General features: G+C 45.1%; 58 protein-coding genes (2 of these 58 cut by a window edge). 38 read left to right on the top strand and 20 right to left on the bottom strand.

Annotation, left to right across the window (positions count from 1 at the left end; genetic code table 11):
* Together modA and N746_RS0109435 are read right to left on the bottom strand one after the other, a co-directional pair.
* Positions 1 to 353: the beginning of a molybdate ABC transporter substrate-binding protein gene (gene modA / locus N746_RS0109440; RefSeq protein WP_029936039.1), read on the bottom strand. Its footprint begins 412 nt before the window's first position; only the first 353 of its 765 coding nucleotides appear in the window; the start codon lies at positions 351 to 353; its stop codon lies off the left edge, out of view.
* 161 nt (positions 354 to 514) lie between these two features.
* Entirely contained in the window at positions 515 to 1315 is an 801-nt protein-coding gene (locus N746_RS0109435) for a TOBE domain-containing protein (protein ID WP_029936038.1), read from the bottom strand.
* A gap of 128 nt (positions 1316 to 1443) precedes the next feature.
* Between N746_RS0109435 and N746_RS0109430 the strand changes: the two genes are divergently transcribed.
* Positions 1444 to 2502, top strand: coding sequence for an AI-2E family transporter (locus tag N746_RS0109430; protein WP_029936036.1), 1059 nt, complete (start codon positions 1444 to 1446; stop codon positions 2500 to 2502).
* Between the two features lie 39 nt (positions 2503 to 2541).
* On the opposite strand, the gene uvrA is transcribed toward N746_RS0109430, so the two are convergent.
* Positions 2542 to 5349 carry an excinuclease ABC subunit UvrA gene (gene uvrA, locus N746_RS0109425; protein ID WP_029936034.1) on the bottom strand — a complete coding sequence of 936 codons (2808 nt, stop codon included), beginning with the start codon at positions 5347 to 5349 and terminating at the stop codon, positions 2542 to 2544.
* Between the two features lie 256 nt (positions 5350 to 5605).
* Here uvrA and N746_RS0109420 point away from each other — a divergent pair, with 256 nt between their 5' ends.
* Entirely contained in the window at positions 5606 to 5908 is a 303-nt protein-coding gene (locus N746_RS0109420) for a hypothetical protein (RefSeq protein ID WP_029936032.1), read from the top strand.
* Between the two features lie 143 nt (positions 5909 to 6051).
* Here N746_RS0109420 and N746_RS0109415 read toward each other — a convergent pair whose 3' ends face one another.
* Positions 6052 to 6747, bottom strand: a complete 696-nt coding sequence (locus N746_RS0109415; RefSeq protein ID WP_029936030.1) for an SIMPL domain-containing protein — start codon at positions 6745 to 6747, stop codon at positions 6052 to 6054.
* 75 nt (positions 6748 to 6822) lie between these two features.
* On the opposite strand from N746_RS0109415, the gene N746_RS0109410 reads away from it, so the two are divergent.
* The 4 genes from N746_RS0109410 to N746_RS0109395 all read left to right on the top strand — a co-directional run bounded on the left by N746_RS0109410 (position 6823) and on the right by N746_RS0109395 (position 10907).
* Positions 6823 to 8217 (top strand): MFS transporter, encoded by a 1395-nt coding sequence (locus N746_RS0109410; RefSeq protein WP_029936028.1) that lies wholly within the window; start codon positions 6823 to 6825, stop codon positions 8215 to 8217.
* 4 nt (positions 8218 to 8221) lie between these two features.
* The gene (gene ssb, locus N746_RS0109405) at positions 8222 to 8845 is read left to right on the top strand and encodes a single-stranded DNA-binding protein (protein ID WP_029936026.1); all 624 of its coding nucleotides are present in this window, start codon (positions 8222 to 8224) and stop codon (positions 8843 to 8845) included.
* A gap of 189 nt (positions 8846 to 9034) precedes the next feature.
* Positions 9035 to 10210: a GGDEF domain-containing protein gene (locus N746_RS10730; protein ID WP_051678616.1), complete on the top strand. Its 1176-nt coding sequence runs from the start codon at positions 9035 to 9037 to the stop codon at positions 10208 to 10210.
* Between the two features lie 109 nt (positions 10211 to 10319).
* On the top strand, positions 10320 to 10907 hold the full coding sequence (locus tag N746_RS0109395) for a hypothetical protein (protein ID WP_029936022.1): 588 nt from the start codon (positions 10320 to 10322) through the stop codon (positions 10905 to 10907).
* 39 nt (positions 10908 to 10946) lie between these two features.
* Here N746_RS0109395 and ispB read toward each other — a convergent pair whose 3' ends face one another.
* Entirely contained in the window at positions 10947 to 11912 is a 966-nt protein-coding gene (gene ispB / locus N746_RS0109390) for an octaprenyl diphosphate synthase (RefSeq protein ID WP_029936020.1), read from the bottom strand.
* 310 nt (positions 11913 to 12222) lie between these two features.
* Between ispB and rplU the strand changes: the two genes are divergently transcribed.
* The 7 genes from rplU (at position 12223) to N746_RS0109350 (ending at position 18235) form a co-directional block, all read left to right on the top strand.
* Positions 12223 to 12537, top strand: coding sequence for a 50S ribosomal protein L21 (gene rplU, locus N746_RS0109380; protein ID WP_029936018.1), 315 nt, complete (start codon positions 12223 to 12225; stop codon positions 12535 to 12537).
* Between the two features lie 61 nt (positions 12538 to 12598).
* Positions 12599 to 12862: a 50S ribosomal protein L27 gene (gene rpmA / locus N746_RS0109375; protein ID WP_029936016.1), complete on the top strand. Its 264-nt coding sequence runs from the start codon at positions 12599 to 12601 to the stop codon at positions 12860 to 12862.
* Between the two features lie 103 nt (positions 12863 to 12965).
* Positions 12966 to 14000 (top strand): Obg family GTPase CgtA, encoded by a 1035-nt coding sequence (gene cgtA, locus N746_RS0109370; RefSeq protein ID WP_029936014.1) that lies wholly within the window; start codon positions 12966 to 12968, stop codon positions 13998 to 14000.
* Between the two features lie 7 nt (positions 14001 to 14007).
* Positions 14008 to 15135: a glutamate 5-kinase gene (gene proB, locus N746_RS0109365; RefSeq protein WP_029936011.1), complete on the top strand. Its 1128-nt coding sequence runs from the start codon at positions 14008 to 14010 to the stop codon at positions 15133 to 15135.
* Between the two features lie 10 nt (positions 15136 to 15145).
* Entirely contained in the window at positions 15146 to 15871 is a 726-nt protein-coding gene (locus N746_RS0109360; RefSeq protein ID WP_029936009.1) for a transporter, read from the top strand.
* A gap of 65 nt (positions 15872 to 15936) precedes the next feature.
* Entirely contained in the window at positions 15937 to 17214 is a 1278-nt protein-coding gene (locus N746_RS0109355) for an MFS transporter (RefSeq protein WP_029936007.1), read from the top strand.
* 25 nt (positions 17215 to 17239) lie between these two features.
* Positions 17240 to 18235 carry a TIGR00341 family protein gene (locus N746_RS0109350; protein ID WP_038125945.1) on the top strand — a complete coding sequence of 332 codons (996 nt, stop codon included), beginning with the start codon at positions 17240 to 17242 and terminating at the stop codon, positions 18233 to 18235.
* Between the two features lie 148 nt (positions 18236 to 18383).
* Here N746_RS0109350 and N746_RS0109340 read toward each other — a convergent pair whose 3' ends face one another.
* Together N746_RS0109340 and N746_RS0109335 are read right to left on the bottom strand one after the other, a co-directional pair.
* Positions 18384 to 19403, bottom strand: a complete 1020-nt coding sequence (locus N746_RS0109340; RefSeq protein ID WP_029936004.1) for a porin — start codon at positions 19401 to 19403, stop codon at positions 18384 to 18386.
* An 18-nt stretch (positions 19404 to 19421) separates the two neighbouring features.
* A complete protein-coding gene (locus N746_RS0109335) occupies positions 19422 to 21386 on the bottom strand; it encodes a BCCT family transporter (protein WP_029936002.1) in 1965 nt (654 codons plus the stop codon).
* 183 nt (positions 21387 to 21569) lie between these two features.
* Here N746_RS0109335 and N746_RS0109330 point away from each other — a divergent pair, with 183 nt between their 5' ends.
* From N746_RS0109330 to groL, 3 genes are all read left to right on the top strand, one after another.
* Complete coding sequence (locus tag N746_RS0109330) at positions 21570 to 22325, top strand: EAL domain-containing protein (RefSeq protein ID WP_029936000.1); 756 nt, start codon at positions 21570 to 21572, stop codon at positions 22323 to 22325.
* A 187-nt stretch (positions 22326 to 22512) separates the two neighbouring features.
* Positions 22513 to 22800 (top strand): co-chaperone GroES, encoded by a 288-nt coding sequence (groES, locus tag N746_RS0109325; protein ID WP_029935998.1) that lies wholly within the window; start codon positions 22513 to 22515, stop codon positions 22798 to 22800.
* A 54-nt stretch (positions 22801 to 22854) separates the two neighbouring features.
* Complete coding sequence (gene groL, locus N746_RS0109320) at positions 22855 to 24486, top strand: chaperonin GroEL (RefSeq protein WP_029935997.1); 1632 nt, start codon at positions 22855 to 22857, stop codon at positions 24484 to 24486.
* Positions 24487 to 24590: 104 nt separating this feature from the next.
* On the opposite strand, the gene N746_RS0109315 is transcribed toward groL, so the two are convergent.
* A complete protein-coding gene (locus tag N746_RS0109315; protein WP_029935995.1) occupies positions 24591 to 25055 on the bottom strand; it encodes a thioredoxin family protein in 465 nt (154 codons plus the stop codon).
* Positions 25056 to 25187: 132 nt separating this feature from the next.
* Between N746_RS0109315 and argC the strand changes: the two genes are divergently transcribed.
* From argC to N746_RS0109285, 6 genes are all read left to right on the top strand, one after another.
* Complete coding sequence (gene argC / locus N746_RS0109310; protein WP_029935993.1) at positions 25188 to 26231, top strand: N-acetyl-gamma-glutamyl-phosphate reductase; 1044 nt, start codon at positions 25188 to 25190, stop codon at positions 26229 to 26231.
* Positions 26232 to 26347: 116 nt separating this feature from the next.
* Positions 26348 to 26689 carry an iron-sulfur cluster insertion protein ErpA gene (erpA, locus tag N746_RS0109305; protein ID WP_029935992.1) on the top strand — a complete coding sequence of 114 codons (342 nt, stop codon included), beginning with the start codon at positions 26348 to 26350 and terminating at the stop codon, positions 26687 to 26689.
* 17 nt (positions 26690 to 26706) lie between these two features.
* On the top strand, positions 26707 to 27912 hold the full coding sequence (locus N746_RS0109300) for a citrate synthase (RefSeq protein WP_029935991.1): 1206 nt from the start codon (positions 26707 to 26709) through the stop codon (positions 27910 to 27912).
* Between the two features lie 237 nt (positions 27913 to 28149).
* On the top strand, positions 28150 to 28578 hold the full coding sequence (gene rplM, locus N746_RS0109295; RefSeq protein WP_029935990.1) for a 50S ribosomal protein L13: 429 nt from the start codon (positions 28150 to 28152) through the stop codon (positions 28576 to 28578).
* Between the two features lie 10 nt (positions 28579 to 28588).
* Entirely contained in the window at positions 28589 to 28981 is a 393-nt protein-coding gene (gene rpsI / locus N746_RS0109290; RefSeq protein WP_029935989.1) for a 30S ribosomal protein S9, read from the top strand.
* Between the two features lie 169 nt (positions 28982 to 29150).
* A complete protein-coding gene (locus N746_RS0109285; protein WP_029935988.1) occupies positions 29151 to 29591 on the top strand; it encodes a PAS sensor domain-containing protein in 441 nt (146 codons plus the stop codon).
* A 1-nt stretch (position 29592) separates the two neighbouring features.
* Here the strand turns inward: N746_RS0109285 and N746_RS10725 are convergent, their stop codons facing one another.
* From N746_RS10725 to N746_RS0109250, 7 genes are read right to left on the bottom strand one after another with little or no spacing between them, the layout of a single operon-like run.
* Positions 29593 to 30456, bottom strand: coding sequence for a MerR family transcriptional regulator (locus N746_RS10725; protein ID WP_051678615.1), 864 nt, complete (start codon positions 30454 to 30456; stop codon positions 29593 to 29595).
* Between the two features lie 25 nt (positions 30457 to 30481).
* The gene (locus tag N746_RS0109275) at positions 30482 to 31939 is read right to left on the bottom strand and encodes a cryptochrome/photolyase family protein (RefSeq protein WP_038125943.1); all 1458 of its coding nucleotides are present in this window, start codon (positions 31937 to 31939) and stop codon (positions 30482 to 30484) included.
* Positions 31936 to 32451 (bottom strand): chalcone isomerase family protein, encoded by a 516-nt coding sequence (locus N746_RS0109270; protein WP_029935985.1) that lies wholly within the window; start codon positions 32449 to 32451, stop codon positions 31936 to 31938. Before N746_RS0109270 ends, N746_RS0109275 begins: the two co-directional genes overlap by 4 nt.
* Positions 32448 to 32990 carry a DUF3833 domain-containing protein gene (locus tag N746_RS0109265; RefSeq protein ID WP_029935984.1) on the bottom strand — a complete coding sequence of 181 codons (543 nt, stop codon included), beginning with the start codon at positions 32988 to 32990 and terminating at the stop codon, positions 32448 to 32450. Before N746_RS0109265 ends, N746_RS0109270 begins: the two co-directional genes overlap by 4 nt.
* Positions 32987 to 34207, bottom strand: a complete 1221-nt coding sequence (locus N746_RS0109260) for an SAM-dependent methyltransferase (protein ID WP_029935983.1) — start codon at positions 34205 to 34207, stop codon at positions 32987 to 32989. Before N746_RS0109260 ends, N746_RS0109265 begins: the two co-directional genes overlap by 4 nt.
* On the bottom strand, positions 34201 to 34992 hold the full coding sequence (locus tag N746_RS0109255; protein ID WP_038125942.1) for a DUF1365 domain-containing protein: 792 nt from the start codon (positions 34990 to 34992) through the stop codon (positions 34201 to 34203). Before N746_RS0109255 ends, N746_RS0109260 begins: the two co-directional genes overlap by 7 nt.
* A 1-nt stretch (position 34993) precedes the next feature.
* On the bottom strand, positions 34994 to 36274 hold the full coding sequence (locus N746_RS0109250; protein WP_029935981.1) for an NAD(P)/FAD-dependent oxidoreductase: 1281 nt from the start codon (positions 36272 to 36274) through the stop codon (positions 34994 to 34996).
* Positions 36275 to 36344: 70 nt separating this feature from the next.
* Between N746_RS0109250 and N746_RS0109245 the strand changes: the two genes are divergently transcribed.
* From N746_RS0109245 to N746_RS0109235, 3 genes are read left to right on the top strand one after another with little or no spacing between them, the layout of a single operon-like run.
* Positions 36345 to 37112, top strand: a complete 768-nt coding sequence (locus N746_RS0109245) for an SDR family NAD(P)-dependent oxidoreductase (protein WP_029935980.1) — start codon at positions 36345 to 36347, stop codon at positions 37110 to 37112.
* Between the two features lie 11 nt (positions 37113 to 37123).
* A complete protein-coding gene (locus N746_RS0109240; RefSeq protein WP_081836015.1) occupies positions 37124 to 37558 on the top strand; it encodes a nuclear transport factor 2 family protein in 435 nt (144 codons plus the stop codon).
* A gap of 5 nt (positions 37559 to 37563) precedes the next feature.
* Positions 37564 to 38823, top strand: a complete 1260-nt coding sequence (locus tag N746_RS0109235; protein ID WP_051678613.1) for an MFS transporter — start codon at positions 37564 to 37566, stop codon at positions 38821 to 38823.
* A 39-nt stretch (positions 38824 to 38862) separates the two neighbouring features.
* Here the strand turns inward: N746_RS0109235 and N746_RS0109230 are convergent, their stop codons facing one another.
* The 4 genes from N746_RS0109230 to N746_RS0109215 form a co-directional block, all read right to left on the bottom strand.
* Positions 38863 to 40077 (bottom strand): glycosyltransferase family 9 protein, encoded by a 1215-nt coding sequence (locus N746_RS0109230; protein ID WP_029935977.1) that lies wholly within the window; start codon positions 40075 to 40077, stop codon positions 38863 to 38865.
* 11 nt (positions 40078 to 40088) lie between these two features.
* Positions 40089 to 40997, bottom strand: a complete 909-nt coding sequence (locus N746_RS0109225) for a lysylphosphatidylglycerol synthase transmembrane domain-containing protein (RefSeq protein WP_029935976.1) — start codon at positions 40995 to 40997, stop codon at positions 40089 to 40091.
* A gap of 185 nt (positions 40998 to 41182) precedes the next feature.
* A complete protein-coding gene (locus N746_RS0109220) occupies positions 41183 to 41974 on the bottom strand; it encodes a metal ABC transporter permease (protein WP_029935975.1) in 792 nt (263 codons plus the stop codon).
* 6 nt (positions 41975 to 41980) lie between these two features.
* Positions 41981 to 42742 (bottom strand): ATP-binding cassette domain-containing protein, encoded by a 762-nt coding sequence (locus tag N746_RS0109215; RefSeq protein ID WP_051678612.1) that lies wholly within the window; start codon positions 42740 to 42742, stop codon positions 41981 to 41983.
* Positions 42743 to 42772: 30 nt separating this feature from the next.
* Here N746_RS0109215 and N746_RS0109210 point away from each other — a divergent pair, with 30 nt between their 5' ends.
* From N746_RS0109210 to lpxC, 12 genes are all read left to right on the top strand, one after another.
* On the top strand, positions 42773 to 43714 hold the full coding sequence (locus N746_RS0109210) for a zinc ABC transporter substrate-binding protein (RefSeq protein ID WP_029935973.1): 942 nt from the start codon (positions 42773 to 42775) through the stop codon (positions 43712 to 43714).
* Entirely contained in the window at positions 43702 to 44391 is a 690-nt protein-coding gene (locus N746_RS0109205) for a hypothetical protein (RefSeq protein ID WP_156018326.1), read from the top strand. The genes N746_RS0109210 and N746_RS0109205 overlap by 13 nt, the downstream gene beginning before the upstream one ends.
* A 57-nt stretch (positions 44392 to 44448) precedes the next feature.
* Positions 44449 to 45939: a Fe-S cluster assembly protein SufB gene (gene sufB / locus N746_RS0109200; RefSeq protein ID WP_029935971.1), complete on the top strand. Its 1491-nt coding sequence runs from the start codon at positions 44449 to 44451 to the stop codon at positions 45937 to 45939.
* A 96-nt stretch (positions 45940 to 46035) separates the two neighbouring features.
* The gene (gene sufC / locus N746_RS0109195; protein ID WP_029935970.1) at positions 46036 to 46794 is read left to right on the top strand and encodes a Fe-S cluster assembly ATPase SufC; all 759 of its coding nucleotides are present in this window, start codon (positions 46036 to 46038) and stop codon (positions 46792 to 46794) included.
* Positions 46760 to 48091: a Fe-S cluster assembly protein SufD gene (sufD, locus tag N746_RS0109190; RefSeq protein WP_029935969.1), complete on the top strand. Its 1332-nt coding sequence runs from the start codon at positions 46760 to 46762 to the stop codon at positions 48089 to 48091. Before sufC ends, sufD begins: the two co-directional genes overlap by 35 nt.
* Before the next feature lie 87 nt (positions 48092 to 48178).
* On the top strand, positions 48179 to 49396 hold the full coding sequence (locus N746_RS0109185; protein WP_029935968.1) for an aminotransferase class V-fold PLP-dependent enzyme: 1218 nt from the start codon (positions 48179 to 48181) through the stop codon (positions 49394 to 49396).
* Positions 49397 to 49422: 26 nt separating this feature from the next.
* Positions 49423 to 49758: a hypothetical protein gene (locus N746_RS0109180; RefSeq protein WP_029935967.1), complete on the top strand. Its 336-nt coding sequence runs from the start codon at positions 49423 to 49425 to the stop codon at positions 49756 to 49758.
* Between the two features lie 203 nt (positions 49759 to 49961).
* Positions 49962 to 51353 (top strand): UDP-N-acetylmuramate--L-alanine ligase, encoded by a 1392-nt coding sequence (gene murC / locus N746_RS0109175; RefSeq protein WP_029935966.1) that lies wholly within the window; start codon positions 49962 to 49964, stop codon positions 51351 to 51353.
* Entirely contained in the window at positions 51350 to 52258 is a 909-nt protein-coding gene (locus N746_RS0109170) for a D-alanine--D-alanine ligase (RefSeq protein ID WP_051678610.1), read from the top strand. Before murC ends, N746_RS0109170 begins: the two co-directional genes overlap by 4 nt.
* A gap of 11 nt (positions 52259 to 52269) precedes the next feature.
* On the top strand, positions 52270 to 52974 hold the full coding sequence (locus tag N746_RS0109165) for a cell division protein FtsQ/DivIB (protein WP_029935964.1): 705 nt from the start codon (positions 52270 to 52272) through the stop codon (positions 52972 to 52974).
* Positions 52975 to 52995: 21 nt separating this feature from the next.
* Positions 52996 to 54243 (top strand): cell division protein FtsA, encoded by a 1248-nt coding sequence (gene ftsA / locus N746_RS0109160; RefSeq protein ID WP_029935963.1) that lies wholly within the window; start codon positions 52996 to 52998, stop codon positions 54241 to 54243.
* Positions 54244 to 54289: 46 nt separating this feature from the next.
* Positions 54290 to 55201 (top strand): UDP-3-O-acyl-N-acetylglucosamine deacetylase, encoded by a 912-nt coding sequence (gene lpxC / locus N746_RS0109155; protein ID WP_029935962.1) that lies wholly within the window; start codon positions 54290 to 54292, stop codon positions 55199 to 55201.
* Between the two features lie 15 nt (positions 55202 to 55216).
* Here lpxC and N746_RS0109150 read toward each other — a convergent pair whose 3' ends face one another.
* On the bottom strand, positions 55217 to 55639 hold the full coding sequence (locus tag N746_RS0109150; RefSeq protein WP_029935961.1) for a DciA family protein: 423 nt from the start codon (positions 55637 to 55639) through the stop codon (positions 55217 to 55219).
* 162 nt (positions 55640 to 55801) lie between these two features.
* Between N746_RS0109150 and secA the strand changes: the two genes are divergently transcribed.
* On the top strand, positions 55802 to 56519 hold the 5' portion of the coding sequence (gene secA, locus N746_RS0109145) for a preprotein translocase subunit SecA (RefSeq protein WP_029935960.1). The gene runs 2006 nt beyond the window's last position; the window shows 718 of its 2724 coding nt (coding positions 1-718); its start codon is at positions 55802 to 55804; the stop codon falls past the right edge of the window.

Here is a 56519-nt window from a genome sequence, read left to right as displayed (position 1 = left end):
GCATTGTTTGAGACTGGCAGGGTGGGGCTATAAAGCACTAATACGCCTTGGGCATAAACAAAGTAACTGTCTTTAACCGCAAATTTTTCGTTGATGGCCGCTTGGGGGGCCGATTCGTTGGCGGCAAAGTATAAATCAAACGGGGCGCCGTTTTTAATTTGCGCAAGGAGTTTGCCGGTGGGACCGAATGAGAAGCGGATGGTGTGCCCAGTATCTTTAGTAAATTCGGTGCCGATTTCTTCAATCGTTTTGGTGAAATTGGCGGCAACGGCGGCGGTGACTTGAGCGGCGTGGGCAACGTTTGTGGCGGCAAAAGTGAGCACCAGGCCTGCTAGTAGATGTTTTAGTTTCATTTGGATCTCCTTGTTGAATAAAAAATAAGCGATAGATACCTTGGGCTATATCGCTTGGGGTTAAAAAACCCGTTTGCACGGGCTTACAGATTTTGTTCACCAGCGAGGCAGTCTATTCGCCCTAGCCTTCAGGAGGGGGCGAAGTCTCGTGGTTAAAATATTTACTCATCCACTCCAATCAATACATGCGAAGCTTTGATTAGAGCGCAAATCGGTTGACCTTCGGTTAATTTCAATTCTTCTAACGCACCGTGGGTAATAATTGAGGATAGGGTGTTGCCGCCTTTGAGTTCGACCACCACTTCGACATTCACTGGCCCTTCGGTAATGCGTGTAACTTGGCCGCATAAAAAGTTGCGTGCGCTGATGAGGCCTTTGGCTTGCTCTTTCGCTAACACCACCCAGCTTGCTTTGACTAACGCCCAAGCGGTGGTCCCGGGTTTTAAGCCCATGCGTGTCACGCTATCGCGGGTGACGGTGGCAACAATACGGTCGTCGCCTTGCAGTTTGAGGGTGACTTCGGCATTTACTGCACCGGTTTTCACCTCTTCAATCGTGCCGTAGAAGCTATTGCGTGCGCTGGTTTGCATTTTGATTCTCCGCATTAAAGGCAAAATATCGGCATCGGTGTGGTCGAGTGTCGCCATCCACATCGCTTGCATCGCCGATAAGCGTTCGTGCATGGTGACGATTTGCAAGCCAGTTTGAGTTAAGGTTGCGCCGCCACCGCCTTTGCCACCGTGTTGACGGTTAACCAACGCCACGCCGGCCAAATTGTTCATAATTTCTACCGCATCCCAGGCCGCTTTATAGGTCATGCCGACTTGCTTGGCGGCTTGCGACACACTGCCGGTCGCTTCGATCGCTTGCAATAAATGCAAACGGCGCGGGCTAATGTCGCCGCTACCGAGATGCACATGCCAAGGAGCAAAAAATTCGGGCTGGTTTGGATTATTAGGCATCAACTACTACTTAAGTAAATATCGTCGATGCGAAATATACTCAAGTAATTCTTGCTTGTCAAACTCTTTTCACCACCACCAGGCCTGGTGGTAAACTGGCGTAACAAAAATAATAGGAGCAAACTCAGATGGAAAATAGAGGCGTGATTTGGTTGGTCGGTCTGGCGAGTGTGATTGTGATTTTGGCCGGATTGAAGGCCGCTGAAACCATTACGATTCCGATTATGTTGGCCTTGTTTGTGGCGATAATCAGTACGCCGTTTTTGCGCATGATGACCACCCGCGGTGTACCGTCGTTTTTGGCGGTGCTGATTGTGTTGTTTGTATTGATTGTGTTTGGGGGCGGCTTGGTTTTGATCGTGACCCAATCGATTGATAGTTTTATTGCACAAATGCCCAATTATCAACAGCGCTTTCAAAGCATGTTGTCGGGTTTAGTGCCAGTATTAGAAAGTTTGAACTTTCCGATGAGTCGTGAAATGTTAATGGAACATGTTAATCCGTCTAATGTCATCGGTTCTTTAGGGGCGGCTTTGTCCGCGGTGAGTTCTTTGTTAACCAATGTGTTTTTGGTGGTCTTTATTGTCATCTTTATTTTGATGGAAGAGGCGAGTTTTCCCCGAAAATTTAGAGCCGCGATGCCCGATGCGCAATTTACGCTGGATACCACCAACGGCTTTATGGCGCGTGTGAACAAGTATTTGCTGATCAAAACCATTATCAGTTTTATTACCGGGACGCTGGTTACCACTTGGCTGTATGTGCTGGGCGTTGATTTCCCTGTGCTTTGGGGTTTGGTGGCAATGTTGATGAACTTTATTCCGAATGTGGGCTCGTTGATTGCGGCAGTACCTGCGGTGTTGCTGGCTTTGGTTCAGCTTGGATTTGCGGATGCGGCACTGGTGGCCTTGGGTTATCTGGCGATTAACGTGGTAATGGGGAACTTGCTTGAACCCAAATTTATGGGTAAAGGCTTAGGTTTGTCGCCACTGGTGGTATTTTTGTCTTTATTGATTTGGGGTTGGTTATTTGGCCCGGTTGGCATGTTCTTGTCGATTCCGTTGACCATGATTGTCAAGATCGGCCTAGAGCAATACGAAGGCACCCGTTGGGTAGCGATTATGTTAGGCAATGATGCGCCCTCGGTTGATGCTGAAAGCCAACCTGTCGGTCAAAAAACCAGTTAAAAACCTAGGCACCAGGCCTGGTGCCTAGCCAATTTTAGTTTATTTCAACCAGGTTTTTAGGTAGTGGCCAGTATGCGAAGCCGGATTGTTCGCTATGTCCTCAGGTGTGCCGGTGGCGACAATTTGGCCGCCGCCACCGCCGCCTTCTGGGCCTAGATCGACAATCCAATCGGCGGTTTTAATCACATCCAAGTTATGTTCGATAATTACAATCGTGTTGCCGCGATTACGAAGCTCGTAAACCACTTGCATCAACTGTTCAATATCGTGGAAGTGTAAGCCGGTGGTGGGTTCGTCCAAAATATACAGGGTGTTGCCGGTGTCTCGTTTGGAGAGTTCTTTTGCCAGTTTTACGCGTTGGGCTTCGCCGCCGGATAAGGTGGTGGCACTTTGGCCGAGTTTGATATAACCCAGGCCTACATCCATTAGGGTTTGAAGCTTGCGAGCTAAGTTTGGAATCGCATCAAAAAAGGCACGCGCATCTTCTATCGTCATTTCTAGAATGTCGTGAATGGTTTTACCTTTGTATTGAATTTGCAAAGTTTCACGGTTGTAGCGATGGCCGTGACAGACATCGCAAGGCACGTAAATATCCGGTAAAAAGTGCATCTCGACTTTTAATACGCCGTCGCCCTGACAAGCCTCACAACGACCACCTTTGACGTTAAAGCTAAAGCGCCCCGGATTATAACCGCGCGCGCGGGCTTCTGGCGTGGTGGCGAGTAGTTCACGAATCGGTGTAAACAAGCCAGTGTAGGTCGCCGGGTTAGAGCGCGGTGTGCGCCCAATCGGGCTTTGGTCAATATTTACCGCTTTATCGAAATGCTCTAGGCCTTCGACTTTTTTATAAGGGGCGGGGGTGTGCATTGCGCCGTTGAGTTCGTTGGCGCTGATTTTACTCAGGGTGCCGTTAATCAGGGTAGATTTGCCTGATCCCGACACGCCGGTAATGCAGGTTAATAAGCCAGCAGGAATTTCTAGGGTGACGTTTTGCAGGTTATTGCCGCTTGCGCCAATAATGCGCAACCAATTTTTAGACGGTTGTAAGCGCTCGCTTGGAATCGCAATTGAACGCGTGCCGTTTAAATATTGGCCGGTGAGCGATTGCGGATTGGCGGTGACTTCGTCTGGTGTGCCTTGCGCCATAATGCGCCCGCCGTGAATACCCGCACCTGGACCGATATCCAGCACATAATCAGCGGCGCGAATCGCGTCTTCGTCATGTTCAACCACAATCACGGTGTTGCCCAAGTCGCGTAAGTGCGTGAGAGTTTTTAATAGGCGGTCATTGTCGCGTTGGTGCAAACCAATGGAAGGTTCGTCCAGCACATACATAACGCCCACCAGGCCGGCGCCAATTTGGCTGGCGAGACGAATACGCTGGGCTTCGCCGCCGGATAAGGTATCGGCGCTGCGATCCAGTGTTAAGTAATTCAAACCAACGTTGACCAAAAACGATAAGCGCTGGCGCACTTCTTTCACAATTGGCGCGGCGATTTGGCCTTTTGAGCCAGGTAAAGTCAAGCTATCAAAAAAGTCATATAGCTCGCCCACCGAACGGTGGGTTAAATTAGGCAGGCTAACATCAGCAACAAATACATGGCGCGCCGCCTCATTTAGGCGTTCACCATGACAGGTTTTGCACGGCGTGGTCACGCGATATTTGTCTAACTCATCGCGTACGGTTTTGCTTTCGGTTTCGGTATAGCGACGTTCCATATTAGGCAATACGCCTTCGAAACGGCGTACTTCGGAATATTTGCCATGGGGGAGCGGTAATTTTTCTTTGCCAGAACCAAACAGTACGATCTGTTTGTATTTGTCGTCTAGCTCATTCCAAGACTCTTCCATGTCGAAACCATAATGCGTGGCCACCGCCATCAGAATATCGTAATAATATTTGTGACGACGATCCCAGCCGCGAATGGCTCCTCCCGCCAAACTGAGTTCGGAATGGGTGATCACGCGTTCGGCATCAAAGCTTTCTTTTACGCCTAAACCATCACAGGTAGGGCAAGCGCCGTGCGGGTTGTTAAAAGAGAATAAACGCGGCTCGAGTTCTGGCACGCTGTAGCCACAGTGCGGACAGGAAAATTTGTCGGAAAATAACAAGGCGAAATCGTCTTCATCATCCATCGGCAAAACCTGCGCGATACCATCCGACATTTTAAGCGCGGTTTCAAACGATTCGGCTAAACGTTGTTTTAAATCGGCGCGTACTTTAAAGCGGTCAATCACCACTTCAATATCGTGTTTTTTGTTTTTATCCAGTTCAATCGTGCCATCTAAATCCATAAGGCGACCGTTTACCCGAGCTCGAATAAAACCCTGGGCTTGTAACTCGTCTAACAAATTGTGGTGTTCGCCTTTACGGCCACGTACCACCGGCGACACTAATAAACATTTTGTGCCTTCTGGTAGTTCTAAGGTTCGATCGACCATTTGGCTGACCGTTTGGGCTTCTAAATCGACATCGTGTGTTGGGCAACGTGGTGTACCGGCGCGCGCATAGAGCAAACGCAAATAATCGTAAATTTCGGTGACCGTGCCCACGGTCGAGCGCGGATTGTGAGAAGTGGATTTTTGCTCAATCGAAATCGCGGGCGATAAACCTTCGATATGGTCCAAGTCGGGCTTTTCCATTACCGACAAGAACTGGCGTGCATAAGCCGATAAGGATTCGACATAGCGACGCTGGCCTTCGGCATAGATGGTGTCGAAGGCCAAGGACGACTTACCTGAACCCGATAACCCCGTAATGACAATGAGTTTGTCGCGCGGTAATGTGACGTCAATGTTCTTTAAATTATGGGTTCTCGCCCCGCGAATAATGATGTTCTCAAGCATGGTCAACCAACAATTTGCGCAAAAGAGAAATTATAACATGTTTGTTTTTTTGCCGACGATCAGGCGTTTGATTGATTGCTATGAACTCCGAATTGATGCTTAGTAGTGTTAAAATCAGTCCGACTTATTATGCGAACACAATAAACAGCAAGAATGAAAGATTCGAGTGCAGCCGTTGCGAATTGATTTTTGCTGAGTAAGATTAATTTGGTTAAAAATTATGGTTTAATGAGCGCTTTAAAAAGGTATAAAAACAATGATAGAAACTTATAAAGATTTATATGCGGTTGTGGATCAGGCGATGGTGGAAAAGCCGATGGATGATATTAAAGTTGATATTGCAGACAACCAGGCCTGCCATTTAATTCATACACCCAGTGGCCGAAAAATGATCATGATGTTAGCGCGTTTAGAAGATGAGTATCGGGTTGGCTTTGCTTATTATGAAGCCGGTCAAAAACAAGCGCTTTGGATTGATGACGTGATCGCTCAAGGCGTGAATCCATCGTTCATCAGTGAACTCATCGAATCGCATCTAATCACCGCTTCAAATTATTGATCGCTTCGGTGACATTTCCACTAACCGATACATCAAATCTTGCGTGATAAACGGCTGCTCTTAAGCTTTCACATTGAGTGCCGTTTATGACACTCAGCTGATCGGGCTACCCAAAAATTATCACGCGTTACCTATTCCGTCCTTTAGTAAATTTCTAACACACCATCAATTTTTACGCTCAGTGTTTGTGATCCCATCTCGATGCTTGGCGCATTCGATTCGCTTGACATTAGGTTGCGGGGTTGCATCGCATGACTGGGCTGCAGATGTGTTTCGGCTAGGCGGTAGCGTTTTTCATTAAAGGCTTGAGCCAGAAATTGCGCTTGCTGTTGGTATTTTTTAATGGCTTGAGATTGCAGATCTTGTTCGATCTTTTGGCGCTTGTCTGGGCTGATATCAGCCCGAACCGATTGATAAATTAAATGGCGTTGTAGATTACTCAGTACGCCACTAATATCCACCCCATCTTTGGGTAGGTTAAGGATTAAGTTTTGTTGCCCTGACCATTCGCTAATGCGGCCATCGCGTTGAAAGTGTGGGCGTATGTGGTATGTACCAGTTTGGGCGTATTGACGATATTCATTTGACAGTTCACTTAACGCGGTTTGCATGATTTGGTTAACGCGTTGACTCACTTGCTCAGCCGTGCTGGCCTGGTACTGGGCTGCAAACACAACATGCAGGCGATCATTTTTGACGGTTTGCTGCTCGGTCACACTAAAACTAATGCGATGAGGGGTCGGGTCGGCTAATACCAGGCCTGGTATTAGCGTCAAACAAGCCCAAAGCATGAACGAGTGAACTGTAAAGCTTGGGTTTGAGGCGTTGAGGCTTTTCATGTTTTACGCTTCCTAAGTGTTATAATCTGCCCACTTATTATAGTGCCTATTGGTTTTAGGAATAAAAGGTTAGTTATGTCTGAAATGTTATCTCGTCGCATGAATCCGAATGAGCGACGTGCCACTTTCTCCATTGCGGGGATTTTTACCACGCGCATGCTGGGTTTGTTTATGATTTTCCCAGTTTTTGCGCTGTTTGCCGAGCAAGAGTTTCAAGGTATTACCGGCTTACAAATTGGTTTGGCGATTGGTGCCTATGGTTTAACCCAAGCCTTATTACAGATTCCATATGGCATGTTGTCGGATCGGTTTGGTCGTAAACCGTTAATTTTACTGGGTATGGCGGTCTTTTTTATCGGCTCGATTGTGTGTGCGGTGGCGGATTCGATTGAGATGATGATTATCGGGCGTGCGATTCAAGGCATGGGCGCGGTGGCGGCGGTATTAACCGCCAGTGTGGCGGATTTAGTGCGCGAACCTTATCGTTTGCGTGCCATGTCGATTGTGGGTATTACGATTGGGTTGTCGTTTACCTTATCCTTAGTGGCCGGGCCGATTTTGGCGGAATGGGTCGGCGTACGCGGTATTTTCTGGGTGATCGCAGGCTTGTCGGTTGTTGGCGCTTTATTGGTTGTGTTTGCCGTACCGGAAATCAAAAACCAACAGTTTCAGCGTGAAGCTCAAGCCGTACCAGCGCAGTTTATGGAGGTGTTGAGAAACACTCAATTATTGCGTTTGGATGTGGGTATTTTTGTATTGCACGCGGTATTGACTGCCATGTTTATTGTGGTGCCGTTTATGTTGCGTGACCAAGCTGGTTTAGATTCGTTGAGCCACTGGGAAGTCTATTTGCCGGTTATGTTGTTGTCGTTTGTATTAATGGTTCCGTTAATTATTCAGGCTGAAAGTTTTGGCCGCATGAAAATGGTATTTGCCGGGGCGATTTTAATGATTACGCTCGCCCAGTTAGGCATGAGCCAATGGCACACAAGTTATGCCTGGTTATTTGTTTGGTTGCTATTATTTTTTACCGCCTTTAATGTGTTGGAAGCTTCTTTACCCTCTTTGGTGGTAAAGTTATCCCCAGCGGATAAAAAAGGCACCGCCTCAGGCGTGTATTCCACCAGTCAGTTTTTAGGTGCCGCCGTGGGTGGTGCAATTGGTGGTTATTTGTATCAAGGCTATGGTTATAATGGTGTGTTCGCATTTACCGTTGTGATCGGAAGTTTGTGGTTCGTGTTGGCTCTGACTATGCAAAAACCCATGCCTTGGAGCATTGCATCGGTATCAATTGGTTCGATCGAACCGGATGAGGTTGAAGACATACAGCAAAAAATGTGTGCGTATGATGGTGTGTTCGAAGCGGTGGTGATCGCCGAAGAGCAAAGAGCGTATTTTAAAATTGATCGTAAAATCGTTGATGAAGAAGCCCTGATTCAATATTTTCAAGAAGCAAAGGTAAGAGAGTAGAGCTATGCGTGGAGTCAATAAAGTAATTTTAGTCGGTACCCTGGGTCGTGATCCAGAAGTGCGTTTTGCTGCTAACGGCACCGCAATCGCAAACTTAAACGTGGCTACTAGTGAGCAGTGGAACGATCGTGCCACTGGCGAAAAACAGGAAAAAACCGAATGGCATCGTGTGGTGATCTTTGGAAAATTAGCCGAAATCGCTCAACAGTATCTGACTAAAGGCTCACAGGTTTACTTAGAAGGTAAGCTACAAACCCGCAAATGGCAAGATCAGACTAGTGGTCAGGATCGTTATTCAACTGAAGTGGTATTGGATTTTAACGGTGTGATGCAAATGTTAGGCGGCGGTAATCGTGGTGGGCAGCAAGCTGGCGGTCCAAGTGATGTCGCCTTTGATCAAAGCCATGGTGCATATGATGGTGGGTTTGGACAGGCGCAACAAGCACCAGCTCGCCCAGCTCAACAGTCGCGTCCCGCGCCACAAGGTGGAATGGGGGGTTATGCACAAGCTCCAATGGGCGGCGGCGCTCCCGCTCAACAACCGCGCCCAGCAGGCCAGCCGCAACAAGCCCCAGCTCGTCCCGCGTATCAACCGAATGATTTCGATGATGATGACGTTCCATTTTAAGTCTTGCAATAATTTAAATTGTTGATAAAAAGATTTTAAAGCCCTGTATACCAGGGTTTTTTTGTTTTTGGACTAGTTAAAATTCGCATTGAGCGGGTAAATATAGGTTCATAAAAAGTGGTTTATTGATTCGAATTTGATTATATTGCTACCATAATTCATAAATTAAAAATAACTGGATGATATTCCGTGCCGCAACCAAAACAAACTCTAATTAACAAGCCGACAGTGTCAGAAAAGGAGGTTGAGCGTTTACTGGCCTATGATCTTTATTCTAAAGCCTTAGGAACGGTTTATACCCACGCTATCTTTGGTCTGATTTTTGTATTTTTGTTTTATTCAAAAGTACCGTCTCTTGGATTAATTGTTTGGGGCGGTATTTTGGCGATTAATATTTCCGTACGCTTTGTGTTTATTCGCTATTGGCTAGGGGCGGATGAAACCACACGTCAGAAATCATGGATGAAGCAAATGTCCTTGGTCACCTCATTGGTGAATGGTGTGTTATGGGGGATGACGGTGTTTTTTTTGGATTTTGAAGCGCTCCCCTTCGAATCTTTAGCGGTCAGTATTATGGTGTTTGGCTTGGCTGCTGGTTCAGCGGTTTACGCGGCTTATTTTTTACCCGCCTTTTATTTGTCTTCCGTGCCTTATCTGGGCAGTTACATGTTGTATCACTTTGAAAAGCTGACTTATGAGTCCATGTTGATGGTGGTGATTTTGGCGGTGTTTGCTTTGATGTTGTACGAGCAAGCTCGACAGCTTAATTTCACGCATCGAAAAAACATTATGCAACGACTCGAAAATGATCAGTTAATTGAAAGTCTAAAAGAGTCTAACCTGGGCTTTAAAAAAGCCTCCAATACGGATTTTTTAACGGGTATTCATAATCGACGCCATTTTGATGAGATGATTAAGCGAGTATGGAAAACTCACTTGATTGATGAAAAACCCGTCAGCATAATCATGTGCGATATAGATGACTTTAAAGACTTTAATGATCAGTATGGCCATCAGTCCGGCGATAAAGTGTTGGTGGATATTACTCAGTTGATTATTCAGAATGTGGGCTACAGTGATGCTTTGCATCGTTATGGTGGCGAGGAGTTTATTCTGATTTTGCCGGAGACAGGTTTAACTGAGGCGACTGAGCTAGCTGAACACTTAAGGCAAAAAATAGAGGCGATGTCGTTTGATGTTGGTCAATCCGAACAAAAAATCACTATGAGTTTTGGCGTGAGTGCGCGTACTCCTTTTAACATGAATGATTATGTCGAGCTGATCGCAGAAGCCGATGCCATGCTTTATAAAAGTAAAGAAAATGGTCGAAACCGAGTGAGTGTTAAAGAGTCATTGCCCGTGTGACAGGTACAAATTAAATTGAACCAAACAAATGAAACACTCGGTTGAACAAAAAAGAGTATAGGGGTTTAAGCTTTGGCGTCATTGGTCGTTAAGGTGTTAGAGGTAAATTATGAGTACGCAAAACGATATCACCCCTGCGGTTAAATTTTTCTTTAAATCTTTAGAGCGGCGTTCGGATGCTTTGAAGAATGCAGAGCGCCTAACTGAAATTCGCTATCAAGACGTGCCGATTGATGAGGTTGAGCAGTTTTTCCGGACCATTAAGGCACAGAACATTTTCATCAACACGGTGGGGGTGAACGGCAAACGTGAGTCAACGATTTTGGCGAAAGCGATTTTCAACCTCAACCAAATTGTGCGAGTGTATTACAGCATTAGTTTTGATGATACTCAAAGTGGATTTTTGCGTATTCGCACCGACGTTGAAAATCAGACGATTGTCGTCGAGCGTATTCATGGCCTGCGTCCGCGTCCAGAATTACTTTATCAGTCTGCCGACCAGCTGAAAATTGTGCGTTACATGACGCGCTGGTTGTTGCGTCGGATTGACTGGAATAAAACCAAGCTTAATAACTTGGAGCTTTATAAACAGTTCGTTGAGGCGCGCCGTGAAGAGCATGAAGCGCAGTTGCGCGAGCAGATTGAGGGCGTGGTCGAAGAGATGGTGGATTCAAGTAAGGCTAAGTCTGCAAAGTAACCTAGCCTTGCTGACGCCCAGCCATTAAATCGAACGTCTTTAATGGCGGCGATTGACTGCCATATCCGCTAAGGCTATCAAGGCTTGTTTGTATTTCGAATCTGGAACATTAACTAAGGCTTGTTTAGCCAGTTCAGCTTCTTGTTTAGCTTTTTGTTGCGTGAACTCAATCGCACCGGTTTGTTTGATAATGTCGGTCACCTCTGTGAGCAAGGCTATGCCGTCGGTCTCAATCGCACGTTTGACGATTTGTTTTTGCGCGTCCTGACCGTGTTGCATCGCATAAATCAATGGCAAGGTTGGTTTGCCTTCCGCTAAATCATCCCCAATGCTTTTACCTAATTCTTCACTGCTAGCTGTGTAGTCTAATACATCATCAATCAGCTGAAAGGCGGCTCCGAGGTGGCGTCCATAAAGAGCAAATGCTTTTTCCAGCTCAGGCTGCTGAGTTAAAACTGGCCCCATTTGGGCCGCGGCTTCAAATAACTTGGCGGTTTTGCGATGAATGACTTCCATATAGCGAGCTTCATCAGTATCGGCATCGTGACAGTTAAGTAACTGCAAAACTTCACCCTCAGCAATCACATTGGTTGCTTCGGACATGACCTGCATAATGCGCATAATGCCGGGTTCCACCATCATTTCAAACGAACGCGAATATAAAAAATCCCCCACCAAAACACTCGCGGCATTGCCCCAGACTTCATTGGCCGTTTTTTTGCCACGACGAGTGTCGGACTCGTCCACAACATCATCGTGTAGTAGAGTAGAGGTATGAATAAATTCAATAACCGCGGCCATCACGCGATGCTGCTCGCCACTATACTGGCAGGCGCGCGCACTTAATAAAACAATTAAAGGCCGTAGACGTTTGCCGCCGTTATTAATAATGTAATGGCCGATCTGGTTAATTAAAATCACATCGGACGCTAGGCGTTCAAGGATTAATTGATCGGTGGCTTCAATGTCAGATTGAATCAGTTGGCGAATGTCATTCAGCGTCATAATATTAAGTATCTTAGGTTTTGAAGTCGGCCAGTTTGGCAAATTTATCGGCGTATAAACGATTGTGAAGTTTATTATGATTCGAGGGCTTTGGAAAGGTTTTGAACAACTTTGTGGGTTTTTTTATATAATTGGTTCTGAATTCGGATAGTACCAGGCCTGGTGGTTGGATGGTCATAAAATATTTGTGTAATTGCTTTGACCTGGCAAATAAAACTCTATATAATCCCGCCTTTACTGTAGCGATGACTCGATCTATTATACGATTCGTCCAAATGAACAGAATTTTCAATCCGGGAGATGTACAAAAATGTATGCTGTAATTAAAACCGGTGGTAAGCAATATCGAGTACGTCAAGGTCAAACTTTGCGCATTGAGACTTTAGGTCTTAATGAAGGTGACAAAGTTGAATTTGACGAGGTCTTGATGGTCGGTGAAGGCGCGTCTGTTAAGTTAGGCACGCCTGTTGTTGAAGGTGCAAAAGTTGCGGCAACTGTTATTGGTAACGGTCGTGGCAAAAAAGTGACAATCATCAAATTCCGTCGTCGTAAGAACAAGTCTCGTTCTAAGCAAGGCCATCGCCAGAACTATACTGAAGTTGAAATCACAGGTATTTCAGCTTAAGTTTTAAACTTAGACTAGAACCAGGCCTGGTAGTTAAAGGCCTGTTACAGGAGATAGAACCATGGCACATAAGAAGGCCGCAGGTAGTACACGAAATGGTCGCGATTCTAATGCCAAACGCTTAGGTGTTAAGCGTTTCGGTGGCGAAGCTGTTTCAGCAGGTAGCATCATCGTTCGTCAGCGTGGTACTAAGTTCCATGCTGGTGTTAACGTTGGTCGTGGTAAAGACGATACTTTGTTTGCTAAAGCAGAAGGTAAAGTTGCATTCGTGACCAAGGGTAAGCCAATGCGTACCTACGTTGAGATTGTTGAGCAGACTGCTTAATCGTTTCGACCGTTCACGTGATAAAATAAAACGCCCCGCACACAATTGTGCGGGGCGTTTTTGTTTGAAAAAATAATAATCGGTTAATTTAGGTTGGTGAACCATGCAGTTTGTAGATGAAGCGCAAATTTTTGTTGAAGCCGGACGTGGTGGGAACGGCATTGCCAGTTTTCGTCGTGAAAAATATATTCCGTTTGGCGGCCCAAATGGGGGGGACGGAGGTGATGGCGGCAGCATTATTTTTGTGGCGGATGCCAATCTAAATACCTTGGTTGATTTTCGCTTTACCAAACGCTTTAAAGCCCAAAATGGCCAAGCCGGTATGGGCAACCAAAAAACCGGGCGCGCCGGTGAAGATTTGGTAATTCATGTGCCGATCGGCACGATGGTGACAGACTTAAATACTCAAGAGCAGATTGGTGATTTAACTGAGAATGGCCAAGAGCTTTTGGTGGCGAAAGGTGGACGTCACGGGTTGGGAAATATCCACTTTAAGAGTTCGACCAACCGTACGCCACGTCAGCATACTTTAGGTGAAGACGGTGAAGCACGTGAGCTACTATTAGAAATGAAGGTGTTGGCTGATGTCGGCTTGTTAGGTTTGCCGAATGCTGGCAAATCAAGTTTGATTAGCGCTGTGTCAGCCGCGCGCCCTAAAGTGGCCGATTATCCGTTCACTACACTTTATCCAAACTTAGGGGTAGTGCGTGTGTCGGCCGAGAACAGTTTTGTAATTGCTGATATTCCCGGGTTAATTGAAGGTGCGGCAGAAGGGGCAGGCTTAGGTGTGCAGTTTCTTAAGCACTTGTCGCGTACCGGTTTATTATTACATGTTTTAGACATCGCACCCGTTGATGGTTCTGATCCGGTTGATGCGGTTCATGTAGTCGAAAAAGAATTAGAAAAATTTAGTGAAGAGCTCGCAGGTAAAGACCGTTGGTTAATTTTAAATAAAACGGATCTTTTATTGAATGAAGAAGCTGACGAACGTTGTGATGACATTATTCAGCGTTTGAACTGGACTGGAGAAGTTCATCGAATTTCAGCCGTTGAGCGGACAGGCACGGATGAGTTAATGCAAAAAATTTCTTGGGCTTTGATCGCTAATAAAACGAAAGCCATAGAAGAACAAGAGTGAGAGTCGCATGGACCGTCAAGCTTTAACGAGGACTAAACGTTGGGTTATTAAACTTGGTAGCGCTTTGCTGACCAATGATGGCTCGGGTTTGAATCAAGCTGAATTGGCTAAGTGGGTTGCGCAGATGGTTGAGCTGCGTAAGCATGGTATCGAAATCATCATTGTTTCGTCGGGCGCTGTAGCTGAAGGTATGAAACGTTTAGGTTGGTTGGCTCGACCATCGGCTTTGCATGAATTGCAAGCGGCCGCCGCTGTGGGTCAGATGGGGTTGGTTCAGGCTTATGAATCCGAATTTGCTAAAAGTGGTTTACATACTGCGCAGATTTTGATGACGCATGATGACTTGTCCAATCGAGCACGCTACTTGAATGCTCGCAACACAATTCAAACTCTGGTATCCCATGGCGTTATTCCCATTATTAACGAAAATGATACGGTGGTGACCGATGAGATTCGGTTTGGTGATAACGACACCTTAGCGGCTTTGACGGCGAACTTGATTGGAGCTGAGGTATTGGTGATTTTGACCGATCAGCAAGGATTATATGACGCCAACCCTCGCGAAAATCCACAAGCTAAATTAATTGAGCAGGCGCAGGTGAGTCGTAAAGATATTGAAGCCATGGCTAGCCCAGAAGGTGGGGCGTTAGGTCGCGGCGGTATGTATACCAAAGTGATGGCGGCGAAGCGTGCCGCACGCTCTGGAACAGCCACTTTAATAGCTTCAGGACGTGAGCCGAATGTGTTGCCTCGGTTGTTTGCAGCCGAAAATCTAGGTACATTGTTGGTTCCCGACTTAGAGCCGATGAAGGCACGAAAACAATGGTTAGCGGGTCACTTGCAGGCGCGCGGTTATTTAACCTTGGATGCGGGCGCAGTAAAAGTAGTGATGCAACAAGGACGCAGTTTGTTACCCGTTGGGGTGATTAAGGTAGATGGTCAATTTAAACGGGGTGAATTGGTTATTTGTCAGGATGAAAATGGGCGAGAAATAGCACGTGGTTTAGCAAATTATGACCACAACGAAGCACATAAAATCCTCCGCCAACCTAGCCATAAAATTTTGGAGCTGTTGGGCTACGAGGGGGATGAGTCACTTATTCATCGTGACAATATGGTTTTAGTTGAGTATTAAAGGAATGAGCATGAATCGTTTTTTCAAAGCAATGTGTCTATTATTAGTTCCGGCTTGGGTGCAGGCTGAAGGCGTGGTCGCGGATCGACCTGGTTTTTCAACCGGAACGCACACCTTGGCACCAGGGCAGTTGAATGTTGAAATGGGTTATCAAGCTGACATGTGGGATTCAAATACGCTTCATACGGCTCCATTATTAAATCTTCGTACCGGTTTAGCAGAAGATTTAGAGCTAGGTATTGCATGGGCGGGTTACCAAGTGTTTGATGGTGAATCCAGCCAAAGCGATGTTACTTTGGCTTTAAAAAAACGCATTACTATGAGTGCGGATTATAATTTATCAGCTCTGGCTCAATTGGATTTACCAACGGGTGATGGTTCGGATAATTTCAGTGAAACCCGCGTATTAGGCGGCTTGCTCTGGGATAAAGCTTTGCAAGCCGACTGGGGATTGTTTGGTGTGCTACAAGCTGAATCTAATTATCGAGTTGATGAGCGTGAGTTAAACCTTCAGGCAGCGATTGGTACAAACCAAAGTCACTCAGAAAAGATTGGTAGTTATGTTGAAGTGCTTACGGATGTGCCCCTAACCTATTCTGGAGATGCGGTGATGATTCTAAATGCTGGGTTGACTTACTTGTTTGATGCGAATACCCAATTAGATGTCTACATGGGTGGTGGGCTTGAAAATAGCGATACCGATTTTATTGGGTTTGGCTTCGCCCGTTTGTTTTAATTGCCAAAAAAAATTCCGCTCTTTATAGTTGCGGTGTGTTTTGAGGTTTAATCGAGTTCATATCTATGCTTTTTAGGCAAACCCTACTTCCGATTTCATCTTTATTTTTAGCCATCGCATTGCTCGCAACCGGTTATGGCATGTTGATGACATACATCGGTGTGTTTTTAAAGCAAGAGGGGTTGTCAGAATCCATTATCGGTATTATCAACGCGGCTTTTTTTCTGGGCGCGATCTTAGCCTCAATTTTTAGTCAAAAACTCATCGTCACGGTGGGGCATGCCCGAAGTTTCTCGGCCTTTTCAGCCTTAATGGTGATTTCATTTTTGGGTCACGTATTAGTATTCGACCCTTATATTTGGGGTGTGTTGAGATTAATTTCAGGCTTTGCTTTTTATGCTTTATTGATTGTATTGGAAAGCTGGTTAAATGAAAAAAGCACACACGAAGAGCGTGGCCGAGTATTGGCGATTTATACCATTATTTTCTTCTTGGCAACTGCCTTGGGACAATTTATTTTGATGCTGGATGTGACGCCTGCAAGTGTTTTTGTGATCGGTTCTGTGTTGGTGTTGTGGTCATTAGTGTTGATTGCGATAACTAAGATTCCTCAACCGGTGATGAGGCCATTTGAACGCTACAGCATGCCCAGGCTTTTATCGGTCGCCCCCTTGGCTTTAGTCGGTAGTTTCGTCGGCGGTTTTTTTGTTGGCGCGTTTTACACCATGATGCCACTTTATGTGCTCAAATCATTTGATGATGGCAGTGCGGTCGCGATTTTTATGGCGATTAGTATTTTGGGCGGTTTGTTGGCCCAATGGCCGGTAGGCACGCTGTCTGATCGCTATGGTCGACGTAAGTTAATTGCGTGGGCCGGCTTCTTTAGTTTTGTTATTTTTATGTTAATGCTAATCGCGCCTAACAGCTTAGGGATTCTCTATGGGTTAGGTTTCTTAATTGGTATCAGTTTATTTAGCATTTATCCATTAAGTGTGGCGCGCGCTAACGATGTTTTTGATGAAAATAAAGATATTGTTGAAATCAGTCGAACCCTATTGTTCTCCTACGGTTTTGGTTCATTTTTAGCGCCGTTATTGCTTGGGTTTGTGCTGGGTTATTCGGTAGTGGTGTTTTTTATCATACTGGCCTTATTTGCTGTTGGACTGGGCGTGTTTGCCCTAATGCGTGAGCGTGTAGCCGATGATCATTTGAGTGTATTTGTGGCGGTGCCGGCCGCATCTGGTGCTGCCTTGGCCGAGATGGATCCGCGTCAAGACGAACAGTGGGTAGAAGAGCATCGCCCGGATTTTGACGGCGAAAGCTCTGATTATAAACCGTCTTAATTCTTGGATATTGTGAGAGCGAGTTATGAAGTTAATTGATATTACCTGTCATCCTGCCGCTTCACCTAAGTTAATAAAATTGTTGGATAATTACCAGGCCTGGTTGTTCCGGCAGGCCGTATTGAAAGGTGAAACCACTCACCTATTGCAAGTCACACTACTCGATTCTCAAGTTCAAGAAGTTTTAGACCAAATTCAAGAAATTACGCAAGAGTTTCCTGATCAAGTGCAAGTGATGGTGTTTGAAGTTGAATCGGTGATACCCGAGCCGGAAACACCAAAAAACAACAGCGCAGAACAAGATGGCTCGACTACCTATCGAGAGCAGCTTTATCAAACCATTGAGCAAAACGCGCGCCTAAATGTTAACTATTTGGTGTTAGTGGCTTTGTCTACTGTTGTGGCCGCGATTGGGATGGTCGAAGATAACGTCGCGATTATTATTGGCGGTATGGTCATCGCACCGCTTTTAGGCCCTAACTTAGCGTTAGGGTTAGCCACCGCTTTGGCGGATTTAGAGTTGATGAAAAAATCATTAGTATCCGGCATAACAGGTGTGGGCTTGGCGATTGGGTTGTCGATGTTAATGGCGTTAGTGGTGCCAATAGATATTAACGTAGGCGAACTACAGTCCAGAACCAATGTTGAATTACCCGCAGTAGTGTTAGCCTTGGCTTCAGGTGCGGCGGCGGCTTTATCGGTGACAACTGGGGTTGCAAGTGTATTGGTTGGCGTAATGGTCGCAGTGGCGCTATTGCCGCCTGCCGTGGTGTTTGGTTTGATGTTGGTGCTTGGGCATTTCGATTTAGCCTTGGGTGCCGGTTTGTTGCTTGCGGTGAATATTGTATCGGTCAATTTATCGTCTAAAATTGTGTTTTTCTTAAAAGGTATTCGACCTAGAACGGATTTAGAACAACGGCATGCTAAGCGCTCATTAGTGATTTACTTTGTAATCTGGGCGATTACTTTAGGATTGTTAGTGTCGGCAATTTATTTAACCCAGTTTCAGGCGATTGATTAAAGCGGGCTAATAAAATGATATAAAAAAGCCGCGTTTGGAAAACCCAACGCGGCTAATAAGTTTTGTTCACTCTTATGCATTTTTGGCTTTAAGTCACAAGTTTATGCAACTTAAAGCACTTGCTAAACAAGCTTAGAATATTTAGTGATTAAAAATCGTAGCGGAAACCGGCCGCAATCGCATTACCGCCACCAACTAGACCATCTGCAAAATCACCTGCACTGCCTGCTTTACGGTTAGCAATAGCATTTGATTCTTCCTGCTGGTAGAACTCGATAAAAGTTTTCAGGTTTTTGCTGTATTGATAGTCGGCACCAAGATGCAAGATTTGTTCTCCATAGCCATCAACCTCCGCAATCATGCCTTTGAATGTATATTTGTTTAGCTGGTAGTCCGCATACAGGTTTATGACATTGCTTTCATCAGAACCTGTCGCGCTCCACTGCTCGAACTTAACACCTACGTATAGTTGGTCGATTTGTTGACCTAACGCCACGCCGAGTAATTGTTCATCGGTATTATTATCGACTTGCTCCAAACCGACTGATAGATCGGTGCCATTTTTATTGTAGGTACCTGTTAGCTGGTAACGATTATCGTCAAAGGTGTCGGCTTGATCTGATGTGTCTTTCATGACAACACCGGCTCCAAACGACAATCCGTTATAGTTAGGGCTGTAATAACTCACCGCGTTGTAGGCGCGGAAATAAGCGAGAGTCGCATAGCCGCTGTAATAGGTGCTGAAACGATCGACTTTGTAAGAAATGGCATTGTAAAACGGCAGCCACATTTGACCATAGGCTAACGAACCATGATCTGTGTTGATGCCGACTTTAGCTACACGCAGATCGCGACGGTCATCATAAGGGTCTTGCACTGCAAAGTTGGCCATATCGAATGGGATTTCGAGTTGACCAAATAGCTCAAGGTTAGGAGTGGCTTGCCATTTAGCGTTTAAGCCAATACGAGAATAAGCATCGCGTACGCCGATGAAGCTGTCATTGTCGCCACTTGTTCGAAAGTATGCATCGCTATCTGGACTCACCGCTTCCGCTTGCATTCGGGCAGAACCGTACAGGTCAATATTGACGCTCGCCAGCAAAGTTGCGGGTGCGCCCATTGCGATGGCTAGTGTAATGCCGTGTATTAAGCTTCTATTGTTTTTCATTTAATTCCCCTAATTTTTTTATTGTGACACTTGGCTGAGAAAGTGTACGTGACGAGAATATTGCTCTAAAACATCATTCAGGATGGTTTCTTTAGTCCAGCCCATAATGTCATAGTCTTGACCACCTTCACCTAGATGGACTTCAATCCGATAATATTTATGTTCTTCCATTTGCTTCGATTGGGTATCACGCATGATTAAGGCTGGAGGCTCATAAGCATGAGGGCGGGCAGAGTAGAAGAAGTCGATTTGCTCACCGTGTCTCACTTCAATCCAGACGCGGCCGTCTTCGCTAGATTCAACCCGGGCATCCACCCCTTGTGCTTTAAGTTCTTCGCTTACCTCGGTCAATGCCGGTTTAACCGTGTTTTCAATAAAGCTCAACACTTCCTTTTTGCTGGGTAAGCTAACCAGGGTTTTTAAGCGTTCTTTCCACGTCATATGGCTATTGGTTAAGCGCGGTGAGGCCAAACTGCTGTGTTTGGCGACATCAATGCGTAGAGAGCGCATTAAGCCCCATGCCATTAAGATCATAATAATCGCAAAAGGGAAAGCACTTGCAATGGTCGCCGTCTGTAAAGCCGCGAGTCCACCGGCTATGAGTAATGAGGCCGCTAGCACGCCTTGGATAACCGCCCAAAAAACGCGTTGCCAAGTGGGTGACTGTTCCTTGCCACCCGCGGTTAAACGATCAACAACCAACGAGCCCGAGTCAGCACTGGTTACAAAAAAGGTAACCACTAAAACTGTGGCGAGCAAAGCCGTGACGCTCGATAAGGGTAGTTGTTCCAAGAATTGGAATAAGGCAACCGAGGTGTCAGCGGCTACCGCGTCTGACAGTTCGGTAATGCCTTGAATCATAATCATATTGAGGGCGGTTCCACCAAAAAAGGTCATCCACATAAAGGTGAAGCCAACCGGCACTAATAACACGCCCAGTACGAATTCTCGGATAGTGCGTCCCTTAGAAACGAGAGCAATAAACATCCCAACAAAAGGTGCCCAAGCAATCCACCAGCCCCAATAAAACAGCGTCCAACCACCGATCCAGTCAGTGGGTTCATAGGCGTAAAGGTTAAAGGTCATATTAAATAAATCAGACACATACATGCCGGTGTTTTGCACTAGAGTTTGAAGGAGGAAAACAGTGGGACCCGCGATCAGAACAAAGGCGAGCAATGCCGCCGCCAAAATCATATTTAAAATTGACAAACGACGAATCCCACCATCTAAACCAAGGGCAACCGAGCCGGTAGCAATGGCGGTGATTACTGCGATTAAGATAACTTGTGTGGTGACGCCGACCGGAATGTCAAACAGGTAATTTAGGCCAGCGTTAATTTGCATCACACCAAAACCTAGAGACGTGGCCACCCCAAACAGCGTGCCGAGCACGGCAAAGGTATCAACGGCATGACCAATCGGGCCATGAATGCGTTCACCGATGATAGGGTAAAGTGACGAGCGAATCGTCATTGGCATGCCATGACGGAAGGCAAAATAAGCCAGAGACATGGCGACTATCGCATAAATAGCCCAGGCATGAACGCCCCAATGGAAGAAGGTAATCCGCATGGCTTGACGTGCGGCCTCGGCCGTTTCAGGGTCGCCGACTGGCGGGCTGACATAATGCATCACCGGTTCGGCTACACCAAAAAACATTAAACCAATCCCCATGCCTGCGGAAAATAACATCGCAAACCAGGCGGTGTTGGTAAATTCGGGTTGGCTGTGATCACTGCCTAGCTTGACTCGGCCATAACTTGAAAAAGTCAGAATCGCAATAAAGACCAGAAAACCAGCTACAGACAATACATAGAACCAACCCAGTTGGCTTGATATCCAGCTTAAAGTGTTTGAAAAAATTTGCGTGGCTAAGTCGTTAAAAACGATAACAAACATAACCAGTGTTAGGGTTAATATCGCCGAACTGAAGAAAACCGGCGGATTAATGAGTATTTTGGGCGGGCTAGGTTGAGTCATAAAAAAATCCTTAGCATTTAATGCGGCAAAACTGAATAGAAAGTGCACGAAAAGTGTACATAATTGGCATAGTACCATTTATAGCTTTTTGTTTATATTGTAATGGCGAAATACGCTAAACTGTTTTGCGATAATGGTTGTGGCGCTGTTCAAGTGCTTATTTAGTTATGGAGGTATCAGCAAATGGCAACAATTTTTCCCATCGAAGAAATTTTATCCGGTTGCGGAAAGTGTCACGCTGAACTGGGTTTTGAGTTTACGTTTGCGTTCCAACCTATCGTGAATTTTAAATCGCAGACAATATTTGGTTATGAAGCGCTCGTTCGTGGGGCGGAAGGTGAGTCGGCCTGGCGTATTTTGAGCCAAATTAATGACAAGAACCGTTATGCGTTTGACCAGGCTTGTCGTGTAAAGGCGATTCAATTAGCCAGTAAGTTAAAGCTTGATAGTATGTTGAGTATTAACTTTTTACCCAACGCGGTTTATGAGCCCGCACATTGCATTAAAAGTACCTTGCAGGCCGCCAAGCAGTTTGGTTTTCCGATTGAGCGCATCATGTTTGAGATAACGGAGTCTGAACAGGTGCAGGATGTCGCGCATTTAACCAAAATTTTTGACTACTATCAAAAGCAAGGATTTACAACCGCCTTGGATGATTTTGGCGCGGGTCACGCAGGTTTAAATACCTTGGCAAATTTTGTACCCAATATTATGAAAATTGATATGGAATTAGTGCGTGATGTTGATAGCCATAAAACCAAACAAATCATTGTTAAAAGTTTGGTAGATCTGTGTAAACAGTTAGGTGTAACAGTTTTGGCCGAAGGGCTAGAAACCCAAGCAGAAGTTGATTTTTTTAGTCACTTGGATGTCGAATTAATGCAGGGTTATTACTTTGCCAAACCCGGTTTTGAAAGTTTACCGAATTACGATTGGTAGGATTCAGATACAGGCACCAGGCCTGGTGGTGTGTAATTAATAAATAAAATTCATTTCCCCTCTTGAAACTGGTTTAACCAGCCCCATATTAGCCTTGTCTTTATAAAATTAATTTTTAATTGATGCTCAAGCTTGAGCATCAGTTTTAGTAAAAACCCTCTATCAAACTTGAGTTAGGAGAAAATCAATGAGCATTAAACCTTTGCATGATCGTGTTGTTGTGCGTCGTTTAGAAGAAGAAAAAGTATCAGCTGGCGGCATCGTGCTTCCAGATTCTGCCAAAGAAAAACCAGCTGAAGGCGAAGTGGTCGCAGTCGGCCCAGGTAAGGCTTCTGATAGCGGTACGGTTATTGCAATGTCTGTGAAAGCAGGCGACAAAGTATTGTTTGGCAAATACGCTGGCCAGGAAGTTAAGGTCGACGGTGAGGAGCTATTGGTTATGCGCGAAGACGACATTATTGCAGTTCATGCTTAAGTCGGTATCTTGTTAGACGAATAACGAAACGAATTAAATTGAGGAATAACGAAGATGTCAAAAGAAGTTAAGTTTGGAATTGAAGCCCGCGAACGAATGGTTGAAGGGATTAACATCCTAGCTAACGCAGTAAAAGTAACCCTAGGTCCTAAAGGGCGTAACGTCGTCATTGAAAAATCATTTGGTGCGCCGTCGGTAACTAAAGATGGTGTGTCGGTTGCGCGTGAAATTGAATTGGAAGACAAATTCCAGAACATGGGTGCGCAAATGGTTAAAGAAGTCGCTTCTAAAACCAATGATGTAGCCGGTGACGGTACAACCACTGCAACTGTTCTAGCGCAAGCGATCGTTCGCGAAGGCATGAAGTCTGTTGCGGCCGGTATGAACCCAATGGATCTTAACCGTGGTATTCACAAAGCGGTTGAATCCGTAGTGGCTGAAATTCAGAAAATGTCTAAGCCTTGTGAAACTTCAGCTGCGATTGCACAGGTTGGTACGATTTCAGCCAACTCCGACAGTACTGTTGGTAAGCTGATTGCCGATGCGATGGAACGTGTAGGTAAAGAAGGCGTGATCACTGTTGAAGAAGGGTCTTCTTTGCATGATGAGCTTGAAGTCGTAGAAGGTATGGAATTTGACCGTGGTTACCTATCACCTTATTTCGCAACTAACCAAGAAAAAATGGTTGCTGAAATGGAAAACCCATACATCTTGTTAACCGACAAGAAAGTATCGAATATCCGTGAATTGTTACCAACTTTAGAAGCGGTTTCTAAATCAGGTCGTCCTTTATTGATTATTGCCGAAGACGTTGAAGGTGAAGCACTAGCCACCTTGGTTATCAATAATATGCGTGGCATCGTTAAGGTGGCCGCGGTTAAAGCACCTGGTTTTGGTGAGCGTCGTAAAGCCATGTTACAAGACATTGCCGTATTAACCGGCGCAACGGTTATTTCTGAAGAAGTGGGAATGACATTAGAAGGCGCGACATTAGACGATCTAGGTCAAGCGAAAAACGTGAATGTTGCAAAAGACTCAACCACTGTGATTGATGGTGTGGGCTCTAAAGCTGACATCGAAGCTCGTTGTGCACAGATCCAGTCACAATTAGCAAATACCACGTCTGATTATGACAAAGAGAAGTTGCAAGAGCGTTTGGCGAAACTTTCTGGTGGTGTGGCGGTTATCAAGCTTGGCGCCGCAACTGAAATGGAAATGAAAGAGAAAAAAGACCGTGTTGACGATGCGCTTCACGCAACCCGTGCCGCGGTACAAGAAGGTATCGTACCTGGCGGTGGCGTAGCCTTGGTTCGTGCTAAAGCAAATGTTAAAGTGAAAGGCGATAACCACGATCAAGACGTAGGTGTACAGATTGCTTTACGTTCAATGGAAGAGCCTATGCGTCAAATCGTACAGAACTGTGGTTTAGAAGGTTCTGTGGTTGTGAATAAGGTCATGGAAGGCAAAGGTAACTTTGGTTTCAATGCGTCAACTGAAGAGTATGGCGATATGATTGAAATGGGGATTATTGACCCGGCTAAAGTAACGCGTACAGCGCTACAAAATGCCGCTTCCATCGCCGGCTTAATCATCACCACCGAAGCCATGATCGCGGATCTTCCAAAGAAAGATGGCGGCTCAGCTCCTGATATGGGCGGCATGGGTGGAATGGGCGGCATGATGTAATCTAATTTAGATTAGATCAACGTTCATTACGTTTAAATAAAAGCCCCGGTTAACGCTGTTAGCCGGGGCTTTTTTGTATCTAAATATTAGATTCACTTTAAAAATTAGCGCTTTTCTAGTTCCTCTATTGCAACCTCAAGACGGCTGTTCAATAGATGACCAAAAAAATCATAAGCACCACTGTTCATAATAGGGCGCGCCAATTGGTTACCTTCGCCATCTAAAAACAACAAACTTGGTAGTTCAACGATATTGTGGAAAAGGGCAAATTCTTCAGGGCTCGTGGTTTGATTGTAAAAATCAGTTAAAGCGTCTGGGCTATCAATAAAAACCTCAATAAAGCGAGTGCCGGCAGGGTAATGTTCAAATCGAATAATGGCATTTAATGCGCGTTCTTTAAGTTTTTCGCAGGGCAGACAATAGCTCGCATTAAAAAACACCACAATAGGTTTATTGTCTTGCAAAGCTTGTTGACCAACTTGATAAAGATTATGTTTGACCTGCATGCTGGACTCGGCAAGCACCAGGCCTGGTAGTAAGGTCAGAAATATCAGTGCAAGTTTTTTCATGCAGGTTCCCTTTTTATTTAGTTGGTTTCTTATTCTAAGCAAATACGTGAATCTAGTGTGAAATTTAATGCAACGGCGCTGGGTTTCGATAAAATAGAACTATTATCTTGGTTGAAAACAGAGGAGCCGGTTATGAAAAAGATTCAAGTAGGAATTGTGGGTGGCACGGGTTATACCGGTGTTGAATTATTGCGTTTGTTGGCGAATCACCCGCATGCCGAAGTAAAGGTTATTACCTCTCGATCAGAAGCTGGCATGAAAGTCGCCGAGATGTTTCCAAACTTACGCGGTCATTATGATTTGGCGTTTTCAGAACCTGATATGTCGACTTTAACGTCTTGTGACTTGGTGTTTTTTGCCACGCCGCATGGTGTGGCAATGAGTTTAACGCCTGAATTGGTTCAAGCCGGTGTGCGCGTAATAGATTTGGCGGCCGACTTTCGTTTGAATGATTTGCAGGTTTGGGAGAACTGGTACGGCATGGCGCATACCTGTCCTGAAATTATGGATGAAGTGGTTTATGGCTTGCCCGAGTTTAACCGTGAAAAAATTAAAACCGCAAAAGTTATCGCCAACCCTGGCTGTTACCCAACGGCCGTTCAGCTAGGTTTTCAGCCTTTACTAAAAGCTGGCCTGGTGGATATTGATCACTTAATCGCAGATGGTAAATCGGGTGTTAGTGGTGCCGGTCGTGGTGCAAAAGTAGGCTCGTTAAGTGCCGAAACTAGCGAAGGCTTTAAGGCCTATGGAATAAACGGTCATCGTCATTTACCTGAGATTGCTGAAGGCCTGAATCATATGGCGGGTTCACGTGTTAACCTCACCTTTGTGCCACATTTGGTGCCGATGATTCGTGGCATAGAGGCCACCTTATATGGCAAGCTGAATCAAGATTGGTCACAAGAGCAGCTGCAAGAATTGTTTGAAAAGCATTATGCACAAGAACCATTTGTTGATGTCATGCCGGCTGGTAGCTTGCCGGATACACGTATGGTTAAAGGGTCTAATATGTGCCGGATGGCGGTTTATCGGCCAGCAGGCGGTGATGTAGTGGTCGTAACTTCGGTGATCGACAACCTTGTCAAAGGCGCATCGGGTCAGGCGGTACAAAATATGAACCTAATGTTTGGTTTAGAAGAAACCTGTGGCTTAGAGCAAGTCGCGTTAATGCCTTAGTTCGAGTTCGCAGCCAATAGGCTTTTGGTTTATAATGATCTATCCAGTTGATAAAGTTGAGTGACCTATTTGGGTGCTGATTTATCGACACGGCAGCATAAATTGAGGAGACGACCATGTCTGAGATGCCAACCCCAGTAAAATTTACTGAACAAGCCGCTGCAAAAGTAAGTGGTTTAATCGCCGATGAAGGAAATCCAGATCTAAAGCTGCGCGTATATATTAGCGGCGGTGGCTGTTCCGGTTTTCAGTATGGCTTCACATTTGATGAAGAGCAGGCTGAAGACGACACATCCGTTGAGCGTGATGGCGTGACTTTATTAATTGACCCAATGAGTTTTCAATATCTTGTCGGTGCAAAAATTGATTATTTAGAAGACTTGCAAGGTGCGCGTTTTGTAATAGAAAACCCCAACGCCACCACAACTTGCGGTTGTGGCTCGTCTTTTAGTGTGTAAGTGTTAAGGAAGTAAGCATGCAATATATTCCAGGATTGGCGGGCGTTCCGGCCACCGAATCGAAAATTTCATTTATCGATGGGCAAAAGGGACTGCTCACTTATCGTGGGTATGACATTATGGAATTAGCTGAGCAGTCGTCGTTTGAAGAAACTACGCTGCTTTTATTGTTTGGTGAATTACCCACCGCCAGTGAATTGGCGGACTTTGACGATCAGTTGCGTAATCATCGCCGTGTTAAATACAACATTCGCGAGATTATGAAAAACTTGCCGGAAACCACCCATCCCATGCACATGCTGCAAGTGGTGGTCGCTAGTTTAGCGAGTTTTTACCCCAGTACCGAGTACATGAAAGGCGGCACTGAGAACCAAGATTACATCAACGATGTAACCGTAAAAATCATTGCTCACATGGCGACTTTGGTGGCCCAGTGGGAACATATGCGCAACGGCTATGATCCAATTGAACCGCGTAAAGATTTAACCTACGCCGAAAACTTTTTATACATGGTGACGGGTGAAGAACCGGATCCAGATTGGGCACGTTTACTTGATGCTTGTTTGATTTTGCATGCTGAACACACCATTAATGCCTCAACTTTTACTACGATGGTAACGGGTTCAACCTTAGCTAATCCATGTTCTGTTATCTCATCAGCGATAGCATCCTTGTCTGGGCCGTTGCATGGTGGCGCCAACCAAATGGTGATCGAAATGCTTGAGAAAATAGGCCAGCCAGAAAATGCGCGGGCTTATATTGAAGATCGTCTGGCGAAAAAGAAAGTTATTTGGGGTATGGGGCATCGTGAGTATAAAACGAAAGACCCGCGCGCTACCATCTTGCAGCGCTTATCAGAAAAATTGTTGCAAAAGAAAAATCAAAGCGGCGAGTTAAGCTTGATGTTTCAAACGGCACTTGAAGTTGAAAAAGTCTGCGAAGAACATTTAGGTCATAAAGGCGTGTACCCGAATGTCGATTTTTATTCAGGTATTCTTTATAAAGAAATGGGTTTTGATCCTAAGATGTTCACCTCCATCTTTGCGGTCGCACGATCTGCTGGTTGGATGGCACATTGGCGCGAGCAGTTACAGAACAACAAAATTTTCCGTCCAACTCAGGTCTATACCGGTGCGGGTAATTCATGTTACCTCGCTGTTGATCAGCGAGGAGAGGGTATTAGCGCGATGTTGAAAGATCCTTCTGCGGTGAGTGATCGATAACAACGGCGGAGCAATAGGGTTGCGTTTATTACCCAATTCTATTTCACGCCCTAAGAATGCATTTAAATACAGTCTGAATGCATATATAAGTTGAAACCTAGTTACATCTTCTTTATAATCTCCGTTCTTATTAATCCTTCCCCCTCTTATTGCCCGTTAAACAGTAAGGATGCGGAGTTGATCTGAATAAGATTGAGTTTGCAGTTTAGGATTATTTACTAGATTAGGATTTTAGAAATGGGAACATTTGTAGCAAAGCCAGCAGAAGTAAAACGCGACTGGTTCATTGTGGATGCTGAAGGCAAAACACTAGGTCGTTTAGCAGCTGAAGTAGCTTTACGTCTGCGCGGCAAGCATAAGCCTGAGTACACTCCCCACGTTGATTGTGGTGATTATATTGTGATCGTTAACGCAGAAAAAATCGGTGTAACCGGTAATAAGCGTTCGAACAAAATGTACCACCGTTATACTGGTTATATTGGTAACTTAAAGACCGTTTCATTTGAGAAAATGATTGAGTCTAAGCCTGAGCGCGTGCTTGAATTAGCCGTAAAAGGTATGTTGCCACGTGGTCCGTTGGGTCGCGATATGTATCGTAAGCTTAAAGTGTATGCCGGTACTGAGCATCCACATACTGCACAACAACCACAACCACTAGAGCTGTAAGGGGAATTTCATGGCAGCAGAACAATATTACGGAACAGGTCGTCGTAAAAGCTCAGTCGCTCGTGTATTCTTACGCGCTGGCTCTGGCAAGATGATGGTTAACGGTCGCGAAATGAATCAATATTTCGCTCGTGAAACAGATTTGATGGTGATTAATCAGCCATTACAAGCAACACAAAGCGAAGGTAAGTTTGACGCGTACATCACTGTAGTTGGTGGTGGTACAACGGGTCAAGCTGGTGCAATCCGTCATGGTTTGTCACGCGCGTTGGTCGCTTATGAAGAAGGTAACCGTTCAGCACTACGTACACGTGATCTATTGACACGTGATGCGCGTAAAGTTGAACGTAAAAAAGTCGGCTTACGCAAAGCGCGTCGTCGTCCACAGTTCTCGAAGCGTTAATCACGTATTCGGACTCTGTACAAAAAACCCGCTTCGGCGGGTTTTTTGCTTTCTGGGAATCGTTAGTGCTCGTCGACTTCTATATTTCCTCAGTTATTGACACGGATTTGTTTTAAACCTTTTGTAACCTTGCTAGAATGTCGCAAGTAATCGCTCAATGGGATGCAGCATGAAGAAGTTTAATTTACGAAATGAGTTGTTGTTGCAGTTGGTAGAGAATGCGCAAGATGGCATTGTACTGGCTGAGAAAGAAGGTGAAGATACCATTTTGGTTTATGTGAACCCGGCATTTGAAAGGTTAACAGGTTATTCTTCGGAAGATATTTTGTATCAAGATTGTCGTTTTTTGCAAGGTGACGATACCGATCAGGCTGCAGTGCAAAGTATACGTGAAGCGATTGAGCAAACTCAACCTAGTAGAACCGTTTTGAAAAACTATCGCAAAGACGGCTCAGCTTTTTGGAATGAATTAAGCGTGACGCCTTTTTATGATGAACTAGATAAGATTACTTATTACATCGGAATTCAAAAAGATGTAACCGCACAAGTGGAATTAGCCTTGGACTTAAAAGCGGCGAAGGCCGAAATTGCGCAACTTAAAGCGCGATAGTTTAAGCGAGTCGCGAAAACCAATTTGGCCAGCCGCGTAATTCACAATTAACACTGGGTGGTTGCTGCTCTTCAATCTCGTCACTTCCCATCACCCAAGTGCGCATGCTAGCAAAGTGCTGAAACCAAACTTGCCATTCCATTGTAGACGTTGCATTTTTATCAATTAAAATCACACCATAAATGTTGAGTGGTTTGATCACTTCTTCCAGTTTTTCAAATGGAACTATCTCATCTAAACTAATTGGCTGATAACCTTGCTCGAAGCAAAATACGGCGACAAGTTTAGTAATCCAGTCATGACTTTTGCTGGCGGATTGAATAAAGATTCGCTTGCTTGGTTGATGGCTACGAACTTGAAAGTGGTGAAGCCGAACATGCAAGCGCTCTTGCAGTGCACCGTGCCAAATTTTAGTGGCAAGTGGGTTTGTTTTGTTAGCTTTAAAGCGGTTATCCAGTTCGACTAAGAGTTCGAGTAAAGGAGACAGGCTGTAATCGGCTAGTAAACGATCTAATACTCGCTGAATCTTACCGAGATTAAGTTGTTCAACCGCTTGCAAAGCCTTATCCAGTATCGCAAGTTGCTCCACTGGATCAGATAAGTCACTATGCGCTATATCTGGTGTGCTACTTTCAGATAAAACCGCTTTGACCCGGCTTACCGGAATACCTTCGTCCATTAATTTGAGCGCCTGATTTAAAAAATCAATATGTTCTTGTGTGTATAGACGATGGCCTGATTCAGTTCTGACGGGTTCGATCAGGTCGTAGCGTCTTTCCCAGGCGCGCAGTGTAATGGGCTTCACGCCAGTTAGACGGGAAACTTCTCGGATTGGATAGAGGGCGTTCTGATCAATTGAATTCATAATTTTGCCATCATACTCTATAAGGTTAATTTTGCAACTGTAATGCTTGCGTATAAGTTTTTTGAGCTTGCACTCGATCTAAGTGATCGTGGCGACTTCGCGCCAAATCAATTTTCGGAATTGGATAAATTTTTATTAAATCGAACCCCAACGAAAGTATCTTGTTTTGGTGTTGCCACGGCGCATGCACCCATTTTGCGGGTATTAGTTTAAGCTCAGGTAGCCAGTGTTTAATGTATTCAGCTTGTGGGTCAAAACGCTCACTTTGCACTACCGGGTTAAATAAACGGTAATAGGGAGCGGCATCTACACCACAGCCGGCGACCCATTGCCAGCCCATTGCATTGTTGGCCGGATCAGCATCGATTAGGGTGTTGGCAAACCAGGCCTGGCCTTCGCGCCAGCTTAAGTTGGCATTCTTGGTTAACCAGGATGCGACCAGCATACGAACTCGGTTGTGCATCCAGCCGGTTTGCCATAGCTCTCGCATTCCAGCATCAATAATCGGCACGCCAGTTTGTCCTTGTTGCCAATCCAGTAGGTTATCTTCGTCATCGTCCCACGGAAAATTTACAAATTTGGACTGAAAACTTTCGCGTTCTAGTAATGGATTAAAGTGCAACAAGTAACGTCCAAATTCACGCCAAGCGAGCTGGCGAATAAGGCTATCAATCGCATGAGTGTCGTAATCTGGGAGACGCTTTAAATGTTGTAGGTGATGTAGCAGTTCTCGAGTCGAAAGCTCACCAAATTGTAAGTGGACAGATAACTTGCTGGTAGCTGGCTCAGCAGGATAGTCACGTTGAGTGGGATAGTTGTTTAACGATCCATCACAAAAGCTTTTTACCCGACTCCAGGCCTGGTTCTCGCCAACTTGCCAATGCGATATCATGCGTTTCGCCCAAGGCGTTTGGCGGATTTTGTGTAACGAGCTGGGTAAATCAAGCCAAGTTGTTAAAGGCGATTTTTCTGGGTTAGATGGCTTTAAATCTTTGGGGGCTTCTAAGGGGTAAGCTACCTGGTTTAATAGCGTTAGTAGCTTTTTATAAAACGGCGTAAATACCGAATAATTTTGGCCTTTTTGCGTCAGAACTTGTTCAGCCGGATACCAGGCCTGGTCGAAAGGTTGCAGGCGGATTTGATATTGCTGGCAAATCTGCAAAACTAAGTTTTGTTGGCTTAAAAAAGGTTCACCTACTTCGTAGTGATATAACACCTCATCAATTTGATAATGTCGTAAAAGTTGATCAAAATTTTCACTGAAATCGCCTTCTAGCATTAATAACTCACCGCCTTTTAGGCGAAGCGTTTTTTGTAACTCAATTAAACTCTGAGCCAGCCAAGCATTATTTGCTTCGCCAATCGTCTGCGCGGGATCATGCAAGTAAGCGAACACCATTTTTTGATTGCGCTTTAGTGCGTGCATTAGCGGAGCATGGTCGCTAAGACGTAAGTCGCGCTGAAACCAGACTAAGCTAGTCATGACGTTTCGCCCTGGGCTGTTAAATGGCCCAAAAGTTGGCTTTTGAGTTTATCTGACAAAGGCTCATCGCCTATCCAAATGCCAAAATATACCGCTTTAAACCCGGGGGTGTTGATGCGAACCAGTTCTTGGCCGTTGAGTATTAAAGCGGTACCTAGCTCTGGCGTATGCTCTAGTAGATAACAGTCGTTTTTATTGACGGGTAGATAAGCCGCATGTAAACGCGCCACGGCTTGCTGATGTTCCGCAGTTAGCTGATCTGGTAGGGCATGATTTGCGCCATCTACAAAGTTATTTACGCTTAAGCTGCGGGCGTAGCAGAGTTCAAGTTGTGCTGGTACTTGGTCGGCGAGCACGTCTTTGGACTGAACGCTACTGGGCAACTTTAACTTTGCATCGTAAAGCTTAATAAAGCCCCAGCGCGCCGTGGCTTCGCCAATCGTTATTAACGATTGGGCTTGAGCCGTGAGGGCGAATAACAAGGTGGCGACCATTAAAAAACTACGTTTCATGGTGCTTTATCCGGTTTTTGGAAGAATAGAGTGACTTCACCCACGCGGAATCCCCACTTGGTAACTTCGGCACGGTTGAGCATGACTTGGTCGGTTTGTAAAAACATCCAGTCATCAAACTTTACGTGAATACTCGAGTTTTTATAGGGCAGGTCAAGCGTATAGCGCCAGTTGAAAACCGAGCCGGAAGCCTGACCAAACGCTTTACCAATCACATCGCCAGCGGTACCTTCATATTGATTATGGCCGATTTTTTTAATCGTCCAAATACGTTGTTCGGTTTCACCGTCGTCGTAGACAAACTGTTCATCTAACACTAAGGTGTCGCCTTCAACTGTACCTTGTATATCAACCTTAAAGCGCCGTTGTAATTCACCAGAACGTGACTGAAACTGTCCCCAAGCCAAGGTTTGACCTTCGAAATACTCAAATAAGTCCAGTTTAGGTTCGGTGTGTTCGTATTGGTTTGGGCTCATACTGCTACATCCTGTTAGTAAGCTAAAACTTAAAGCGAAGGTTAAAAGAATTTTGCTTGTCATAATTGATGCTCCAAAGTGATTTGAACCACATCGGTTCGTTGGGTTTCAAAACCAACTCGGCAGTAATCCAAGTAGTAATGCCAGATGCGTTGAAAACGCGCGTCATAACCGAGTTTTTCAAGCGCAGGACGCTGTTGATCAAAACGTTGACGCCAGTGTAATAGGGTGTCGGCATAATCCTGGCCAAACGACAGTTCATTGGTCACACTAAAACCATGGGCGTGCGCTAACCCATTTAATTGAGTTTTTGAAGGTAATAAACCGCCCGGGAAAATATAGGTTTGAATGAAGTCGACTCCGTTTTGATATGAGTCGGCATAGTCTTCATCAATGGTAATAATCTGTAATACCGCTTTGCCACCGGGTTTTAGACAGCGTTTGAGTTGTTCAAAGTAGTCGTTCCAATATTCTTTGCCGACCGCTTCAAACATTTCGATACTGACGATATGATCGAACTGGCCGTCTTGATGCCGGTAGTCCGTCAGGCTTAAGCAGGCTTGGTGGTCAAGCCCTGCTTCACGTAGGCGACGTTTGGCAAATTCAAGCTGCTCGCGTGACAAGGTAATGCCTGATAATTTTGCACCTTGGCGAGCCGCTTGTTCGGCAAAACCGCCCCAGCCACAGCCAATTTCTAAAATATGCTCTCCTTCTTCAAAACCTAGCTCGTGCAAAATGCGCTGATATTTGCCCACTTGCGCTTCCGCCAAGTCTTGATCTGGTGACATAAATAAGGCACTCGAATAACTCATCGTGGGGTCCAGCCAGAGTTGGTAAAAATCGTTGCCAAGATCGTAATGAGCGGAAATATTTTCGCGACTGTTTTCAATCGAATTATGATTGGCTTGGTGGCGTTTTAACATGCGTTTATAAAACCAACTGTGGCCTTTTAAAGCACGTGATAGCGCGACTTCGTTATCCACACCCAGTTGCAGTAAAGCATGTAAATTTGAGGTTTCAATCAAACCCTCAGCATAAGCTTTGGCAAAACCGAGTTCGCCTTGGGTGAGTAACAGCCAAATAAACTTTAAAGGTTTAAATAAAACGAGGTCAGCATGCACACCGGAGTGTTCGCCATTAAAACGGTGTTGGTGTTCACCAATTTTGACGGTTAGTGAGCCTACATCCAGTTGATCAAAAGGCAGTTTTTTTAATAAAAACGCACCGTAGAAAGGAGCGCGTTTAGCCGGCATCGGGTTAGATTGAGTTTTGCTTAACATAAGAACATCTCCGAATGACTGTATTGAACGGACTGTAAGTGTTTGGGTGTGCGGTGAAATTTTCCGCCTTTTAACCAAATTTTAAGCGCCCACCAGTGAATTAAACCGATGACCTTGAGCATACGAAGCGGAGCCAAGCCAGCTAACTTGAGCAGATTAGTATCGTTTAGGGCACGATAGGTTCCGGTTTGGCTCGCAAAGAAAAAGGCCTCGCCATCGCGAGTTTCACGAATATAGGTATAAACCTGCTCGGTCGGCGGACGTAAACGAAAGTGATAGCGTGCTTGCATGTCGATAAAGGGTGAAACATGAAATACCTTATCGGCTTGGGATTTGATATGGCTAGGCGCAGAATTGTTAGAGCTTTGTGGATTGAGTTTAAGTAAGTAATGATGCCATTGGCCAAACGTATTGCTGACTTCGGCAATCACGGCGATGAGTTGCTCTTGCTTATTGTAGGCATACCACATTGCCAAAGGGTTAAAGGCATAACCTAGAATACGCGGGTAACAAAGTAGTTCGACACGAGCTGGGCGGGGTAGATTGTATTCAGCAAAAAAACCGTCAATCCACTCACGCCAAGAGGTTCCGTCACGCGCACCGTGGTCACGCTCATTTAAACTTACTAGGTTGAAGCGGTTAAAGCTCAACCAACGTAATTTGGCTGATTCTTGTTGAATTTGATCTACGTCGACTTTGATGCTGGTGGTGGCATATTGAAAATCATACCCCACTGGTTGCATGCGTTTGTGCATCACTTGGCCAACATACAGGTTCGAGGCCATCTTAAGACTCCCAAGGCAAATTAATCTGCCAGCGTTGTGCGAGTTCGGCCGAGCTGGCTAGGCCGTCTTCATGAAAACCGTAACCGCAATAAGCGCCCACAAACCAACAGTTTTTGTAGCCTTGTAAATTCCCGAGTTCGGTTTGGGCTTGCATGGCCGCTCGGTCAAATACTGGATGTTCGTATTCAATTTTTTGAATCACACATTCGGCTTTCGGCTCAACAATCGGGTTGAGTGTGACAAATACATCGGTTTGAATGCCCAGCGGTTGCAATTTGTTCATCCAATAGCTCACCGCGACCGCTTGTTTAGCTTGGCGGTCTTGGCCACTTAAATAGTTCCACGAGGCCCAGGCCGAACGAGTATGTGGCATTTGCTCAACATCGGTATGCAACCAGGCCTGGTTAGGCTGGTATTGAAAATTTTTTAACAGATCAAAACCCTGGTCTTTTAATAAGGCGTAAGACTGATCGGCATGACAAGCAAATACAACTTGATCAAATTGGTGAGATTCGCCATCAGCACTCACAATCCGGACGCCTTGTTTGCTGGATGAGGTAAACACGTTGGTGATGCCGTGGTGATACACCTCAAATTGCTTGAGCGCCAAGATTTTATTTAAATATTGATGAGCCCCATTTTTTACAGTACGCCACTGCGGGCGATCATTTACGTTTAACAAACCGTGATTGGCGAAAAACTGTAAAAAGCTTTGCGCCGGAAATTGCAACATAGTGTCCGTCGGGCAAGACCAAATGGCCGCCGCCATGGGCAGCAAGTAATCGCGCTGCATGGTTTCATTAAAATGGTTGTTGGTTAAATATTCTCCTAAACTTAACTGCGGGTTGAGGCCGCGGGTTAAATCGATTTTCGCTAACTTATTAAAACGCAGAATATCTTTAATCATGCGCCAATGGCGAAGAGAAAGCAGGTTTTTACGTTGGGCAAATAAGGTGTTTAAATTGTTACCGGCATATTCCAAACGACCTTGATCAATTGATACGGCAAAACTCATGTCGGTTGGGTGTGTATCGACATCTAAATGTTTAAACATCGCCTTAAGTAGTGGGTAATTAGGTTCATTGTAGACAATAAACCCTGTATCGACGGTGGTCGCCTCGCCGTTAACTTCAGTTTCGATTGAATTTGTGTGGCCGCCGAGCTTGGTATTTTTTTCAAACAAAGTTACCTGGTGGCGTTGGCTTAAAAACCAAGCCGCACTCATGCCGCTGATGCCGCTGCCAATCACGGCCACTTTGTATTTTTTATCCTGCTCAAACATTTGCTTTATCCGTGGTTAGTTTGTTATATTATATTTATACATAAATTATACATCAGTACAAGGGGGTAAGATGAAAAAAACCACACAAAGTCATAGAATTTGGATTGTCGGTGGATCACAAGGCATCGGCTTAGAACTGGTTAAAGTTTGGCTTGAGCAGGGTCATACCGTGATTGCATCCGCGCGCAGCGCAGAAAATTCGGCCGATTTAAATGATCTGAAGCAGCGTTATACAAAACTCAGTTGTTTAAATGTGGATGTGACCGATGCGGCGGATTGTGAGGCTAAAAGCCACCAGGCCTGGTCGTTACACGATGGTCTGGATTTGTGGTTTTATAACGTAGGCGCTTACCAACCCATGAGAATTGGCGAGTGGGATTGGGACAGTTTCAAATTTATGAATCAGGCGAATTATTTAGGCGCGGTTTCGTTGATGCTGGCGTTGCAACCATTGTTTGCCAAACAGGGTGCAGGGCGCTGGGTTTGGAATGCCAGCTTGGCGTCTTATTTTGGCTTACCTTATGGTGGCGGTTATTCTGCGCCCAAGGCTGCCCTGGTGAATTTGGCTGAGTCGTTACAACCAGAGTTGGCGCAAAGCGAGATTCAGCTGCAAATTATTAATCACGGCTTTGTTAAAACTCGTTTAACCGAAAAAAATACCTTTGAGATGCCAGGCCTGGTGGAGCCAAAACAAGCTGCTTACTTGATTAACAAAGGGTTACAGAAATCAAGTCGGTTTGAAATACGCTTTCCATTTGGCTTGCGTGTTATGCTCAGTTTGCTTAAGGTCTTGCCTTATCGCTTGTCTTTAGCTTTGACCAAAAAAATGCTCAGATAGGAAATCTAATTATGTCGATTCAAACCGTATTGGAACGTTACCAGGCTTTATTCGAAAATCTCACACCAGATAGCTTGAAGCAAGAGTTTGCTAAGGTATTTGACCCAAAAGTTTATTTTAAAGATCCGTTCAACGAAGTGCGGGGTTTGGATAATTTACAACAGGTTTTCAGTCACATGTTCAGCAGTTTGCATGAACCCGAATTTCGCATTCATCATATGGCGGGTGCGGATAAAACCGGCTATTTAGAATGGCGGTTTTATTTCAAACTCAAACCCAAAGGTGAAACACATCAAATCAATGGCATGAGCAAAATCTTAATTAACGATCAGGATAAAGTGATTGTGCACATGGACTATTGGGATTCGGGCGAATACGTTTACCAAAAAGTACCGATTTTGGGTGCGTTAATAAAACTTGTTGCTAAACGACTAAAGGCCAAATAATCCAGATGAAAAACACCCAGTCAGCGCCATCCTGGTGGCAGTCTTTGCTTTATGGTTTGCCCGCTTGGCCGTTGGCGATGCTGGGCATTCCGCTTTATATCTATCTGCCAACCTATTATTACGAGTTAGGCGTTGAAATGGCGCTGGTCGGATTGATGTTGTTGCTCGCGCGGGTGACGGATGTGTTTACCGATCCGCTTATTGGCTGGTGGCGTGATCAGCTCAGTCACGCTGGGCGTTATAGTTTGATTGGCTTGGGTTGGGCGCTATTATTGTTGAGTTTGTGGCAATTGCTCTTGCCCACTGAACCCGATGCGCTGCACTTGTTGATTTGGGCGTTGCTGGTTTATTTCGCCTGGACTTTAATTATGATTCCTTATCAAGCCTTGAGCGCCGAAGTCACAACCCATCATCACCATAAAACTCAGTTTACCGCCAGCCGTGAAGCCTTTGCGATTTTGGGGGTGGTGACGGTGTTGTTATTACCGTTTTTTCTGAGTGATGCGCAAGACACCCAGCGGCTATTTGAAATCCTCTATCCGCTGGTGGCACTCAGTCTTACATTCGGGTTAGGTTTGATGATTTGGCGATTAAAATTGGCCGTTCAAGTCCCTAGCTATTCAAAGAACACCACTAAACAAGATCACCAGGCCTGGTGGTTGATTTGGCGCGACCCACAGAGCCGACAACTGCTTCCAGCCTACTTTATTAATAGTCTCGCGAATGCGTTTCCAGCTACCTTGTTTTTACTCTTTGTACAATATTATCTCGACCTAACGCCGCAGACCGGTATCTTATTAATGAGCTTCTTTTTAGCCGGAGTGTTGGCGTTGCCATTTTGGGTGGTGTTGTCGAAACGCTTGGGCAAATACACCGCTTGGCGCGGCTCGATTATCTTAGCTTGTCTGAGTTTTGCCTGGGTGTTTACGCTCGAATCTGGCGACTTTAATGCGTTTTTAATAATTAGCTTTTTATCCGGCTTAAGTCTAGGGGCCGATGTGGCCTTGCCATCCTCTATTCAAGCCGACATCGCGCAAGACCTGAGTCAAACCAATGGCTCGATTAGCGGACTCTTGTTTGGTGTTTGGGGTATGTTAACCAAGCTCGCGCTTGCGTTGGCCGTCGGTCTCGCGTTTCCGCTACTTGATTGGATGGGGTGGGATCAAAAAACCAGCGCCAGCTTCACGACCTTGGTTTGGTTGTATGCTGGGGTACCGATCGCTTTAAAGCTGTTGGTGCTTGTTTGGTTAAGAAAAGCGCGTTAGGCCAGTAGAGTGCAAACACTAGCAGGCCTGGTACTTAATTTAACGGTTTAAGTAGGTTTTAACCGCGTCTTCTACTTCCTGCACTTCAATGGCTTTCATGCACACAGGGTCAGTACAGGGTGTTTTTCGGTGGTTAGCCGCGCTGACACAAGGCGAGCAAGCTAAGCCCGCAAATATTGGCGTACTGTTGCCTAGTGAGCCATAAAGTTTTGGCGTTTCAGGCCCGAAAAGGACAAAGGTTTTAAGCGGTGTAATGGATGAAAAATGGCCAGGCCCAGAGTCATTGGTGACCATTAATTCACTGATGCAATATAAAATCGGCATCTGTTGAAGTTTTAACTGGCCTGCAAAATTAATACAGCGTGGATGATCAACCTTAGATTTAAACTCTTGAGCTTCTTCCTTTTCTGCGGGCGCGCCAGTAATGAGAATTAAAATGTCTTCGTATTGTGCGAGCAGATTTTGCATGAGCTGCTGAAAACGCTCTTTTGGCCACCGGCGTTGCGGTAAGAGCTCACTGGCATTTGGATTGATTAAAACCAACCTATGTTGTTCGGCTTGATACTCAGGATAAAGCGCCTGCACCTTTTCGCGAATGCTTTGTTTTTGATCCTGATCGAACTCAACTTGATCTAACTTGATATCTTCGTCGGTAATCTTAACCTTTGCATAGGGCTTTTCATCGTGATCGACTTCGAGTGCATGAATCAGTGCAATGAAGTTTTTGGCGATGTGTATATGAGGGTTGTAGCTGACTTTATGAGTAAGCATATGGCCACGGTATAGACCTTCACCATGAAAATTATGATACCCGACTCGGTTGCGGGTAAAACTAAAGCCCGTAAGCAAGGCTGATACCCGTGAGAAAAGCTCCAAGTCTATGGCGGTATCAATTTTGTGTTTACGGCACCAAAAAATAAATTTAACCGCATCTAAAATCAGTGTGAATAAGCTGTCTTCACGGAGTTTGAAAATATTATCCTCTGGAATGGTGCCCAGTAAATCTAAGCTTGGCTTGTTTTTACTGAAAATCACAAAAAAAAGTTCCGCATCAAAGCGAGCTTTCGCTCGTTTCATCGCTGGATCAGCAATAATAGTGCTTCCCATCTCTGAAAGTTCGACGAACAAAATTCGTTTTGGCGGACTCATGTCTTTACTTCGAAATAAATCAATGGTTTTTACGACGCCGCTTCCCAGGATTGTTAGGGGGATTCCAAGGTAGTAGTCAATTTTTCGCATTAAGTCGACGTTCATGTTTGCGTCCTTTAAAAATATTTATGTTGGCTTCGCAGGTAAAATACCAGGCCTGGTAGGGCGGCTAGGATTAGTAGAATCCCAAAGAGTAAGGACATCGCTAAAACTTGGGCTTGTTCAACGCCAATCATCATGAATAAAACAATTAAAGCCCCTTCGCGTACGCCCCAGCCTGCAAAAGAAATAGGTAAGACCGTTAAAAGAATAGCGGGTGGGATAATCACCAAGTAAGTGGCGATGGGCTCGTTAATTCCAACACTATGCCCGATGCCAAAAATCGCAATCATCGCTAGAAGATGAATAAGTATCGAAAGAGCAAGTTGTTGTGCGATGCGTTTCGGGGTTTTATATACACTACGAAAACGGTGGGACAGGTCGTAAAAAAGGCGCGTGATCGAAAACCGATCAAACCAATGTATTTTATGTAATGCAAGCAAAACAAAAAAACCAAAGAAAGCCGCCAAGATTAAGCTGTTAATCAAATAAAAAACATGGCTAGGAAGCAAATCGTTCGCCAATAAACTGGCGGCTAGGGTGATAACTAAGAGCCCGATCAAGCCCACTATTCGGTCGATAAACACACCATAAAAGGCTTCTCGCGTGCGCCCTCCGTGTGCTTTAACTTCGGCAACACGATAGGCATCGCCACCGATGCTAGTTGGCAACAACTGATTAAATAGGGCGCCTTTAAAATAAGATTTTAAATAAAAGCTTAGTGGGTGAGTGTAATCCAAAAGCCCCATAATTAAGCTCCACCTATAGGCGGCGACAACTTGACTTAGGATGAGCAGTAATAAGGCGATGACTAGATAGTCGAGCTTGGCGTTGAGCATGGATGACCATACAGAGCTGAAGTCCACTTTGTAAATAATAAAGCTGACTATCAGAACCGAAATGACGAGTTTAATAAGATTGGACAAGCTACTAGATCTTCATGGGTTAAAAATACCTTGGATTGTATCAAATAGAGGTGCAAAATCCAATTAATATAGAGCGCTGAGCCGGATAAAACTCATAATGCTGTTCATTAGTTTGTTGAGGTTATTTGTTTTCAATAAGCCGGTATAGGTGTATTAAGTGTAAGTGTCGCTTACTTAAAGTTTGCTTAGGTTTTTTTGGGTTTAAGTAGTAGCAACAGGAATAATCCCGTCGCACTGACCACAATGGCTGGGCCGGATGGTAGGTCTAGGTAGTAGGATAGGATTAAACCGGTGACGACACTGAAGCTGGCGGTTAAAAAGGTGTACCCCAGCATTTGTTCAGGTGTTTTGGCTAAACGACGCGCGGTGGCGGCCGGGAGAATGAGTAACGAGGTGATGAGTAGAATGCCAACAATTTTCATCGCGACGGCAATCACCAAGGCGAGCAATAAGGTCATTTGCAATTGCAGGGCTTTGACTTTTACGCCTTCGACTTGTGCCAGTTCGGTGTTGAGGGTGAGGTTGAGCAAGTCGTGCCAGTTGCGGTAAAAAAACACCAACAGCAACATCCCCAGTCCGAGCATCCAGTATAAGTCTTCATGGTGCACACTTAGAATGTCACCGAATAAATAGCCCATAATGTCGAGCTGGATATTGCCTTGTAGGCTAATCACCACCAAGCCGAGCGCTAAACTGCCGTGTGCAAGTATGCCTAATAAGGTGTCGGTGGCTAACAAGGCGCTTTGACGCAGTTGGTGCAAGCTAATCACAATAATAAACGAGGTGATGAGGATCGCGAGGGTTAAATGGATTTGTAGAATCAACCCAAGGCCAATGCCTAATAAAGCCGAATGCGCTAAGGTTTCACCAAAATAGGCTTGACGCTGCCAGACCACAAACACACCCAAGGGGGCAGCCAGCCAAGCCGCTAGCAAACCGGCGCTAAGCGCATAAAGCATAAATGGGTCAAGTGTCATAGCGTGTTATCCGTGTTTGCAGTGGTCGTGGTGATGTTGATAAAGTGCGTGCTCGGGCAAATCCGTTCCAAACTGAGCAATAAAACTTGGGTGGTCGCGCAGACTTTGTACGGTACCTGAACAGCATACGTGTTGGTTTAGGCAAATCACTTCATCGGTGTGTTTCATCACCAAGTGCAGGTCGTGGCTGATCATTAATACGCCGCATTGGCGTTTTTGTTGTTGCTCATGAATGAGTTGATATATCTGACTTTGGCTTTGTAAATCTATGCCCTGAACCGGCTCGTCTAGCACTAATAAATCGGGGTTGCGAATCAGCGCTCGTGCTAATAAAACGCGTTGCATTTCGCCGCCCGATAAGGATTGCACGGCTTGGTTTAGGTGGCTGGCTATCTGGAGTTCTTGTGCGATGATTTCGATCTGTGTGGTATTATGTTCTGCCTTTTTTAAGCCCAGTTGTAAAAAGCGTTTAACGGTTAAGGGCAGGGTCGGGTCAATTTGAATTTTTTGCGGCATAAAGCCAATCACCAAATCTTGGTGATGAGTAACTTGGCCTTGGGTGGGTTGCAAAATCTTGAGCAGGATTTTAACTAAAGTAGACTTTCCCGCGCCATTGGGGCCAATTAAGGTAATGATTTGGTTTCGGTAAATTTGAAAGTCGATATCTTGCAACACAGGATTCTCACCAAAGCGGTGTCGAATTTGGTGTGCGCTAATTAATAAATCAGATTGTGGGTTGGCCGTGGCGCTAGGTTGAGTTGAGTTCATAGTGGCTATTTTACAGGGAGACGCAAGCAAATGCGAAGCGCGATACGGATTTTTATATTGAGTCTGACTTTGTTGGCAACCAGCCAAGTACAGGCTTTGAATGTGGTGGTGTCGATTCCGCCTTTAGCCGGGATGGTCATGCCTTTGCTGGATGAAGACGATAAATTGCATGTATTGTTAAGTCCGGGGGCATCTCCGCATGGCTTTCAGCTCAAACCCAGTCATATGCGTCAAATCCAAAAAGCGGATATTGTGGTGTCGGTCGGTACTGGAATTGATGCTTGGTTAGAGCGCGCGTTGCGTCATTATGATGGCACCCAAGTGGTGATGCGTCAGCTGCCCGATTTGCTAGTGCTGCCTAAGCGTGATGGTGGGCTTTGGCAAGAGTTAGATGACGATCACGCACATGAGCACGATCATAATCATGCCACGCATGAAGTTGCCGACAAGCCAATGCAAGCGGCGCGTACCGATGGCCATATTTGGTTAAGTTATCAAAATGCCCGCTTATTAATTAAAGAATTTAGTCAGCAGTTTCAGGCCTTGCAACCTATGCAGTTGGGGGCGATTGTGGCGCGTGAAAAAGCAACCTTGGCCAGTTTAAGTGAAGCCCACCAGGTCTGGTTGTTAAAGCTTGAGCCTTATCAAGACCAAGGTTTTGTGGTGATGCATGATGCCTATCAATATTTTGAGCAAAGTTTTGGTTTGCAGGCTTTAGGGTCGATTCATGTCAATCCGGAAGTGCCGCCCAGTATGCGCGCGGTGCAAGACTTGCGTGAGTTGATTCGTCATCGACAGGTGAAGTGTATTTTTAAGGAGCCGCAGTTTCCAGATTCACGTTTAACGCCAGTGGTGCAAGGCTTAGATGTGTCGATCGGCACGCTTGATCCGCTTGGATTTGAAGCGAAGCTTGAGCCTTATGAAGCTTTTTATGATCAGTTAGTGAGCGACTTTAGCGCATGCTTTCAGTGAAATCTCCTGTTTGTTTGCTGGGTTGGCCGGGCGCGGGGAAAACTCGCCTGTTAAAGGCTTTACAGTCCAATAAGACATTAAGTTTAAGAGAAGCGCCAGGCCTGGTGTTTGATGTATCTGATTCTGAGCGGGCCTGGGTGGTGATTGATGCACGCAGTCCGGTTGAAGATGACGCGGCACTTGGTCAGCTTATTAATGCAGGGGATGCGATTGTATTCATGTTTTGGCAAGAGGTCTCGCTCGACCACCAGGCCTGGTGGTTAGCTCAGCTGAAGCAGATTGCACCGAGTAAACCCTTTGCTACTTGTCTTTATGAAAACCTGGCTGAGTCGCGAGTTAACAGTTTGTTATCCGCACCAAGGACGGCGGTTCGCCCCGATTGGCCTGAGTTGCAAAGCTTTGAGTTTGTACTGCCTAAAGTCGTGTTGGAGCATTTAATGTTTGTGTTGGACACGGCGAAACAAAATCTAGGGGTTGAGTTTTGGCGGGTGCAAGCGGTGTTGGATACGCAAGAATATGTGAACCCGGTTGCACTCGAAGGCACGTTTGTGCGCTGGGATACGTTTGCCGCCGACAAGGATGTAAATCAGATAGGGCATATTCGTATTCTGGGCCGAGGTGTAAGTCAGGATGATTTAAACACTTGGTTGCAAGCTTGTCATGCGCCTGTAGGCTAGACTTTTAATGAATAACCAACTAAAATAGTAAGAATTGTTTTAACAAGTGAATTTTCGATGACGCAGACCACTCAATACCAAGAAATCAATGATATTTTGCAAAAAAACCAACACTATAAAGAAGGTTTTTTTACAGCAACGGCCGTAGAAACCTTTGCAAAAGGTTTAAACGAATCCGTCGTGCGTGCGATTTCAGCAAAAAAGAATGAACCGCAATGGATGTTGGATTTCCGTCTTAAAGCCTTTAAGCATTGGCAGACGATGGTAGAACCGCATTGGGCGAAAGCTGAGTACGAGCCGATTGATTATCAAGACTATAGTTATTACTCAGCGCCTGAATGCGGCAGCTGTTCGGAATCCTGCGATAAATCGCTCGATGGTAAAGATCATACGCAAGCGAATCAGATTGATCCCGAAGTAGCAAAAGCCTTTGCTTCGCTCGGTGTACCGATTAATGATGATGGTGAAGCCAATATTGCAGTTGATGCGATTTTTGATTCAGTTTCCATTTCGACCACCAAACGTGATGATTTGGCCAAACTTGGCATTATCTTTTGCTCCTTCTCGGAAGCGGTGCATGACTATCCGGAGTTGGTTCAGCAATATATTGGCACGGTGGTGCCGCATCACGATAACTTTTTCGCCGCTTTAAACTCAGCGGTTGCCTCGGATGGTACGTTTGTATATGTGCCGCCGGGGGTGCGTTGTCCAATTGATTTATCGACCTATTTCCGCATTAACGAAGCCAAAACCGGTCAGTTTGAGCGTACGATTTTAATTGCCGATAAAGGCAGTTATGTAAGTTACCTGGAAGGTTGTTCTGCACCAGTACGTGATACCTATCAGTTGCATGCGGCCGTGGTCGAAGTGATTGTGCATGAGGATGCCGAAGTGAAATATTCCACCGTGCAAAACTGGTACCCAGGTGATGATGACTGTCAAGGCGGGATTCTGAACTTTGTGACCAAGCGTGGAATTTGCGAAGGTCGCAATGCTAAGTTGTCTTGGACACAGGCTGAAACCGGTTCGGCGATTACTTGGAAGTACCCAAGTTGCATCTTGAAAGGCGACAACTCGATTGGTGAGTTTTATTCGGTGGCTTTAACCAACCGCCGCCAACAGGCCGATACTGGCACCAAGATGATTCATATCGGTAAAAACACCAGCAGTACCATTATTTCAAAAGGCCTGTCGGCTGGGCGCAGTGATAACACCTATCGTGGTTTGGTTAAGATTCTACCGTCTGCCGAGGGCGCGCGAAACTTTACCCAGTGTGACTCGATGCTAATTGGCGATCAATGTGGCGCGCATACTTTCCCTTATATTGAGGTGGAAAACCCAACTGCCCAAGTAGAGCATGAAGCGACCACATCACGTATTGGTGAAGATCAGTTGTTTTACTGTCAGCAGCGCGGGATTAGTGAGCAAGATGCGATTTCCATGATCGTAAACGGCTTCTGTAAAGAGGTGTTTAAAGAGCTGCCTCTCGAGTTCGCGCAAGAAGCGGAAGAGCTGTTGGCCATTAGCTTGGAAGGCTCGGTCGGTTAAGTTTAATTCAGTTCAGTCGGTTGTTTTGTCGAGATTTAAACCAGCCCGCTGAACAAATACAATCCAATTTTTAACGCAAAAGCAAAGACGAAGACTATGTTATTAAACATTAATAATCTACACGCCCAGGTCGAAGAAAAATCGATTTTGAAGGGCATTAATTTGCAACTGAATCCAGGCGAAGTCCATGCCATTATGGGGCCAAATGGCTCAGGCAAAAGTACTTTGTCGAGCGTTTTGGCTGGTCGCGAAGAATACGAAGTGACCGACGGTAACGTCGAATACGACGGCGAAGATTTGCTTGAAATGGACGCGGAAGAACGTGCTCGTAAAGGTGTGTTTTTGGCGTTTCAGTATCCGGTCGAAATTCCGGGGGTATCTAATAAACTGTTTATGCAAACCGCGGTTAATGCGGTGCGTGAAGCCAAAGGTCAACCAGCATTAGACATGTTTGACTTTGAACAGTTGGCCGCTGAAAAAATGAAAAAATTGGAAATGTCGCCGGTAATGCTAGAACGTTCAGTGAATGTGGGCTTTTCGGGTGGCGAAAAGAAACGCAACGATATTTTTCAAATGGCGATGTTGGAGCCGAAGCTTTGTATTATGGATGAAACCGACTCCGGTTTGGACATCGATGCTTTGCGGATTGTGGCAGAAGGCGTGAATAACTTGCGTTCGCCGGATCGTAGTTTTTTAATCGTTACCCATTACCAACGGTTGTTGGATTATATTAAACCCGACCATGTGCACGTATTGTATAACGGCCAAATTATTAAGTCGGGCGGTTTTGAGTTAGCACAAGAATTAGAGGAGAAGGGGTATGACCACCTTATCCAAGCCTATCAAGAAGCATAGTCCTGTCGCGCAAAGCGCTATGAGTTTTTATCAGCAGCAGGCTGAGACGTTAATGGCGTCTGAGTCGGATGCGGCTTTGGTGGCGTTTCGTCAACAAGCTAGTGAACACTTTGCTGAACAAGGCTTTCCAACCCGTCGGGATGAAGACTGGAAGTACACGCCGCTGAATGGATTTTTACAGACGCATTATCAGCGTAGTGGTGTTGCGCAGATTTCTGAAGCCGACATTAAGGCCTTTTTACCGCCGTTTGATGTCATGCATTTGGTGTTTGTGGACGGTTACTTTAGTGAACGCTTTTCAGATGATTTAAGTGAATTGCCAGCCGGCTTGAGTATTGAATCGGTCAAAGATGCATTGGATTTCAAGCAGGGTTATACCGCGTTTTTATCACATGAAATGGGGATTGAAAAGGAAGCGTTTGGCACCTTAAATTCAATGTTGTTTGATGACGGTGTGGTGATTCAACTCGAACCACATTGTTTGGTTGAACGCCCAATTTTATGTACCTATGTGCAAACGCAGAATGAACATGCTAATACCGTGCGTAACCGTGTCACGCTTGCGCATGGCGCGCAATTGAGCTTGCTTCAGCAACATGTCAGTTTAAATAATAAATTGAATGCGTTCGATAATGTTGTTACGGAAATCAATGTTGCTGAAAAAGCGCAGTTAAACCAAGTCGTATTGCAGTCGCTTAATCCGTCGGCAATGTATTTTGGTTTACAGTTTGTAGACCAAGCTAAAAACTCGGTATTTCGTACGCATTATATTAGCTTGGGGTCGAGCATTTCTCGTCATCAAAATGTATTGCGTATGGCAGAAGAGCATATTGAATCAGAGCAGAGCAGTGCATGTTTTGCAAGCGGTCAGCAAATTATGGATACCCGAACCCATACCGAGCACCAGGCCTGGTGGGGTACAAGCCGTCAATTGCATAAGCTCGTATTAGACGATGAGGCGGTTGGGGTGTTTAACGGCATGATTAAGGTCGCACGCGCGGCTCAAAAAACCGATGGACAGATGGATAACAAGAACTTGTTATTGTCTGATAAAGCCAAGGTTGATAGCAAGCCACAGCTGGAGATTTATGCCGACGATGTTAAATGTTCGCATGGTTCGGCTTCAGGTCAAATCAGTGAAGAGCAGATTTTTTATCTGCGCGCTCGCGGTATTAATGCAGAGGATGCGCGCCGCTTAGTCACGCAAGCCTTTTTACTTGAGCCGCTTGAATCAATTACTTCAACGCCAGTCCGTCATTGGTTAGCTGATAAGTTGATGCATAAGCTAAACGCTTAAGTTCCTATCGATCCGTCTTCATCACCCTAAGTTCCTGCTGTGGAATTTTTGCATGGGTGATGATTTAACAACTTTCAAAAGGTGAGTATGTTTGATCAGGCCGCGCTTAAAGCGCAATTTCCAATCTTGTCTTTATCTGAAAAAGGCCATCCTTTGGTCTACTTGGACAACGCATCAACCAGCCAAAAACCGGTAAGCGTGATTGACGCTATTAATCGTTATTATCGTGAGCAAAACGCCAATGTGCATCGTGGCGTTTACGGGTTAAGTGAACGCGGAACGGAAGCCTTTGAAGGGGTGAGAGAGCAAGTTAGGCATTTGCTTAATGCGCGTTCTTATAAAGAGGTTATCTTTGTTAGGGGCGCGACCGAAGCGATCAATTTAGTTGCGCAAAGTTGGGGGCGCACGAATCTATGTGCGGGCGACGAAGTGATTGTGTCTGAAATGGAACATCATTCTAATCTGGTACCTTGGCAAATGTTGCGTGATCAGTTGAATATTAAGATCATTAAATGGCCGATTAATGACCAGGGCGAATTATCGTTAGATGACTTAACTGGCTTGATAACCTCGCGTACAAAATTGATTGCTGTTACGCACATGTCGAATGCGCTCGGCAGTATTAACCCGATTGCTGAGATTGTTAAATTGGCACACCAATCTGATATCAAGGTTCTGGTGGATGGGGCACAGTCTATTTCGCATATGGCAGTGGATGTCCAAGCTTTGGATTGTGACTTCTTTGTCTTTTCAGGTCATAAAATGTACGCGCCAACTGGCATTGGCGGTTTAGTTGCTAAGCAAGATTTGCTGGAAGCTATGCCGCCTTATCAAGGTGGTGGTGACATGATTTATTCGGTCACTTTTGATAAAACTGAATACAACGAACTGCCATATAAATTTGAAGCCGGTACGCCTAATATCGCGGGTGTGATAGGTTTGGGTGCGGCAATTAAGTTTATTCAGGCGTTAGGGTTTGAACAAATTGCGAAAATTGAAGATGATTTGCTGCATTATGCTACTAAGCGTTTAACTGAAATTGAAGGCTTACGCATTATTGGTACGGCTAAAAACAAAGGCGCGGTGGTGTCGTTTGTGATTGATGGCGCGCATCCGCATGATTTGGCCACTTTGTTGGATCAAGATGGTGTTGCAGTTCGTGCTAGTCATCATTGTGCAATGCCTGTGATGCAAAAATTTAATGTACCGGCTACGGTGAGAGCTTCATTCGGTGTTTATAACACACACGAAGATATTGATCGTCTGGTCGATTCTGTGCATGAAGCGTTGGATATGTTACGCTAAGCCCACTTAATAAAAGGGTTTGATACATGTCAAAAGCACCGTTAGATTGGATTAAATTAGAACTCATGCCTCTACCAGGTGCAACGGGTCGAGAAGCTAAAGTACTTTGGTGGAATCCGGAGGCTCGGATTATTGAGGGGGAAGGGCGTGAGGAAGTTTTAGCTTTGGCCGAAGCGGCAACCCAAGCGGGCAGCTTGCAAACTGGTTCGGGCGGTTCCGTTGAAATTACCGATCCTTTGCATCAGCCTTCGGAATTAGCCGCAGTTTTAGCTCAGTATTATTGGGTGATTCCACAACCTGTGGCCGCGCCTGGAGAGGAAGTTGAATTGGAATCAGAAACCACCCCGGTTTTATTAAATTGAAGCCTAACTAGTGTATTAGCGTTATAAAAAATGACACCTAGAGCCAAAAAACTTAAAAAAACGCATTCTCAAAAAGAATTATTCGATTAGTTGAAGCCATTTTTGCTATCATAAGCAAAGTTTTTGTGTTCCAGAATTGGGTGTTTATTGGGTAATGACTCGGCACAAATTAGATTGGAACTCTTTGAATTTGTAGGGCTTTAATGAAAGAACAAGTAAAACAAATCCACTTTGTTGGCATCGGTGGTGTCGGCATGGCCGGGATTGCCGAAGTTTGTCTAAATCTCGACTTCCAAGTATCAGGGTCTGACGTCAAACGTAATCAGACTGTAACCCGTTTAGAAAGTCTAGGTGCCCGAGTTCAAGTTGGGCACGATCCTGAATTAATGAAGACGGCCGATGTGCTGGTGGTGTCGAGTGCGATTCGTGCGGATAATCCGGAGGTTGTTTGGGCTAAGGCAGAACGTATTCCGGTGATTCCTCGTGCTGAAATGCTGGCTGAATTGATGCGTATGCGATTTGGCATTGCGATTGCGGGTACTCATGGTAAAACAACGACTACTAGCTTAACCGCCGCGATTTTAACCCATGGCGGTTTGGATCCCACTTTTGTTATTGGCGGTAAACTGAACCAAGTGGGCACCAATGCGCGTTTGGGCTCTGGGCGTTATTTAGTAGCCGAAGCGGACGAGTCGGATGCTTCTTTTCTACATTTGACCCCAATGATGTCCGTGATAACCAATATCGACATGGATCACATGGAAACCTACCAAGGTGATTTTTCACGTCTAGTTAGTACTTATAATGAATTTATAAACCGTTTGCCGTTTTATGGTTTGGCCGTGTTGTGTCTGGATGATGAGAATATTAAAAAGTTGCTTCCAGATGTCCTGCGTAAAACTCGTACCTATGGATTTGATGAACAGGCCGATGTTCGCGCAGTAAATGTACAAACACACGGTCTACAAAGCCAGTTTGGTGTGCGTTTAAAAGATGGATCAGAGTTCAGTGTTACTTTAAATATCCCGGGTCGACATAATGTTCAAAATGCTCTGGCCGCCATTACAGTTGCGTTGGAGTTGGGGGTCAAACCTTGCGCCATCAACGAAGCTTTGATGGCATTTGCTGGAGTTGGTCGTCGATTCGAGGTTTATCCGAATCGGCTAATTGGTGATCATGATGTAACCCTAGTGGATGACTATGGCCATCACCCAACCGAACTAAATGCCACTTTATCTACCGCGAGAGCGGCCTTTCCTGATCAGCGTTTAGTGTTGGTGTTTCAGCCGCATAGATACAGTCGAACTCGTGATTTATTTGAAGAATTTGTACACGCTTTAATGCACGCTGATTTAGTGATTCTAACTCAGGTGTATGCGGCTGGCGAAACGCCTTTAACCGCGTTTGATTCTAAAGCCTTGATCCAAGCTATGCGTTTGCGCGGTGCTCAAAACTTGGTGTTGGTGGATGGATTTGATGAATTACAAAGCCTCGCGTCCGAATTATTACAACCGAATGATGTGGTGTTAATGATGGGTGCAGGCGATATTGGTGCCTGGGCGAAACAATGGCAAGAACAGGAAGGTGTGTTATGAGTTCGTTTGGTCGAGTAGCTGTTTTAATGGGCGGCATAGCGGCTGAACGAGACGTTTCTTTGCGTAGCGGTCAAGCCATAACCCAAGCACTAAAGAGTGCTGGAATAGATGCGTATGGTTTAGATGTGACTCGACTCGAACAATTAGTTGAAATCAGTCAAACTTATGATCGCGCTTTTATTGCTTTACATGGTCGCTGGGGTGAGGATGGCCAGGTTCAAGCAATTTTGCAGTCATTGGGTATGCCGTTTACCGGTAGTCAAATGGCGGCGTCGGCTTTGGCAATGGATAAGTTGCGAACAAAGTGGTTGTGGCGTGGTGCGGGCCTGTCGACTCCTGATTTTGTTCAGGTTAGCCAATTTCAGCCATTGGACTTGGAAAACTTTAGCTTAACCTTTCCATTAATTGTGAAGCCTTGTCATGAAGGTTCCAGTATTGGTATGCGCAAGGTATACAGCTTAGAGGAATTGCAGCAAGCGGTAGAGTTTGCGCAAGAATATGATAGCGAAGTATTAATCGAACAATGGGTGACTGGTCGGGAATTTACCGTCGGGGTTTTGAATGGGCGTGTTCTGCCGACTATTGAGTTAAAAACAACTCATGATTTTTATGATTATTCGGCCAAGTATCAGTCTAACGACACTCAATATATTTGTCCTTGTGAGCTTAGCCAAGATCTTCAGGCTCAAATCGATCAGCTCGTACTTCGAGGTTTTGATGTTATCGGCGCGAAAGGCTGGGGGCGCATGGATTTACTGGTGGATGATAACCACCAGGCCTGGTTGATTGAGTTAAACACGGCACCGGGCATGACCGATCACAGTCTAGTGCCAAAAGCCGCCAAAGTGATGGGCTTAAGCTTTGAAGAGCTGGTCGTTGAGATTTTGAAAACTTCATTAAACTAGAGGGATGGACTTTGCGAAAACTCAAGTGGGGCGTAAGTATTGCAGCCATTATGCTCGCGTTAAGTGCGCTGGCTTTTTCGTTGCTTTCTCAGTCTCGCGGAGTAGATTATCTTTCTTATAGCATTGTCGATTCCTTACAACATGTCCGTTTTGATGATGTGGATGAAGCCTTGGTTCCTTATTTGTCCCAGTCTTTTTGGGAGGTCGATTTAACTGAACTTAAACATTCGTTGGAGCAGGTTAATTGGATTGAAAATGCCACTATCAAACGCAGCTGGCCGGGTTATTTGGAAATCAGCATTGACGAACATAATCCGATTGCTCGCTGGGGTGATAAAGATTTGATTAGTCAGGATGGTGAGATTTTCCGTCCGGTTTCACAGCAGGGTTTTGAACACCTCATTCATTTGCAAGGTGATCGGCTACAAGCGCCCGCCTTATTAGCTGTTTTAGAGACTTTTGAAGAAAAATTAGCGGCCCTCAATTGGCAGGTAGTGAGTTTGTCCCAACAGGTGGATGGTGTATTCCGACTAAAGTTTGACTCTGGTCAAGAATTAATTGTGGATTCTGCTAATTGGGCCACCAAGTTGCCACGTTTTGTAAAGGCTTATCCTATGCTTTCAAAAAAACTGGTAGAATCTGCACAAAGCTTTGATTTGAGATACAGCAACGGCGTGGCGGTAAAGGTGTCCTCACCTTCGTCACAAATGCTTTAAAGTAGAGAAGACTGGAAGACTATGGCGCGTAAAAAACTGGCTTCAAATATTATTGTTGGGTTGGATATTGGTACTTCGAAAATTGCGGCCATTGTCGGCAAAGTAAAAGCCGATGGCGGTATTGAGATTCTGGGGATGGGAACCCATCCTTCTAAAGGCCTTAAAAAAGGGGTGGTCGTCAATATTGACTCGACCGTTGAATCTATTCAACGTGCGATTGATGAAGCTGAGCGTATGTCCGGTTACCAGGCTCAAAGCGTGTATGTCGGTATTGCGGGTAGCCATATTAAAAGCTTTAACTCCAATGGCATGGTCGCAATCCGTAATCAAGAAGTTACCGAGGAAGACATTCAACGCGTTATTGATGCCGCCCGTACCCAAGCGATCCCAGGTGATCAGAAAGTGCTACATATTCTGCCACAAGAGTACATTATTGATAATCAGGATGGTATTCGTGAACCGATAGGCATGTCTGGCGTACGTTTGGAGGCCAAAGTTCACATGGTTACCGGATCAGTCAGTTCGGCACAAAATATTACGAAATGCGTACAGCGTTGTGGCTTGAAAGTTGAAGACATTATTTTAGAACAGTTGGCATCCAGCGAAGCCGTTTTGTCTGAAGATGAAAAAGAACTAGGTGTATGTTTAGTCGACATCGGTGGTGGCACAACCGATATTGCCGTGTTCTATCAAGGTGCGATTCGACATTCGTCTGTGATTGCCGTGGCAGGTGACCAGGTTACTAACGATATTGCGGTAGCATTACGCACGCCCACACCTGCGGCAGAAGAAATTAAACGCAAGTATGCCTGTGCTTTACCTCAGTTGATTGCTAAGGATGAGGAGATCGAAGTGCCTAGTGTCGGTGATCGACCAGCTCGTTGTTTATCTCGCCGCACCCTAGTGGAAGTGGTAGAACCCCGTTATGAAGAATTATTTCAGTTAGTTCAAGCTGAATTACGTCGATCTGGGTTTGAAGAAATGATTGCAGCGGGCGTGGTGTTAACTGGTGGCAGCTCGATGGTCGAAGGCGCGGTTGAATTAGCCGAAGAAGTGTTTAATATGCCTGTGCGTTTAGGTTTGCCGCATGGCATCACGGGTTTAACAGAGGAAGTCAATAGTCCTAGTTATGCGACCACAGTAGGTTTATTAATGTATGCTCGTGATCATTTGCCCGTTAGTTCGGAAGTAAGTGGTAGCAGTTACAACTTTAACGATGAAAAAGCGTTATTAACACGCATGAAAAATTGGTTTTCGAATAGTTTTTAATGTGTCCGTTGTGGATAAATAGAATTTAATAAGATAGAGAAAGAGCGTGAAGCAAAGAACGATTGCTAATCCAATTAAGGCCAAAGGCGTTGGATTACATACCGGGCATGAAGCCATCATGACCCTAAGACCAGCTCCTGTTGATACAGGTATTGTATTTCGCCGTATTGATTTAGACCCGGTTGTGGAGTTTAAAGTTTCACCAGATATTGTGGGTGAAACCATGCTATGCACGACCATTCTAAGCCAGGGTGCGAAAATTGCGACGATTGAACATTTAATGTCCGCTTTGGCGGGGGTTGGTATGGATAATCTATACATTGATTTAAATGCTGATGAAGTGCCGATTATGGATGGTAGTGCTTCACATTTTATTTTCTTATTGCAGTCCGCTGGCATTGAATTTCAAGATGTCGATAAATGTTATGTTCGTATCAAAAAGCCAGTACGAGTTGAAAATGAACTCGGCGGATGGGCAGAGTTTAAGCCTTACGAAGGTTACCGGTTGAATTTTTCAATTCGATTTGACCATCCTGCGTTTAAACAAACGGCTGAAAACATGAGCTTGGACTTCTCATCCACTTCTTACTTTAAAGAAGTTAGTCGTGCGCGCACTTTTGGTTTTATGAGTGATATGGAAATGTTACGCTCACGTCAGTTGGCGTTAGGTGCTAGCTTAGAGAACGCGATCGGTTTAGATGATACCGGTGTTATGAATAAAGAAGGTCTGCGCAATAAAGATGAGTTTGTACGCCATAAAATCTTGGATGCGGTTGGAGATTTGTTTATGGCTGGGCATGCCATAATTGGCGAATTTACAGCACACAAGTCAGGTCATGCTCTAAATAATCAATTGTTACGCGAATTATTTAGTCAGCCAGATGCGTTTGAATTAGTATCTTTGGGCGATTCCGACCCATTGCCAATCGATTTTAGCAGCAGCAAAGTCTTGCTTTAAGCTTATTTATCTACCTCATTCATGAGGTTCGGCGCGTTGACTCAGTTTGGTTAACGCTTCCGCCAGATTAGGAGAAAGATTTTTACTGAGCTTTTTCATTTGTTCAGCCGCCTCGGCATCGGGTCGATTCGCGGATCTTTTAATCCGCACCTGCTCGTTGGAATCAACCATGATCTTAAAATGAATTTGATTAAGTTTCAGGTGAGGTAGGTTCTGGTCGTAATGATGTAATAATGACTGCTCAAAAAAACGCAATTTACTCGCCCAGTTTGCGCCATCTACTAAACAAATTAATGTTTGCTGTTCAATAGACACGCCTACCAAATGCGCTGCTAGGTTATCAGGTAAAGCCGATTGGCCCAGTTCAAGTAATGCTTGATAAAGTTCGGCCTGTTGAAAAAGCTTGGTTAAACTGGGTTCTTTTAGTAGGTGTTTCATGCTGTGTAATAAGCCTGTGATGGTTTTGAGCTATGGTAGAATAAATCCCATTTTAAATGATCGCGGTGCTTAACGGCGAATCTCAGCTAACAAATTTTTAGATTTGTGGCTGGTTTGGCGCTAAGTATGGCTCTGGTAATAAAGTTCAGGTAATTAACCATTATGTTCGTAAATATTTTCAAAAAGATTTTCGGTAGCCGCAATGAGCGGTTGTTAAAGCAATATCAGAAGCGCATCGCTCAGATTAATGCTTATGAACCAGAGTTAGAGGCACTCTCAGATGAAGCATTGCAAGCTAAAACAGCGGCTTTTAAACAGGCTTTGACAGACGGAAAAACACTTGATGATATTTTACCCGAAGCCTTTGCTGTGGTGAGAGAAGCAGGTAAGCGTGTTTTTGGTATGCGTCATTATGATGTACAGATGATTGGTGGTATGGCATTACATGACGGTCGTATATCTGAAATGCGTACTGGTGAAGGTAAGACGTTAGTGGCCACTTTGGCGGCCTACCTCAATGGCTTAAACGGTTCAGGTGTCCATGTTATTACGGTTAACGATTACCTAGCAAAGCGTGATGCGGAATGGATGGGGCAGCTTTTTGAATTTTTGGGTTTGAGTACCGGTGTGATCGTTAGTGGTCAAAGTCACCAAGAGAAGCAGTTAGCTTATTCGATGGATATTACCTATGGTACGAACAACGAATTTGGGTTTGATTATTTGCGCGACAACATGGCGATCTATAAAGAAGAAAAAGTCATGCGTGGTCAATCATTTGCGATTATAGATGAGGTCGATTCGATCTTAATTGATGAAGCGCGTACGCCGCTGATTATTTCAGGGCCGACTGATAATAAAGCGGAGATTTATCACAAAATTA

This window comes from Thiomicrospira pelophila DSM 1534 (assembly GCF_000711195.1).
GTDB classification, from domain to species: Bacteria; Pseudomonadota; Gammaproteobacteria; order Thiomicrospirales; family Thiomicrospiraceae; genus Thiomicrospira; species Thiomicrospira pelophila.
Note: the sequence above shows the minus strand (reverse complement) of the source record. Positions and strands in the feature narration are given on the sequence as shown.

What these genes read in the sequence shown, in the direction of transcription:
- N746_RS0109435 (WP_029936038.1), bottom strand. Translation starts at nt 1,315, where the DNA reads ATGCCTAATAATCCAAACCAGCCCGAATTTTTTGCTCCTTGGCATGTG.
- N746_RS0109430 (WP_029936036.1), top strand. Translation starts at nt 1,444, where the DNA reads ATGGAAAATAGAGGCGTGATTTGGTTGGTCGGTCTGGCGAGTGTGATT.
- uvrA (WP_029936034.1), bottom strand. Translation starts at nt 5,349, where the DNA reads ATGCTTGAGAACATCATTATTCGCGGGGCGAGAACCCATAATTTAAAG.
- N746_RS0109420 (WP_029936032.1), top strand. Translation starts at nt 5,606, where the DNA reads ATGATAGAAACTTATAAAGATTTATATGCGGTTGTGGATCAGGCGATG.
- N746_RS0109415 (WP_029936030.1), bottom strand. Translation starts at nt 6,747, where the DNA reads ATGAAAAGCCTCAACGCCTCAAACCCAAGCTTTACAGTTCACTCGTTC.
- N746_RS0109410 (WP_029936028.1), top strand. Translation starts at nt 6,823, where the DNA reads ATGTCTGAAATGTTATCTCGTCGCATGAATCCGAATGAGCGACGTGCC.
- ssb (WP_029936026.1), top strand. Translation starts at nt 8,222, where the DNA reads ATGCGTGGAGTCAATAAAGTAATTTTAGTCGGTACCCTGGGTCGTGAT.
- N746_RS0109395 (WP_029936022.1), top strand. Translation starts at nt 10,320, where the DNA reads ATGAGTACGCAAAACGATATCACCCCTGCGGTTAAATTTTTCTTTAAA.
- ispB (WP_029936020.1), bottom strand. Translation starts at nt 11,912, where the DNA reads ATGACGCTGAATGACATTCGCCAACTGATTCAATCTGACATTGAAGCC.
- rplU (WP_029936018.1), top strand. Translation starts at nt 12,223, where the DNA reads ATGTATGCTGTAATTAAAACCGGTGGTAAGCAATATCGAGTACGTCAA.
- rpmA (WP_029936016.1), top strand. Translation starts at nt 12,599, where the DNA reads ATGGCACATAAGAAGGCCGCAGGTAGTACACGAAATGGTCGCGATTCT.
- cgtA (WP_029936014.1), top strand. Translation starts at nt 12,966, where the DNA reads ATGCAGTTTGTAGATGAAGCGCAAATTTTTGTTGAAGCCGGACGTGGT.
- proB (WP_029936011.1), top strand. Translation starts at nt 14,008, where the DNA reads ATGGACCGTCAAGCTTTAACGAGGACTAAACGTTGGGTTATTAAACTT.
- N746_RS0109360 (WP_029936009.1), top strand. Translation starts at nt 15,146, where the DNA reads ATGAATCGTTTTTTCAAAGCAATGTGTCTATTATTAGTTCCGGCTTGG.
- N746_RS0109355 (WP_029936007.1), top strand. Translation starts at nt 15,937, where the DNA reads ATGCTTTTTAGGCAAACCCTACTTCCGATTTCATCTTTATTTTTAGCC.
- N746_RS0109350 (WP_038125945.1), top strand. Translation starts at nt 17,240, where the DNA reads ATGAAGTTAATTGATATTACCTGTCATCCTGCCGCTTCACCTAAGTTA.
- N746_RS0109340 (WP_029936004.1), bottom strand. Translation starts at nt 19,403, where the DNA reads ATGAAAAACAATAGAAGCTTAATACACGGCATTACACTAGCCATCGCA.
- N746_RS0109335 (WP_029936002.1), bottom strand. Translation starts at nt 21,386, where the DNA reads ATGACTCAACCTAGCCCGCCCAAAATACTCATTAATCCGCCGGTTTTC.
- N746_RS0109330 (WP_029936000.1), top strand. Translation starts at nt 21,570, where the DNA reads ATGGCAACAATTTTTCCCATCGAAGAAATTTTATCCGGTTGCGGAAAG.
- groES (WP_029935998.1), top strand. Translation starts at nt 22,513, where the DNA reads ATGAGCATTAAACCTTTGCATGATCGTGTTGTTGTGCGTCGTTTAGAA.
- groL (WP_029935997.1), top strand. Translation starts at nt 22,855, where the DNA reads ATGTCAAAAGAAGTTAAGTTTGGAATTGAAGCCCGCGAACGAATGGTT.
- N746_RS0109315 (WP_029935995.1), bottom strand. Translation starts at nt 25,055, where the DNA reads ATGAAAAAACTTGCACTGATATTTCTGACCTTACTACCAGGCCTGGTG.
- argC (WP_029935993.1), top strand. Translation starts at nt 25,188, where the DNA reads ATGAAAAAGATTCAAGTAGGAATTGTGGGTGGCACGGGTTATACCGGT.
- erpA (WP_029935992.1), top strand. Translation starts at nt 26,348, where the DNA reads ATGTCTGAGATGCCAACCCCAGTAAAATTTACTGAACAAGCCGCTGCA.
- N746_RS0109300 (WP_029935991.1), top strand. Translation starts at nt 26,707, where the DNA reads ATGCAATATATTCCAGGATTGGCGGGCGTTCCGGCCACCGAATCGAAA.
- rplM (WP_029935990.1), top strand. Translation starts at nt 28,150, where the DNA reads ATGGGAACATTTGTAGCAAAGCCAGCAGAAGTAAAACGCGACTGGTTC.
- rpsI (WP_029935989.1), top strand. Translation starts at nt 28,589, where the DNA reads ATGGCAGCAGAACAATATTACGGAACAGGTCGTCGTAAAAGCTCAGTC.
- N746_RS0109285 (WP_029935988.1), top strand. Translation starts at nt 29,151, where the DNA reads ATGAAGAAGTTTAATTTACGAAATGAGTTGTTGTTGCAGTTGGTAGAG.
- N746_RS10725 (WP_051678615.1), bottom strand. Translation starts at nt 30,456, where the DNA reads ATGAATTCAATTGATCAGAACGCCCTCTATCCAATCCGAGAAGTTTCC.
- N746_RS0109275 (WP_038125943.1), bottom strand. Translation starts at nt 31,939, where the DNA reads ATGACTAGCTTAGTCTGGTTTCAGCGCGACTTACGTCTTAGCGACCAT.
- N746_RS0109270 (WP_029935985.1), bottom strand. Translation starts at nt 32,451, where the DNA reads ATGAAACGTAGTTTTTTAATGGTCGCCACCTTGTTATTCGCCCTCACG.
- N746_RS0109265 (WP_029935984.1), bottom strand. Translation starts at nt 32,990, where the DNA reads ATGACAAGCAAAATTCTTTTAACCTTCGCTTTAAGTTTTAGCTTACTA.
- N746_RS0109260 (WP_029935983.1), bottom strand. Translation starts at nt 34,207, where the DNA reads ATGTTAAGCAAAACTCAATCTAACCCGATGCCGGCTAAACGCGCTCCT.
- N746_RS0109255 (WP_038125942.1), bottom strand. Translation starts at nt 34,992, where the DNA reads ATGGCCTCGAACCTGTATGTTGGCCAAGTGATGCACAAACGCATGCAA.
- N746_RS0109250 (WP_029935981.1), bottom strand. Translation starts at nt 36,274, where the DNA reads ATGTTTGAGCAGGATAAAAAATACAAAGTGGCCGTGATTGGCAGCGGC.
- N746_RS0109245 (WP_029935980.1), top strand. Translation starts at nt 36,345, where the DNA reads ATGAAAAAAACCACACAAAGTCATAGAATTTGGATTGTCGGTGGATCA.
- N746_RS0109240 (WP_081836015.1), top strand. Translation starts at nt 37,124, where the DNA reads ATGTCGATTCAAACCGTATTGGAACGTTACCAGGCTTTATTCGAAAAT.
- N746_RS0109235 (WP_051678613.1), top strand. Translation starts at nt 37,564, where the DNA reads ATGAAAAACACCCAGTCAGCGCCATCCTGGTGGCAGTCTTTGCTTTAT.
- N746_RS0109230 (WP_029935977.1), bottom strand. Translation starts at nt 40,077, where the DNA reads ATGAACGTCGACTTAATGCGAAAAATTGACTACTACCTTGGAATCCCC.
- N746_RS0109220 (WP_029935975.1), bottom strand. Translation starts at nt 41,974, where the DNA reads ATGACACTTGACCCATTTATGCTTTATGCGCTTAGCGCCGGTTTGCTA.
- N746_RS0109215 (WP_051678612.1), bottom strand. Translation starts at nt 42,742, where the DNA reads ATGAACTCAACTCAACCTAGCGCCACGGCCAACCCACAATCTGATTTA.
- N746_RS0109210 (WP_029935973.1), top strand. Translation starts at nt 42,773, where the DNA reads ATGCGAAGCGCGATACGGATTTTTATATTGAGTCTGACTTTGTTGGCA.
- N746_RS0109205 (WP_156018326.1), top strand. Translation starts at nt 43,702, where the DNA reads ATGCTTTCAGTGAAATCTCCTGTTTGTTTGCTGGGTTGGCCGGGCGCG.
- sufB (WP_029935971.1), top strand. Translation starts at nt 44,449, where the DNA reads ATGACGCAGACCACTCAATACCAAGAAATCAATGATATTTTGCAAAAA.
- sufC (WP_029935970.1), top strand. Translation starts at nt 46,036, where the DNA reads ATGTTATTAAACATTAATAATCTACACGCCCAGGTCGAAGAAAAATCG.
- sufD (WP_029935969.1), top strand. Translation starts at nt 46,760, where the DNA reads ATGACCACCTTATCCAAGCCTATCAAGAAGCATAGTCCTGTCGCGCAA.
- N746_RS0109185 (WP_029935968.1), top strand. Translation starts at nt 48,179, where the DNA reads ATGTTTGATCAGGCCGCGCTTAAAGCGCAATTTCCAATCTTGTCTTTA.
- N746_RS0109180 (WP_029935967.1), top strand. Translation starts at nt 49,423, where the DNA reads ATGTCAAAAGCACCGTTAGATTGGATTAAATTAGAACTCATGCCTCTA.
- murC (WP_029935966.1), top strand. Translation starts at nt 49,962, where the DNA reads ATGAAAGAACAAGTAAAACAAATCCACTTTGTTGGCATCGGTGGTGTC.
- N746_RS0109170 (WP_051678610.1), top strand. Translation starts at nt 51,350, where the DNA reads ATGAGTTCGTTTGGTCGAGTAGCTGTTTTAATGGGCGGCATAGCGGCT.
- ftsA (WP_029935963.1), top strand. Translation starts at nt 52,996, where the DNA reads ATGGCGCGTAAAAAACTGGCTTCAAATATTATTGTTGGGTTGGATATT.
- N746_RS0109150 (WP_029935961.1), bottom strand. Translation starts at nt 55,639, where the DNA reads ATGAAACACCTACTAAAAGAACCCAGTTTAACCAAGCTTTTTCAACAG.